Raw genomic sequence first — 56,834 nt, forward strand, 5'->3', positions numbered from 1 at the left:
ATCGAGGAGCTCGTTGTCCGCGTCTGGCAAATTGTCCAGTGTCGTGAGGAACAAGTGTGGCCTCCGGTGGTGGGACTGTATCGCGCGGTGGTGCTGTATTGCTTGTCTCAACGCTGGTATACATAAGAGCCCGGTCCGAGCTTCCGCCTACGAATTCTCCGAACACAACTTCAGCACCCTACCCAGTTTCGGCGGAGGTCGATCAGTTCTTCGTCGAGGTCGATTCGGGAGAATCGGAGTCCGACCAGTTCGCCTCGGCGCATGCCGGTGGTCATGGCGAGCCAAACGAGGGTGCCCCAGTCTTCGTCCATGCGGAACGCTTCTTCGGACAGGCGCGCAGCCTCGGCCGGGGTAGGCGGATCGGGCTCGGGGCGCTTCTGTCTTGGCTTGCGGGCGACTCGGGCCGGATTCGAGCTGATCCAGTCCCAGCGTTCGGCGGTGTCGAACGTGCCGCTGATGATCGCGTGAATTTGGCGGACCGTCGACGCTGCCATCGGCTTGCACTCGTGCGCTCGGCACTTCTCGGCTTTGCAGTCGTGTTCGCCGCTCTTCTTGTGGCGCTCGACGAACGGCTTACCGTCGCAGCGGGCTCGGCAGCGGCGCAGCTCGGTATAGAAGCTCTCCAGCATGCGAGCCGAGATCTTATTGACAGCGGTCTCGCCGAGCGCGGGCACGATGGAGCGGTTGATGTAGCCCTCGTAGGTGTGGCGGGTGCTGTCTTCGATCTCGCTCGTGCGCATCCACTCGGCGAGCGCGTACGACAGGCTCACCGATGACGGGGCGGAGCGCTGGCCGTCGACCTGGGCCAGCAGCTTGTTCAGCGCCTTCTCTGCGAGCTTCTGCGCTGCCTTGTCGATGCCGTTGATGGTCTCGCGGAGATAGGCCCGCTTGCCGGTCACAGGGTCTGTGCCTGCGTAGACGATGACCCGGAGCGTCTTCCCGCGTTCTTCGATTCGGCCGCGTTGACCGCCCCCAGCCCGGGCACTAGGCCTTGAGTGTACTCGCACCCAAGGCCGAACCCAGAGGATCAAATCAAGATCCACATGTTCACCAGTAACGCCTGGTCAAGGCTGGTGCCCCCGGTGCGACTCGAACGCACACTGGACGGATTTTGAGTCCGCTGCCTCTGCCGATTGGGCTACGGGGGCTTGCTCGGTAAGCATACGCGACTCGTGATCAACCGCTTCCGTCAGGGGCGTGCGTCGCGTCGTCGCGTGGTTTGCCCCGGTTCGGGACCTTGGTAGCGGTGATCTTCGCGAGTTAGGTTCACAGTCTCCACTCTGGGTGTTTGATCGAACACGGGGAGTCGTGATGGTCGACGAAACCAAGGTCGAGTCCGCTGACGGCGGTGCCAACGACGTCGGGCTGCGGCGGAGCCTGAAGAACCGCCACCTCCAGATGATCGCGCTCGGCGGCATTATCGGCGCCAGCCTGTTCATCGGTAGCGGGGCGGTTATCTCCACCGTCGGGCCCGCGGCCGTGCTGTCGTACGCCATCGGCGGGTTGATCGTCGTGCTCGTGATGCGGATGCTCGGCGAGATGGCGACCGCGGCACCGACGCTCGGGTCGTTCATGGAGTACGCGCGGACCTCGTTGGGCAACTGGGCGGGGTTCACCATCGGCTGGTTGTACTGGTACTACTGGGTCGGCGTGGTCGCTTTTGAGGCTGTCGTCGGCGCCGAGTTGCTCAACCCGCTGGTGCCCGTCGTGCCGCAGTGGGTCATCTCGCTGGTGCTGATGCTGTTGCTCACCACCACGAACCTCGTTTCGGTGCGGTCGTTCGGCGAGACCGAGTTCTGGCTGGCGTCCATCAAGGTCATCACAATCGTGATCTTCCTGGTGTGCGGGACGGTTTTCGTGCTCGGGCTCTGGCCGGGCGCCGAGTTCTCGGTCGGCAACATCGCGCTCGACGGGTTCGTCGCCAACGGCGGCTTCGCCGTGCTGCACGGCGTGGTCATCGTGGTCTTCTCCTATTTCGGCACAGAGATCGTGACCATCGTGTCCGCGGAGTCGAACGAGCCGGAGCGTGCGGTGGCCAAGGCGACCAAAGCGGTCGTGTGGCGGGTGCTGCTGTTCTACGTCGGTTCGGTGACCCTGCTGGTCATGATCACGCCGTGGCAGGAGATCCCCACCGATGGCAGCCCGTATGCCGCGGCCTTCACCCGGTTCGGGTTGCCCGCCGCGGAGGTCGTGGTGAACGTGGTCGTGTTCTCCGCCGTGATCTCGGTGCTCAACTCCGGGCTCTACACCGCCTCCCGGATGCTCTTCGCCTTGCAGCGGCGTGGTTTCGCGCCGAGCTGGGTGCGCGACATCAACCGCCGCGGCGTCCCGTGGAAGGCGATCCTGCTGTCCACACTGGTCGGTTACGCTGCTGTTGCGGCGAGTTACGTCTCGCCGGACATGATCTTTTACTTCGTCATCAATTCCGCCGGGGCGGTCGCGCTTTTCATCTACGGGATGATCGCGCTCTCGCAGCTCCGGATGCGCCGCCGGCTGGAGCAGGAGGCGCCGCAGCGGCTGAAGTTGAAGATGTGGCTTTTCCCCTACTTGACCTGGGCCACGTTGGTCGTGATCGTCGCGGTGGTGATCACCATGGGCGCCATCGAGGAGGTTCGTTCGCAGCTCACGCTGAGTTTGGTCAGCCTCGCCGGGATTGTGCTGATCTACGTGCTGTTCGTGCGGCGGCGGGTGGCGAAGGCTTGATCGATCCGATGTCGCAATGGTCACGTCTCGTGTTTACCTCGGTGTGAAGTTGTAGCCGGTAAGCTGCGGTTTCCGATGCAAACCGCATCGGCGGACCCGAATTTTGGAGGATCCCGGTGACGACGCCGGCTGCCGAGGACACACGCGAGGCCAAGCCCGTCGAACGTCGCGTACTCGTGGCCGAGGACGAGGCGTTGATCAGGCTTGACCTGGTGGAGATGCTCCGGGAGGAGGGTTATCAGGTCGTCGGTGAGGCCGGGGACGGGCAGGAGGCCGTCCGGCTCGCCGAGGAGCTGCGCCCGGACCTGGTGATCCTGGACGTCAAGATGCCGAAGATGGACGGCATCGAGGCCGCCTCCAACATCGCCGGCGAGCGGATCGCGCCGGTGGTGATCCTGACGGCTTTCAGCCAGCGCGACCTCGTCGAGCGGGCGCGGGACGCGGGCGCGATGGCCTATCTCGTGAAGCCGTTCGCCAAGCGCGACCTGGTGCCGGCCATCGAACTGGCGGTGTCCCGGTTCACCGAGGTGCAGGCGCTGGAGGCGGAGGTCGCCGACCTGACCGAGCGTCTGGAGGCGCGCAAGACCATCGAGCGGGCCAAGGGCCTGCTGATGAGCAAGCACAACCTCTCCGAGCCTGAGTCGTTCCGCTGGCTGCAGCGGACCGCGATGGACCGCCGCACCACGATGAAGGCCGTCGCGCAGGCGGTGCTGGAGAACCTCTCCTAGTTCGGCCGCCCGGCGTCGGTCTTGGGAAGTCGCCGACGCCGGGAAGCTCAATGATGACCGGCGGCGTCGCACACCGGGCTGGTGGTGAATGCTCGTCGTACCGGTCCTGGGTCGCCTGCAGCGCCGACTCCCGACTCCGCTTCCTCCCCGTGAGTGATTCGCTGCAGCAGGCGGAAGAACTCGAACCGCTGGACGCCGGGCGTGATGTGAATGAAGATTTCCGCAGCGGAGTCCTCGGTCGCCGGAATGCTGATCAGGGTGGTGCCGGTGAAGCCTCCGGTCGCGCTGCTGTCGGCCAGCAGCGGAATTGGATGCCGCCCTCGTGCGGGCAACGTCGTTGGCAGCCGGGCTGGACTCTTCCCGTTCTGGACGGATCCGGTTTGCGCGCGCGGCACCCGTTGGCCGACGAGCACGTCCATCGCCCGGAGCAGCTCGCCGAGTTGCCGCTGCGCCTCGCACCCTGCGATGGCAACCCGCCGTTCCACGACCTGATCACCACGGTGGTGCGCGACGCGGGAGTCGAACTGCCGGTCGGGCCGCCGTTCACGCACCTGCAGGGCACGCTCGCCGACATCGCGACCGGCCCGGCCGCCTTGTGGACGGCGTTCTACCGCGCAGGCGACCTGCCGCCGTCCCAGCCCGTCGCGATCAGTCCGCTGGCGGGCGTCGAGATCACCACTTCGCCGGTGCCGGGCCTGGCGGGGCCCGCGTTAAGGCTGTTGCTGGGCAGCTTGCGCGGGTGACGGAGTCACTGCCCCGGGGGCTGGTCGCGCAGGACGCAGGTCAGCCGCGCCGAGCAGGTGCGCCGACCCTTCTCGTCCGTTATAGCGATGTCGAAGGAGGCCGTCGAGCGGCCCCGGTGTACGGGCGTCGCGACGCCGGTGACCACGCCCTCGGTGGCCGCGCGGTGGTGGGTGCAGGTCAGCTCCAGCCCGACCGCGATCCGCTGCGCGCCCGCATGCAGGGAGGCGGCGATGGAGCCGACGGTCTCGGCCAGCACCGCGTTCGCGCCGCCGTGCAGCAGACCGTAGGGCTGGCGGTTGCCCGCGACCGGCATCGTGGCGACCACCCGATCGGGGTCCCATTCGACGATTTCGATGCCCATCCGCTCGGTGAGCTGCTCACCGGCGTCGTTCATCGCCGAGCTCAACCGATCGTTGTCGCTGGTCATCGCCTCACCGCCGTTTAGGGAAGTCACGCTGGCGCCCTCCTGTCGCCTCGGGTACAAGCTGTCGGAGCTCCAGCCTAGACTCGCCGCCGTGATGCATTCCGAGGACCGACGCCTGCTGCTCATCGACGGCCACTCGATGGCCTATCGCGCCTTCTACGCCCTGCCGAAGGAGAACTTCCAGACCGGCACGGGTCAGCACACCAACGCGGTCTACGGCTTCACCTCGATGCTGATCAACTTGCTCCGCGACGAGCAGCCCACGCACCTCGCGGTCGCTTTTGACGTCTCCCGCAAGACCTTCCGCAGCGAGGCCTTCACCGAGTACAAGGCCAACCGCAGCGCCACGCCGGACGAGTTCCGCGGCCAGGTCAGCCTGATCCAGGACGTCCTCGGTGCGCTGAACATCCCGGTGCTGAGCAAGGAGAACTACGAGGCCGACGACGTCATCGCGACGCTGACCACGCAGGCCACGGCGGCGGACTTCAAGGTCTCGATCTGCACCGGTGACCGGGACGCGCTGCAGCTGGTCACCGACGAGGTCACGGTGCTGTACCCGACGAAGGGTGTTTCGGAGCTCACCCGCTTCACGCCGCAGGCCGTCGAGGACAAGTACGGCCTGACACCGCAGCAGTACCCGGACTTCGCCGCGCTGCGCGGCGACCCGTCAGACAACCTGCCGAAGATCCCGGGGGTGGGGGAGAAGACCGTCACCAAGTGGATCCAGCAGTTCGGTTCACTGGCCGATCTGGTGGACCGGGTCGACGAGGTCAAGGGCAAGGCCGGTGAATCCCTGCGCGAGCACCTGTCGTCGGTGCTGCTCAACCGGCAGCTGACCGAGCTGGTTCGCGACATCCCGTTGGATTCGACGCCGGCCGAGCTGGCGGTGCGGGCCTGGGACCGCGACGCGGTGCACCGGCTGTTCGACGACCTGGAGTTCCGGGTGCTGCGCGACCGGCTGTTCGCGACGCTGTCCAGCGCCGAGCCGGAGGTCGAGGAGGGATTCGAGATCTCCGGCGGCGTCGTTCAGCCCGGCCAGCTGGCGGGGTGGCTGGACAAGCACGCCCGCAACGGCAACCGTGTGGGGCTGGCCTTCACCGGGCGGTGGGCCCGGGGGCAGGGCGACCTGACCGGTATCGCGCTGGCCACCGCCGACGGCAACGGGGCGTTCGTCGACGTCACGGCACTGACCCCGGAGGACGAGCAGGCGCTGGCGGCTTGGCTGGCTGACCCTGCGGCGACGAAGGCGGCGCACGACGTCAAGGGGCCGTTGCACGCCATCCGCGACCGAGGCTGGACGGTGGCGGGCCTGACCAGCGACACCGCACTGGCGGCCTACCTGGTGCGGCCCGGGCAGCGGTCCTTCGAGCTGCCAGACCTCGTGGTCCGCTACCTGCAGCGCGAGCTGCGCGCGGAGCAAGGCGACGACGACGGGCAGCTGTCGCTGTTGGAGGACGAGGCGGAAACCGAGGAGAAGGCCGCTTCGACCGAGCTGGTGAAGGCGCGTGCGGTGGCCGAGCTGGCCGACGCGTTGGACTTGGAACTGGACCGCATCGACAGCCGCGGGCTGCTCACCGATCTGGAACTGCCGCTGCTGGTGGTGCTCAGCGAGCTGGAGGGTGCGGGCATCGCTGTCGACTCGGAGCAGCTGGCCGAGCTGGGTGCGCGCTTCGCGGCCCGGGTCAAGCAGGCCGCGCAGGACGCCTACGGCGTGATCGGCAAGGAGATCAACCTCGGCTCGCCGAAGCAGCTGCAGGTGGTGCTGTTCGACGAGCTGGACATGCCGAAGACCAAACGCACCAAGACCGGTTACACCACCGACGCCGAGGCACTGCAGACGCTGTACGAGAAGACCGAGCACCCGTTCCTGCAGCACCTGCTGGAGCACCGCGACGCCACCCGACTTAAGACCACTGTGGACGGTCTGGTTAAGTCCATTTCGGACGACGGGCGGATCCACACCACGCTGAACCAGACCATCGCGGCGACTGGCCGGTTGTCCTCGACGGATCCGAACCTGCAGAACATCCCGATCCGCACCGAGGAGGGCCGCCGGATCCGGGAGGTCTTCGTCGTCGGCGACGGTTTCGCCGAGCTGATGACCGCCGACTACAGCCAGATCGAGATGCGCATCATGGCGCACCTCTCCGGCGACGAGGGGCTCATCGAGGCCTTCCGCACCGGCGAGGACCTGCACAACTACGTCGCCTCCCGGGCCTTCGGGGTGCCGATCGGCGAGGTCGACCAGGAGCTGCGTCGCCGGGTCAAGGCGATGTCCTACGGGCTGGCCTACGGCCTGTCGGCCTACGGGTTGGCGCAGCAGCTGCGGATCTCCGCCGAGGACGCGAAGGCGCAGATGGACGCCTACTTCGCCCGCTTCGGCCGCGTCCGCGACTACCTGCGGGAGGTCGTGGACCAGGCGCGCAAGGACGGCTATACCTCGACGATCCTGGGACGCCGTCGCTACCTGCCGGACCTGACCAGCGACAATCGGCAGCGGCGGGAGATGGCGGAGCGGATGGCGCTCAACGCGCCGATCCAGGGCAGCGCGGCCGACATCATCAAGGTCGCGATGCTGGGCGTGCACCGGGCGTTGCGGGAAAACGACATGCGGTCGCGGATGCTGCTGCAGGTGCACGACGAACTGATCATCGAGGTCGCCGCCGACGAACGGGCCGAGGTGGAGAAGCTGGTGCGCGAGCAGATGGGTTCGGCCTACCAGTTGGACGTCCCGCTGGAGGTCTCCGTTGGCGTCGGCCGCTCCTGGGACACCGCCGCGCACTGAGGTCCGCCGCGATTGCGCGGGAACCGTTGAGATCTCGTTGCGGGGCCGTCACGAAGTGGTCACTCACCGGAGTCGCAACGGTGCCACCCTTTCAATGGTGGGCATCACCGTCGGGTGACCCCGCCCGAAGGCGCGTTGGATCGGTGCCTATAGCCTGCCGTACGCGTCGCCGGGCCCGGATGCGTGCGTCCGGGCGCGACAACGGTAGGGCGCGCGGACACCCCCGAATCCAATTCCGCGCCAACCCCGAGGAGGAGCATGATCAGCATCGACAGAGTAGACCACCTGGTCCTCACCGTCGCCGATGTCGATCGGGCAGTGGAGTTCTACGAGCAGATTCTCGGCATGACGCCGGTGGCGTTCCCCGGCGAGCGTCGGGCGGTGAGCTTCGGTCGTCAGACGATCAAGCTGCACGCGGCCAGCGAACTGGTTGAGCCGACCGCGACGCACCCGGTGCCCGGTTCGGCCAACCTGTGCTTCGTCACGGCCAACGCGCTCTCCGAGGTCCAGGACCACCTGCGCGCCAACGAGGTGCGCATCGAGGAGGGCCCGGTCAGCCGGATCGGCGCGGAGGGCTCGATCACCTCGCTGTACCTGCGCGACCCGGACGGCAACCTGATCGAGATCGCCCGCTACGACGAGCCCGTCGTGGGAGCTCCCGCCGTTTAGCGGATTGGATTCTGCCCCGAACGGGCAAGATCCAGCCTGGACTCGTGCTTGGCATTGGCGATTTCGCGCCGCTGACCGGTCTGATTGCGGCCTGAGCGCGAAGGCGCTGCGGATCTACGATAAGCCACGGACTGCTGAAGCCGGCCGCGGTGGACCCGCGGTCGAACTACCGACGCTATCCGGCGAGCCAGCTGGAGCTGGCGGTCCGGCTGAAGTCGTTGCGAGTGGCCGACATCGGGCTGGCCGAGGGCGAGCGGGCGTTGCTCGGCCGCCGGGAAGCGGCCGCGGTGCTCGAAGAGCACGAGCGCGGCTGGCCGCGGAGCGGCAGCGGCAGGACGCCGCGCAGCACTGGGTGGGTGTGGTGCTTGCCGGTGGCCGACGATGATGACGAGGGCGCGACTGACCACGCGAACGCGGTGTTCGCCCCGTTGTGGCAGGCGTGGGCGGCGGAGGACAACGCGCCGATCGGGCCGTTTTGGTCGTCGATGCGGGCCTGGCCCACTGAGGACGAGGTCGAGGTGCTGTGCTGCTCGCCGGTTTCCTGGGCCGTGCCGGAGGGCTGGGCGATTCCCGGGTGGACTGTCGAGCGCGGGGAAGGCCGGGCAGGGTTGGAGCTCGTGGTGGGCTGGCGGCACGACGAAGGTGTCCCGGTCATCGACTCGGCGGTGCACCCGGCCGTTCTCGTGCTGCTGGCCGAAACGGAGCGGCGTGGGGTTGACCTGAAAATCGTGTCGATGCGCCAGATCGGGCGGCTGGAGGAGACCGGCGATGCGATCGGCATGGAGGTCGCCATCCCGCTGCGGCCGGCCGGGACGTGAGCACGGCCCCGAACGCTGCGTCGGGAATAACGCGAGCGGATGTCAGGTTTTGGTCGCTCTGCGCCACCGGGAGCTTCGCATGCGTATTCGCTCATTCGTGTTTCACGCCTGAGTACTACGGTTCCGCTCATTGGGGACAATTCCGTGCTGCTGGCATGGAGCGGGGGAACTGTGAAGGTGGATTTGGCCGCCTCGGAGTTCACGAAGGACACGGTTGAGCTCCTCCAGGGGCAGATAGTCGATGCGCTCAGGTGCCCGGTGGACCTGGGCGATGAGCGGCAGTGGTTGGCGTGGCTGACCGACGAGACGGGCCAGGCGGGGCTGGGCCGGGACAAGTTGGCCACCGCGCTGATCGCGCATTGCCGCGCGAAGGAGGTCGAGCCGCCGGGGCCGGACCTGGCCCGGCGGGTGGCGAGTCGTGCGCTGCAAGACTTCGAAATGCTGCTCTGCCACAGCATCGCGGAGCGAATGGGCGATTCGGCGGACCAGCTGGAAACCCTGCTCGCGGGTTCGCAAGAGCGCCCGGAATGGTCGCTCGCCGAACTGCGATCCGAGGTGGGTTCGATGAACCTGAAGAAATTGCTCCTGGAGATCGACAGTCTCATGTCGCTGCAGGCGTTGGGGTTGCCGACTGACCTGCTGGTCAAGTTGGAGGAGAGCAACGCAGACCACGTCTGGCTGGGCGCGCTCCTCAAGGAGATCGGCAAGCAGACCGCGGTGCAAGCCTTGCGCCTGCCGTCCGATCTCTTCGACGACGTTCCGGCGGAACTCGTGGAGGCGTGGTGCGCGCGGGTGGCCAGCGCGGGTTCCGAGGAGCTCAGGGCGCATCCACGAGCGGTCCGCGTAACCCTGTTGGGCGCGCTGTGCTCGGTGCGGCGCAAGGAGATCACCGATCTGCTCGGCCGGGTGCTGGTCGGCCTGCTACACCAGATCCGGGTGCGGGCGGAGCACCGGCTCGGCGAGGAGGCCGCCGACGCCGCGTGGCCGAGGCAGGCGCGGGACGTGCTCCTGCTCGAACTGGTCCGGGCCGCCCTGGATCGTCCCGACGACACTGTGCGGACAGTGCTCTACCCGATCGCCGGCGAGCAGGAGCTCAGGAAGCTGACGCGCGACAGCGAAGCCCGCGACGCCGTGCGAGCCCGGCGCAAGCGAACGGTGCTCCGCGGCACCTACTCCGCTCACTACCAGCAGATCATCAAGCTCCTGCTGGCGGGCCTGGAGTTCCGCTGCCGGGACCTGGGCTGCTGGCCGGTAATGGCAGCGCTCGGCGAGCTGGTCAGCGACTACACCACGTGCTGGGGGCGTGGCCGGTTCTACGACTTCGACCAGAACATCCCGCTGGACGACGTGGTGCCGCCGGAGTGGCAGGACGCAGTCGTGGACTCAGAGGGGCGCATCGAACGCGTCGTCTACGAGCTGTGCGCGCTGCTGTCGCTGCGGGATCTGCTCTGCTCCCGGCGGATCTTCCTCGCCGGTGCCGACCAGTGGGGAAAGCCCGGAGTGGACCGCCCGACCGGCGGTGCGACCGCGCGAGTCCAGTCCGGGGGACCCCACGCGCTGTCGCACCGCCGCACCGGCGAAATCCTCACCTGGCCCAGCTAGATGAGGACCCGGGCAGTCGGCAGTACTCGGTTCTGACCTTCGTCCTCGCGGCAGCGCTACCCGCACCGCCACGCGGAGTCTGGGGACAAGCGCTCAGCGGGACAGTTCGGGCTTCAAGCGCGCGGGGGTCCAGACCCGCTGCCGCCAGGCCGCGATCGTGCTCAGCAGCGGCGACGCGACCAGGTAGCAGAGCAGGACCGCGGCCGCGTTCGACGCCGTCTCCAGGCCCAATCCACCGTAGAGCAGGTTGCGCAGGCCGCTGACGACGTAGCCCAGCGGCAGCACCTGGTGCAGCGGGTGCAGCGGCTCCGGGATCGTCTGCCACGGGAACGTGCCGCCCGCGGTGACCAGCTGCAACACCAGGATGACCAGCGCGATGAACTTGCCCTTCGGCCCGAAGGCGGCGTTGAGAGCGTGCACCACGGCGGTGAAGGCGAACGACGTCAGGATCAGGAACGCGAGAGTCCACCAGGCGTGCGCCGGGTGAACGCCCACCCCGAAGACCACGACCAGGTCCAGCAGCATGGCCTGCGCGAAGCCGACGATCGCCGCGGGCAACCAACCGCCGAGCGCGACGCGCCACGGCGCGACCCCGGCCGCGAGCGCGGCTGGATAGCGGGCGCATCAGCAGGAAAAGCACGAACCCGCCGATCCACAGCGCCATCGACCAGCCGACGGGCGCCGGTGGCCAACTGGTCGGTGCCCTGCTCGGCCTGGCCGAGCCCGTCGCGCAGCCGTCCCGCCCCTTCGGCGAGCTGCTCCGCGCCGTCGGCTGCTTCGAGGGTCTTGTTGTGGACGGTGCTGAACCCGAGCAGCAACTGGTTGGCAGCCTCGGTTCCAGCGCTGGAGGCCACCTCCTTGCGCACCTCGGAAGCCACCTTGTCGGCGATGGTGCCGACCAGGTAGTTGTTGGCGTCGTTGGTGATCAGCCGCAGCTTCGCCTGCCGCGGCTCGAAGTCGGCGGGGGAGAGCAGCGCCGCGGAGAAGTCCTTCGGCACCACCAGCGCGAAAGTGTAGCGGTCGCTGGCCACGCCATCCTGGGCCTGCTGCTCGTCGGTGCGGGTCCAGCCGAAGGTGTCGGAATCCAGCAGCTCCTGGTAGACGTCCTCTCCGGCGTCCAGCCGGGTGCCGTCCTCGCGCTGGCCCCCCTCGTCGGCGATGACCACGGCGGCGGGCACCGAGTAGAGCTTCCCGTAGGGGTCCCAGTTCGCGTAGATGTACATCGCGCCGTACAGCAGTGGAACCAGGGTGACCGCGAGCAGCGCGAGCTTGGGCAGTTTGCCCGAAGTCAGGCGGCGCAGCTGGCGTGGCGGCGAGCCGGAAACTAGTCATCACAGACCTTCAGTAAAGTCCGAAGTGGACGGTTCGGGGTTGTTCGCGCCGACCTTCGCGGGCGAAACACCCAGCTTGTCGGCGGAGTGCGGGGCGCAGAGCGCGACCACGGCCAGGCCGCGCTCGGCGTGGCGGAGGGCGATGGAGTACCAGCCGGTGGAATCGCCGCCGTGGCGGTCGGGGCAGTCCAGCACCAGGGCCTTGACGGCGCGCGCCTCGCAGGCGAGTTCGCTCAGCAGCCGGGTGCGCTCGAACCCGGCGAGATTCTCGAAGCGCTCTTCGCTGGCCCCCTCGGGCAGCCAGTTCCGGGCCGACAGCCAGTCGCGGACGTGGCGGCGGCCGCATCGACGACCCGCCAGGGTCAGGCCTTCGGCGACGACGCCGCGCAACACCAGCGCGCCGTCGGGTCCGGTTATGTCCGGCGCGTCGACGACCGCGACGCTGCGCCGCAGCGCGGTGGCGTCGATCGCGCCGTCCAGGCGCACGCTGCCGCGAGTGGGTCGTAGCCGGCCGGAAAGCGCCAGCGCCAGCGCCAGCGCGGTGCGGCCGGAGTTCGGGTCGCCCCGTGAGCAGGACCTGACCGGTGCGCACCCGAAGCGAAGTGGGCGCCAGCAGCGGCCTGTGCGTTCCGATCACCTCGACGCCGGTGGCGACGATTTCCACGCCGAACTCCTCGACTCTCGCGGCCGTGCGCCGCCCGCGGCGAGCGTCAGCGCAGCGCGGTGGCCGGGCGCACCTCCCACATTGTCCACAGTGGCCGGTAGCCCTGGCGGGGCCAGAACACCGAGGACAACGGGTTGGGCGGGTTGTAGTACAGGAAGCTGCCGACGGCTCCGGCGCGAGCGAACTCGTTGTGCGCCGTTGCCATCAGCTGTTGGCCGACGCCGGTTCCGCGGAGCTTCTCCTGCACTGACACGCAGTTGACGTACGCCCACATGCCGGACCGGAGCCGGTAGCTGCCGGGGGACTTAGCGGTGTCCACCCAGCCGCACTCCGCTACCGCGACCGGCGTTGCGTCCTGCTCTGCCAGCCACACTGGATCGCTGGAGTGCAGGTGCACGTGCGCAGCGGTCCGCTTCAGCTGCGGAGCATCGGGTCGGTACGCGGATGTGCCGACCAGGGCGGCGTATTCGAGCTCGGAAAGCGTGAGTTCGACGACGGCGTCCAGATCGGCCGGTCCGGCGCGCCGTATTTTTACGGTACCAGATAGTTCCGTATGTGCGGCCGGTGTGGTCGGGCGCACGGCCAAGCAGGACAGCGGGACGAAGCCGTGATCCAGCAATGCCCTGGTAGCGGCGACGTCCCGGCTCGGCCAAACGACCATGCACGACGAGTTCGGGCCAGGTGAGGCGTGCGCCGCCAGCCACTCGCGCCAGGTCCCCAGCAGCGCGTCCATGCCCGCTTGTGGCTGCTCGCCGACGATCGGGAAGAGCTCGAACACCTCACCGGCCTGCCAGAGGCTCTTCGCGGACCCCGGCGGACTGGTGTTGCGCGCGACGAGCCCGGCCGCCGTGCCGCCGCCGGCGATCGGGGCCACGATCGCCTCGCCGTCGGACGGAAGGTGGTGGGCGTCCGGCAGCTGCGGGTCCAGCGCGGCGAACCGCGCGAACTGCACCCGCATCAACTCCTGTGCACTCGCCACGACTTCTCCTCGGAAGCTGCCTTGACCATAGGTCGGTTTTGTCCTGAAGTGCGCTTGGCCCACCCTCGCGGCTCGCGCCGCCATAGGTTCTCGGACGTCGTCTGACGAGGACGGCCCCGGCGTGGTGAATCGGCGTCTATCAGTTATGGCAGATGAAGATCGCGGTACCGGGGAAGAGGCGTCCGCGCAGCGGGCTCCACTGCCCCCACGTCTGAGTGTGCCCCTCCGGCCACTCCGGTTCGATGAGATCGACCAGGTGCAACCCGGCGGCGGCCAACTGGCGGACGTAGTCGCCGAGCGTGCGGTGGTGCTCCACGTAGGTGGCCCGGCCGTCGGCGTCGATCTCCACGTACGGGGTGTGGTCGAAGTAGGAGTGGGTCGCGGTCAGCCCGGTCGGCTCCGGATCGTCTGGGAAAACCCACCGCATCGGGTGCGTCACCGCGAAAACCCACCGGCCGCCCGGCCGCAGCACCCGCGCGACCTCCCGGAACACCGCTCCGGCATCGGCCACGAACGGCACGCCGCCAAATGCAGAGCAGGCCAGGTCGAAGGAATCGTCGGCGAACGGCAGGCAGTCCGCGCTGGCCTGCACCAGCGGCACCCCGGTCCCGCTGCGCTCACCGCCCGCGATGGCGTGGCGCAACATCCCGGCCGAGATGTCCAGTCCGACCGGATGCGCGCCCTGGTCGGCCAGCCATCGCGAGCACGAGGCCGCGCCGCAGCCGACCTCAAGCACCCGCTTGCCCCGGACGTCGCCGAGCAGCCCTACGTCCTGCTCGCGCAGCCGCTCCGGGCACCACATGAAATCGCTGTCGCCGAGGAACGCGCCGTGTTCAGCTTGGTAGTCGTCGGCGTCGGCGTCCCACCACAACCGGCTCGCGCCCCGTGATTCCGCCGCGTCGACAGTGCGTTTGCTCACACCGACCGTGCCCAACAAGTACTCCGCGGAGATAGGCTGGAGCCTGTCGTTCTCCGGCTCGTCGGCTCGTGTCAAGGATTCCCCCCGCCGATAGTGGGTATTGCTCGGACGTGACGCATTGTCGTCGCCCGGAGTCGACCGGTCGTCCAGGCGTACCGCAGTTTGCCCGGCGATCGAGAAAGCGCGTACGATACCGCCCGCGCCGTGGGTCTTCTGTCGGCGGCTCTTCCCTGCCGGGTCGCACCGGCCGCGGGGGGGTCTGCCGGAGAAGCGGAACTTCCTGGTCCAGCAAATCAGCTGGCCCTGGGACACCTGGGGCGCGGCAACAAAGTAGATCCAGCGACCAAACTATCCGCACCGGAGCAACCCACCTGATGTCCACCGACACCACCACCGTCCCGACTGCAGCCGCCACCAAGCCGCAGGTCGCAGTGAACGACGTCGGGACGGAGGAGGACTTCCTCGCCGCCGTCGACCAGACCATCAAGTACTTCAACGATGGGGACATTGTTGAGGGCACCATCGTCAAGGTCGATCGCGACGAGGTGCTGCTTGACATCGGCTACAAGACCGAGGGCGTCATCCCCTCCCGCGAACTGTCGATCAAGCACGACGTCGACCCCGCCGAGGTCGTCACCGTCGGCGACTTCGTCGAGGCCCTTGTTCTCCAGAAGGAGGACAAGGAAGGCCGGCTGATCCTCTCCAAGAAGCGCGCCCAGTACGAGCGCGCCTGGGGCACCATCGAGGAGCTCAAGGAGAAGGACGAGCCCGTGCGCGGCACCGTCATCGAGGTCGTCAAGGGCGGCCTCATCCTCGACATCGGGCTGCGCGGCTTCCTGCCGGCCTCCCTGGTCGAGATGCGCCGCGTCCGCGACCTGCAGCCCTACGTAGGCCGCGAACTCGAGGCCAAGATCATCGAGCTGGACAAGAACCGCAACAACGTGGTCCTGTCCCGCCGCGCTTGGCTGGAGCAGACCCAGTCCGAGGTCCGCAGCGAGTTCCTCAACCAGCTGCAGAAGGGGCAGGTCCGCAAGGGCGTCGTCTCCTCCATCGTCAACTTCGGTGCGTTCGTCGACCTCGGTGGCGTTGACGGTCTGGTGCACGTCTCGGAGCTGTCCTGGAAGCACATCGACCACCCGAGCGAGGTCGTCGAGGTCGGCCAGGAAGTCACCGTCGAGGTCCTCGACGTGGACATGGACCGCGAGCGCGTGTCGCTGTCGCTGAAGGCCACCCAGGAAGACCCGTGGCGCCAGTTCGCCCGCACCCACGCGATCGGCCAGATCGTGCCGGGCAAGGTCACGAAGCTGGTTCCGTTCGGTGCGTTCGTCCGCGTCGACGAGGGCATCGAGGGCCTGGTGCACATCTCCGAGCTGGCCGAGCGCCACGTGGAGATCCCGGAGCAGGTCGTCCAGGTCGGCGACGAGGTGATGATCAAGGTCATCGACATCGACCTGGAGCGTCGCCGGATCTCGCTGTCGCTGAAGCAGGCCAACGAGGGCTTCAGTCCCGACTCGGAGTTCGACCCCACCCAGTACGGGATGGCCGCCGAGTACGACAACGAGGGCAACTACATCTACCCCGAGGGCTTCGACGTGGAGACCCAGGAGTGGACCGAGGGCTACGAGAAGCAGCGTGAGGAATGGGAGCGGCAGTACGCCGAGGCCCACACGCGCTTCGAGAAGCACATCGCCCAGATCACCAAGGCTCGCCAGGCCGACGCGGAGGCCGCTGCGGCCGCCGCGGCCGGTGGCGGCGAGGAGCCGACCAGCGGCGGCAACTACTCGTCGGGTTCGAGCGACGAGCAGGACAGCGGCTCGCTGGCCAGCGACGCACAGCTGGCGGCGCTGCGGGAGAAGCTCTCCGGCGGTGCGTGAGTCTGACGCCTAACGGCTGAGGTATCACAGCCCCGCACCTTCCCGGGCGGGTTCTAGCGATCCCCGCAACTCCCTGAATTCACCGGAGTTGCGGGGATCGTGGTTTCTGAGGAGTTGAGGGCGAGCTTCTTCGAGGCCCTGGAAGCGGGCAACGGCGGCAGCATCGCGGGTGCCGCTCGGGCAGTGGGGGTTAAACCGCCATTGGCGTGGAGGTCCGTTCGCTTCGCGCCAGCGACGCCAGGTGCACCGCCGTCGCACAGCGAGTGCCCGAGCAGCCTCTATCGTCCCGAAAAGTGCACGCGGGGATTTTGTTCCCCAGGGGTGCACCGGGTTGGTCGGTCGCGCTGGCAGGATGGGTTCTGTGTTGTTGATGGGACTCAGCGGTGGGATCGGTTCGGGGAAGTCGACGGTCGCTCGGCGGTTGGTTGAGCGAGGCGCGGTGCTCGTCGATTCCGACGTGCTGGCCAGGGAGGTCGTGAAGCAGAGCACTCCGGGGCTGGCCGAGCTCGTCGAGCGGTTTGGGGACGACATCCTGGACTCCGGCGGCGCGCTGAACCGGTCGGCGTTGGCGGCGAAGGTCTTCGGCGACAGCGACGCCCGCGCGGACCTCAACGCGATCACGCACCCCAAGATCCGCGAACTGACCGCCGAGCGGATCGCGCAGGCACCTGCGGACGCGGTCGTCGTGCACGATGTTCCGCTGCTGGTCGAGGCTGGCTACGCGGCGAACTACCACCTGGTGGCCATTGTTGGTGCGCCGGAACCGGTCCGGGTGCGGCGGCTGATCGACCGCGGTCTGGCGGAGGACGACGTGCGCGCCCGCATCGCCGCGCAGGCCACCGATGAGCAGCGGCGCGAAGTCGCGGACGTCTGGCTGGACAACAGCGGTTCGGTCGAGGAGATCAACGCCCAGGTCGATGCGCTGTGGCAGGACCGGCTGGTGCCGTTCGAGGAGAACGTTCGGCTGCGGCGGCCTGCGCCGGAGCGGGCCCCGAAGCTGGTCGATGCGGATCCGGACTGGCCGCGGCAGGCGCGGCGGCTGATCGCCCGGATCGAGCGGGCGGCGGGCGACAAGGCGGTGCGGGTAGACCACATCGGCTCCACCTCGGTGCCGGGCCTGCCCGCGAAGGACGTCATCGACCTGCAGATGACGGTGCGATCGCTGGACGATGCTGACGCGCTAGCCGAACCGCTGGCTGAGGCCGGTTTCCTGGTGCATCCGGACGTCCGCAGGGACAACCCGCACACCTTCGCGCCGGACCCGGCGCTCTGGCAGAAGCGAATCCACAGGTCGGCCGATCCGGGCCGCTACGTGAACTTGCACCTGCGCGTCGACGGTTCTCCTGGGCAGCGCACCGCGCTGATCTTCCCGGCCTGGCTGCGCGCCGATCGGGCGGCCCGCGACGAGTACCTCGAACTCAAGCGGAAAGTCGCCGTGGAACACGCCAACGACGCGGACCTCAGAGCATACGCCGACGCCAAGGAGCGCTGGCTCGTCGAAGCCGTCCCCAAGGCCTGGCAGTGGGCCGAAAGCACCGGCTGGACCCCTTGATCGGCAAAAGGCGGCGGGTTCAGCCGATGAGTGGTAGTCGGAGTGCTCGCCGCGATCGCACTCGCCGCCTGCGCAGCTGCGGCTGACGCCCAGCTTCGAGGTCATCGACGTGCTGGTGCCGCTGGCCGTGGCGAGGATGGCCACCGCGGTTTTCCTGGAGCTGCGTAGTGAGAGCGAACGCCGAGCGGAGCTGATCGGCCAGTTCGTGGGGCGCGGGGCGAGTTGGCCGAGGCCAAGCGAGAGGCGGGCATCAGCTGGGAGCGCGAGCGGCTGGCCCGCGAGATCCACGACACCATCGTCCAAGGCTTGTCCAGCATCCGGATGCTGCTGCAAGCGGCCGAGCGCGGTGGTGACCTGAACGAACACATGCGGCGGGTGGAGGAGGTCGCCGAGGACAACTTGGCGGAGGCCCGCCTGTTCGTGCGCGAGCTCGCGCCGACGGCGCTGGAGCTGCAGCCGAAGCCCTGCGCGAGCTGGCCGACCTGACTGCGGTGGAGTCCGGCGTCGAGGTCCGCTTCGAGGTGGTGGGCGATCCGTTGCCGACCAGCGCGGACGCCGGCGCCGTGCTGCTGCGGGTGGCTCAGGGTGCGCTGGCCAACGGTCTTCAGTCTCAGCTGATGTGACACGGATTGTGTCTCGCAGCAAGTGACACCCGGGTCTGGTGGTGGTGTGCGATCTGCCGCCTGATTGGCGTTGTGGTGTTCTGCCATGACGCCTAAACGAGCGATCATGCAGCTGATGGAGGCGATGCGCTGGCCAACGTCCGGGGGCACAGCGCGGCCCGCATCGCCACCGTGACGTTGTCCTATTTGGACGATGAAGTGACCCTCGACGTGCGCGATGATGGCACCGGTTCGACCCGGCGGGCCCGCGCTCTGGGGCGGTCGCGGCTACGGGTTGCCCGGGATGCGGGCGAGGGTGGCGGAGTCGGGCACGCTGGCGGTGGAGAGCCAGCCGGGAGAGGGCACGGCCGTGGCGGCGACACTGCCGGTGAGAGGGATCTCGTGACGGACGTGTTCCGGGTGCCAAGGAACTGGCCCGGAAGCTGTTCAGCAGTGGGGCGATGGTGAAGACGCACCCGGTGCACGTCTACCCGAAGCTCGGCGTGGACAGCCGGACGGCGGCGGTGAGCGCGGCAGTGGAACGCCGCCCCATCCGCCTCGACGGCCGCCCGCCCCGCTGACCGGTCGCCGCGGTTGAAGGCCTGCGGGTGGTCCGGGTGCCAAAGCGCATCCGAACGCGCTCACGGGTGCTGACCGGCGCCGATTCTGGTCACCAGATCTGGAAGATGCCCCGGTGGGCGAGCCATTGGTTGATGTCCCGGTGGCGGGTGACCTCGTCCAGCGTGCGGTGCACCGTCCGCAGCGCGTAGTCCGCCTCACTGAGCCGGATCAGGCCGCTGCCCACCGCTGCGGCGAACTCGGTGGCGTGGGTGATCCGCGCCCGGCCGTGGTCCCCGACCTCCAGGCCGAGCAGCAGATCGGTCGTCGTCCACGATCTGGTCTTGCGCTCGATGTGGACCGCGGTGAGCATGCTCGGTCCCGGGCGGGAGTGCCTGCGGCGCGGGCGGTAGCGGGTCAGCCGCAGCCCGAGGTCGGGCAGCAGCCAGGTGATCTCGGTGTCGTGGTCCGGGGCCTCCGGCGTCGGGCACTCCACTGCGAGTCCCCAGCGCTCGACGTGGCAGACCTCCAACTGCGCGACGCTGCCGGAAGGTTGCCTGCGCTGCGAGCTGAAGATGTCGATAACTTCAACCAATTGGGGAGAAAACGCAGCGGTCACGACTTCAGACAGTAATGGTAAAACCGGCTTCGAAGATCGGCAGGACCGGTTTTTAACGTAACTTTTCGGGGCTCGTCGAGTATCGATTCGGTACGTGGGTGGACTGTCACCGGGATGGCGGTAGCGACTGCTGGCCGGGTACGGGATCTTCGACGGGTTGCCCGCGCCATGACAGCTCGATCCCGTTGTCGCGCAACCACTTCGGCAGGTCGTACCGGTGCCGGGCGAGCCCGTCGACGGCGTTGCACGCGCGCCTCATCGCGCGCTCCGCGGTTTCCGCGTCCAGCAGGTCCGCCCGCACGGCGACCACGAATTCGTCGATGTCCAACAGCTCCACCGCGCGCCGGTCCCGCACCGCGATGTCGAGGTAGTGGTCGACCGTCCGCCATTGCTTTTCGCCCGGCTCGATGTCCGCCACATCGAGGTAGAAGTCCGTGTCGCCCTTATGCCCGGGGTGCCCGTACCAGCGGGTCACGCGCAACCCGAGATCGGGCAGCAGCCAGGATTCGAGGGCGGCTATGCGGGGATGCCCCGGGGTCGGGCGGGCCAGGTACAGCCCGAAGGGCGCACGCTCGTAATGCGTCACGGCACGCACGTGGCCCTTGGGGTCAGTGTTGGTGTTGGCGACCAGGTCGAAGACCTCGACCTTGGGCGGGTGGACGGGCAGGCCGAGCTGTTCGGCGATCTCGCGCTGCGTGGTCACCCTGCCACTGTATGCGGGCGGGCGCGACGTCCGAAGGTCGTCGCGCCCGCTATTTCTTCACCACTTGTGATCCTTCACCTCCGATCGGCCGGGGTCAGGTCATTGCGCGGGTGGCGTAGGCCGGAGCCATGGTGCCAAGCCCCGCGAGGACCAGGATCGCTCCACCGATCACGTTGCACAGGACGCTGCTGGTCATGATGGCTGTCCCGTTTATCACGAACACGGCCACGATTGTCCACACACCCAGCACCGGAACGGTCCAGGCGATGCCGTGCGTGCGGTGGTAGGCGGCCGCGAACGAAAGCCCGAGAACGGTCGCGGTCAGCCCGGTGACCAGGTTGTTCACCATCAACGACAGCGTCATTGTGTGAAAGCCGGTGATCCACGGCGACAATGCGACGAACAGGCCACCGAGCACGGTGAAGCCGTCCGCCACCTGAGCGGTGGGAGTTTCCGCGGCCCGCTCGTAGCGCAGGCGCATCTCGGTGAGATCCGGATGCCCAGCGATAGGTGCGTTGCTCGACATCACACCACCTCCTGCACTGGGGTGACGTATCTCATTATCGGCCCTGGTGGCCGTTTGGGCACCCCGTGACGCAGCATGATGTCGGGGCGGGCTCGTACATTGGTTGTCGTGGCATTCGCGACTGAGCACCCCGTCCTGGCCCAATCCGAGTTCCGGCCGGTCAGCGACATTCCGCGGATCGACGGCCGGTTCCGCATGGTCAGCGACTACGAGCCGGCTGGCGACCAGCCGCAGGCGATCGAGGACCTGGAGCGGCGAATCAACTCCGGCGAGAAGGACGTCGTGCTGCTGGGCGCCACCGGCACCGGCAAATCGGCTACCACCGCCTGGCTGATCGAGCGCATCCAGCGGCCCACCCTGGTGCTGGAGCCGAACAAGACGCTGGCCGCCCAGATGGCCAACGAGCTGCGCGGTTTCTTCCCGGACAACGCCGTCGAGTACTTCGTCAGCTACTACGACTACTACCAACCCGAGGCGTACGTCCCCCAGACCGACACCTACATCGAGAAGGACTCGTCGATCAACGAGGACGTCGAGCGGCTGCGCCACTCCGCCACGTCGAACCTGCTCAGCCGCCGCGACTGCGTGGTCGTCTCGTCGGTGTCCTGCATCTACGGCCTGGGCACCCCGCAGTCGTACCTGGACCGGTCCATCCCGCTGGAGATTGGCGGCGAGATCGACCGGGACGTGTTCCTGCGCGCGTTGGTGGACGTGCAGTACACCCGCAACGACATCGCCTTCGCCCGCGGCACCTTCCGGGTGCGCGGCGACACCGTGGAGATCATCCCGGCCTATGAGGAGCTCGCGGTGCGGGTGGAGTTCTTCGGCGACGAGATCGACCGGCTTCACTACCTGCACCCGCTGACCGGCGAGACCGTGCGCGAGGTGCGCGAACTGCGGATCTTCCCGGCGACGCACTACGTGGCCGGCCCGGACCGGATGGAGAAGGCCATCCGCGGCATCGAGGCCGAGCTGGAGGAGCAGCTGGGCAAGCTGGAGAAGCAGAACAAGCTGCTGGAGGCGCAGCGGCTGCGGATGCGCACCCAATACGACATCGAGATGATGCGCCAGGTCGGGTTCTGCTCCGGCATCGAGAACTACTCCCGGCACATCGACGACCGCCCGGCCGGTTCGGCGCCCGCGACGCTGATCGACTACTTCCCGGACGACTTTCTGCTGGTCATCGACGAGTCGCACTACACGGTGCCGCAGATCGGCGGCATGTACGAGGGCGACGCGTCCCGCAAGCGGACCCTGGTCGAGCACGGCTTCCGGTTGCCCAGCGCGCTGGACAACCGGCCGCTGACCTTCGAGGAGTTCAGCGACCGGATCGGCCAGACGGTGTACCTGTCGGCGACGCCTGGACCGTACGAGATGGCGCAGGCCGGCGGCGAGTTCGTTGAGCAGGTGATCCGCCCGACCGGGCTGATCGACCCCGAGGTGATCGTCAAGCCCACGGAAGGCCAGATCGACGACCTGGTGCACGAGATCCGGGAGCGCGCCGACCGCGACGAGCGGGTGCTGGTCACCACGTTGACCAAGAAGATGGCCGAGGACCTCACCGACTACCTGCTCGAACTGGGCATCCGGGTGCGCTACCTGCACTCCGAGGTCGACACCTTGCGGCGGGTCGAGCTGCTGCGGCAGCTGCGACTGGGTGAGTACGACGTGCTGATCGGCATCAACCTTCTGCGCGAGGGCCTGGATCTGCCGGAGGTCTCCCTGGTGTCGATCCTGGACGCCGACAAGGAGGGCTTCCTGCGTTCCGGCACCAGCCTGGTGCAGACGATCGGCCGCGCGGCCCGGAACGTGTCTGGCCAGGTGCACATGTACGCCGACCGGATCACCGACTCGATGCAGCACGCCATCGACGAGACCAATCGGCGCCGCGCCAAGCAGATGGCCTACAACGAAGAGCACGGCATCGATCCGCAGCCGTTGCGCAAGAAGATCGCCGACATCCTGGACCGGGTGTACTCGGAGTCCGAGGACACCGAGGAGTCGGTGGCCGTCGGCGGTTCCGGCCGCAACGTCTCGCGTGGCAAGAAGCCGACCGGGGAGGCCGTGGCCAGCGCCGGGTTGCTGGCGGACCGCGACATCAAGTCGATGCCGCGCGCCGAGCTTGCGGACCTGGTCCAGCAGCTCAACGACCAGATGATGAACGCGGCCCGGGAGCTGCAGTTCGAGCTGGCCGCGCGGCTGCGCGACGAGATCCACGACCTCAAGAAGGAAATCCGGGGCATGGACGCCGCAGGCATCAAGTGACGGTCATGCCTGCGTGAACGCCGCGAGCTCGCGTCACTCCGGCAGCGGAGTCCACCGGGGGCAGCGGTTAGCACCTGCAGGCAGACGCGGACGGCACCGGCCCGGAGGTGCTCCTGCACCTGCTCGGCGATGGATTGGATGTCGCGGCCGGCGACGATCGCGTCGACCAGCCGGTCGCTGCCGTCGTCGGATGCCTCGGCTTGGCGAAGCCGAGGCCCGGCAGGTTGCTGCGCTGGTGCGGGCTGACCAGGTAGCCGCCGGCGTGTTCGCGCTGCGTCCGGCGGCGCGCTCCGGGTCTGGGTCGAGGGCCACGGCCTGCTCGACGGCGAGTACGCGTCCGGCCCCACGCGCTCGCGGACCGTCGCGGTGTTCGACGCGTGCAAGAGGTATGCCCCAGGTCCGTTCGGCGGCTAGATCGAGCATCGTCGGCTCCAGCGCCGCGCGGACCCGCCGGGGCGGCACCCCTGCGGCGGCGTTGAGCGGGACTCAGTCCAGGTTGTCTAGGTCGTCGCGCATGTCCGACACACCGCTTTGCCGCTGTGTGGAATCCGGTAGCCGCTGGTCTCGGTCGGCGAGCCCGCCGCCTGATCAGAACTCGATTTGCGTCGGCGATCTCGACTACGGTGATCGCAGTCGTGTATTCGTCAGGTCGACAACTGGGGAGTCGTCGTGCGAGTCGTCATCATCGGTAGCGGGATCGCGGGCATGGCTGCCGCATTAGCGCTGGACAAAGCTGGGATCGACGTGAGCGTGCACGAGGCGCACCCGTGCAGCGGGGCGGACATCGGGGCGTTCCTGACGGTGGCGGCCAACGGCATGCGGTCGCTGCGCCAGCTCGATGTCGTCCCGGAAGTGGGCTTCCCATTAACGTCGCTGCGCCTCACCGGCAGCGACGGAGCGGAGTTGGGTTCGTCTGCTCTTGACGACGGCTATCGCTGCGTTCGCCGCGCCGAGTTGTGCGATCTGCTGCGCTTGGAGGTCCACCGCCGAGGTCTCCCCGTCGAGTACGGCGCGCGCTTCGTCGACGCGGAGCACCACGGCGACCAGCTGACGGCGCGGTTCACCGATGGGCGGGCGATCGTCGGCGATCTGCTCATCGGCGCCGACGGGCTGAACTCCGCGGTGCGCGCGTTGATCGACCCCGTGCCGAAGCGCTATGTGGGCCAGCAGGTCTTCTACGGCTACTCCGACAGCGCCGAGCCGCCGCACGAGCCGGGGCGCATCGACATGGTCCGGGGTAGCGGCAGCGCATTCGGCTACGCGGTCTCGCCGCAGGGCCGGACTTTCTGGTTCAGCAGGGTCCCGGCGCGGCCGCTGGACGGCACGGAGGGCCCGGACGCCATGCGCGACCGACTGCTTGCGGTACTGCGGCGGGACGCGACCCCGACTGCGGACATCGTCGCGGCCACCGATGACGTGCTCGCCACCAATGCCCACGACCTGGTGCCGACCCCGCGCTGGCGCAAGGGCCGCATGCTGCTCATCGGCGACGCGGTCGGCACACGCAGCGTCGCCGGCGACGGGCCAGGGTGCTTCTATGGCGTTCGAGGATGCGGTGATCCTGGCCAAGGCATTGCGCGACCATGGCAGGATTGATGCCTACGAGTGTCTGCGTAGACCAAGGGTCGAGCGAAACATCGTCCGCAGTGCGCAGCAGAGCACCACACTGATGCCCGACCACGCGGAACGCCCTGAAGAGGTCGAGCGACTGCGGCAGCGCCACGCCGAAGCGCCGCCCGACGGCGACCCGGCCCGATGGCTGGACTGGAACACCGAACTGCCCGTGTGAAGGCGCTGCCGGCAGTCGCCGCTGCGTCGGGCGATCCGCTGCTCTCGCGATGACTTGCCGGAGACTGACGTCGCTCTGGGTGGAGGGTGGCCGTCGGATACCAGTTTCGTTGGCACCAGGGTTCGGCGAGTACCGCCGTCCGCCTGATCGGCGCTTGATGAAGCACACCCGCTCGCCACGCAGTCATGCGTCAGGGCGTACTCGCGCACAGCCCGCACCGAGTCGTGTTGACCGTGCCGGGTTGATGTTCGTGTGCTGTGCCCGCGTGATCAGTCCACGTTGCACACACCCCCATTCCAGCCCTGGAATCAGAGCTGAAAGGGGCGGTGTTCAATTGATCAGTGGCGTCGATGCGCGAACAATGGCGTGACTGCGACGGTCACGCCATTTTCGGCGTGCACCGGCAGGTGCACCAGCGCCATCGTGAGTTCGCCGCGCTGCACGCCAGCGAGCAGGTCGTTGTTGCCGCTCGGCCAGCGCTTGAGCCGCACTCGGTGGCGCATTCGTCGTCGCGAACGCCTTGAGCCGCAGCCGCACCGATGAGTCCAGGCCGGGCGCGATGCCGATGCAGACGACGGCGGGATGCGGGCCGACCGCCTCGCGCAGCCGACGCGGGATGTTGAAGAAGCGGCAGAGCACGTACTTGACGATCGGCTGCGGGGTCGCACCGGCGCCGGTCAGCTGCACGGGGTGCGAGTCCCGCTCGAAGGGCACCGCGCCGAGGTCGCGTCCCAGGTCCCGAAGTCGCTGGCTCAGCGGCGAGGTCGCCATGTGCAGCCTTCGGGCGGCCTTGGAGAAAGGCAGATTCTACGCAACCGACCCGAAATACCGCAGGCGAAAATTTCCATCGACCTGCAGGTCTCCGCCGATCGTGTGGTCGAACGCGGCCGGGTGGGTGACGGATCTTGGAGGTGATAATCACCTAGGCTTGCTTGCTTGCTTGCCTGCGCGGCAGAATGTTGCGCTATGTAACGGAATTCGACGAAAACGCCTGTTCTGTCACCTCAAAGGAGGTACCCATAAGAAGTAAGGAGGACTAGCTTTTCCTTACTTTTCGTAGTCGAACGTAAGCAATGGGCCACCGCGGATCGGAGATGCGCATGAACGCCGCCCTGCCGCTTCGGGTCCCCGTCCTCGAACGTCGTCGACCTGATCGCGTCAAGGGCGACGAATCTCCGGTGTCCGATGCGGCGCCGTCGGCGCTTCCGCTCGCCGGCTGGGCATCGTCGCCCCCGTCGTGCCGGTTCGGCCGGCGGCAGGCATTCGCGGGCCGAGTGGCCTTCGGCCGTGGAGCCGCCTTTACGCCGTAGGACGCTCCGTAACTCACCTGCGTGGAACCCCGTCCTGCAGGGATTTTTCGCACCCGACTTCCGGAATCCGGCGAGAACCAAGCCCCAGCCTGGCCGGCTTCCCTCGTCGTGGTGCCTTGAAGATCGTGTGCTGAGCGGTCCTCATAGGAGGGATGTATGGACTCGACCGATAATGGCGCGCCGCACCTTGGTGCCGTGTCGGACATGCTGGAGTTCTTACGGAGGTACAGCAGGGAAAGACTCGACTCACGGAGGATGGACGAGCGCCGGTCGTTCTCGACATCGTTGGTGCCGGACTTCGCTGCTGCCGGACTGTTCGGCCTGCAGATCCCCAAGGCGTTCCAGGGGCAGGAACTCTCGCATTCCGACGCTCTCCGGGTGATGACGCAACTCGGTGCGATCGACGCGAACCTGATGGTCCTGATGGCTGTGCACAACACCCTCGGCGTCCCGCCGGTTCAGCACTTCGCCCGCGAGCACGTGAAAGCGGCGGTCCTGCCCGAGCTGGCTCAGGGGAAGCGGTTGATCACGAGCGCCATCAGCGAACCTGGCATGGGGTCGCACGTGCGCGCCATCACGTCGCGCGCGGCCAAGGAGCCGGATGGGTCCTACGTGATCAACGGCAACAAGCAGTGGATCAGTTTGGGCGCCGATGCCTCCTACGTCAACGTGTTCGCCCGGCTGACCAATGAACTCGGCCAGGACGTGGGTATCACCGGCTTCGTGGTCGATACCGCAACCCCGGGATTCGTGGGTGGGCCGGAGGTGATCACCCTCGGGCTGAAGGCGGTGCCGCAGAACAGCCTGGACTTCCGGAACCTGAGGGTGCCCGCCCAGGCCCTGCTGGGCGTCGAGGGCGAGGGGCTGCTCGCCGCGAAGACCGCGTTCACGCAGGGCCGGGTCACCCTCGCGGCGGGTGCTCTGGGGGCGATGATGCGGTCGCTGGAGCTCGCGCATCGCTTCGCCCGGCGACGCGAGGTCGCCACGGGGAATCTGGCGGAGAACGGCCGGATCCAGCAAATCCTCGCCGAATGCGCGGCCGCCACGCAGGCCGTCGAAGCGCTCGTCCAGCACATCGCCGGCCGGATGGACGCAGCGGAACGCGTTCCGGAGGAACTGTACTTCGTCGCGAAGATCCTCGGGTGCGAGCTCATGTTCCAGGTGGTGGACCAGTGCCTGCAGCTGCTCGGCGCGCGCGGCTTCGTCGACACCAACGTCGTCGGCCAGTTCTTCCGCGACTACCGGCTGTTCCGGATCTTCGAGGGCTCGACCGAGGCAGTTACCGTCTACTTGGGAACCAAGTTCCTCGTCGCACCCGAGAAGCTCGGCGCGCTGCTCGACGAGGTCGACGCGGCGCCGCATTTGCACGAATACGCATCCGGGATTGCCAAGCTGGCCGCCGCGCCAATCATGGACGCGAAGCATCGACACGTGGTCGCCAATGCCGTGGGCGAAATGGCATGTTGGACGCTTCTCGCCGGCCTGACCAGCGAGACCAGGTACCGGTCCGACATGAACGCCCGCACCGCGGCGTGGTGCGAGCAGCGTCTGCGCGAGCGCCTGCGCACTGCGGAGCTTGACCTGCCCTTCGCGGACCTGCCCACTGCCGACGAGATCGCTGGGCACATCGCCGGTTATGAAGACGTCATTGGCAATGTCGAACAGCGCCGCCCAGGCGATCAGCACGATCTCGATGTGCTGCTGCGGCGCGGCTGACAGCCGACGTGAACGGGGGAGGCCGCACGCAACCGCGTGCGGCCTCCCCCGTTCATGGACTCAGATCCCCTGAATCTCCTGCTCGCGCTGGTGGATCAACTGCACGCCTTCGCTGGCGAGCGTTTTGATGGCGTGCAGGCCGTCGCGGCCCCAAGGGCGCGGCTCGGTGTCGATGACACAGAGCGTGCCGAGAGGAACGCCGGTGCGGTCGATCAGCGGCGCCCCCAGGTACGAGCGCACGTTCATCCGGTCCACGACGTCGTTGCCCGCGAAACGCGGGTAGTCGCAGACGTCCTCCAGGACCAGCGCCATACCCCGGGCGATGACGTGCGGGCAGTACCCGGTCTCCAACGGAGCGGATCGAGGATCGGGGTCGGCCGCTTCGGGCGCTGCGTTCACCGACCAGAGCCCGCCCAGGTACTGGTGCCTGTCGGTGATGAAGTTGACCATCGCGTTGGGGACGCCGAGGGTCTTCGCGACGTGCTTGGCGAATGCATCGAATTCCGGTTCGGCCTGCTCGCCAAGCCCGAGTTGACGCAAGCGCGCCGCTCGCTGCGGCCCGTTGTTGTCTACAGGGCTGAAGTGGCGGTGGCCGGCCGCGTCGAAAGTGGTCACGAGGGCTCCGTTTCCGCTGTGCGTATTTCGTCTACAAAGGACGGTTTATGAGAACGTGCTTGGTCAGGCGGGCCAGCACCGACGCCGCCGAGCGCCGGTCGCGGGCGTCGCACGTGACGATCGGCACGTGCGGTTTGATATCCAGCGCCTCCCGAACCTCTTCCGGTTCGTAGTGGAAGCCGCCGGAGAAATGGTTGACCGCGACGAGGAAGTCGATGCCGCGCCGTTCGAAGAACTCGACTGCGGCGAAGCAATCCTCCAGCCTGCGGGTGTCGGCGAGCACGACCGCGCCGAGCGCGCCGTTGACCAAGTCATCCCACATGAACCAGAACCGCTCCTGCCCGGGGGTGCCGAACAGGAAAAGCACGATGTTCTGCGGGTCGAAGGTGATGCGCCCGAAGTCCATCGCGACGGTGGTGGTGGTCTTGTCGCCAACCCCGGCCAGGTCATCGGTGCCGATGCTGGCGATGGTCAGCGTTTCCTCCGTCGTCAGCGGTTCGATCTCGCTGACCGACCGGACGAAGGTGGTCTTCCCGACGCCGAACCCGCCCGCGACGAGGAACTTGAAGGCGGTCGGGAACAGCTCAGAGTTGTTGGAGACCACGGAGCAACGCCTCCAGCTGTGCTCGGTCGGGCATGTCATCGGGCAGTCGGGTGGTGATGGCTCCCCAGTCGATGAGGTCGGAGAGCAGGACCTTGGTGACCACGGCGGGCTGGTGCAGGTGCGCCGAAACCTCGGCGACCGATGTGGCGAACCGGCAGAGCTCGAGCATCTTGGCGTGCATCGGCTCAATTCGCTCGGGCGTCATCCGGCCGGTGGACCGGACCATCGACTGCAGCGTCAGCGTGGCGCTCGGCTTGGTCCGGCCGTTGGTGAGCGAGTACGGGCGCAGCAGCGGCCCGGCCTCATTGTCGACCCAGGGTTTGTCTGGCGGAATCGACATCATCATCCACCCATCTCGCCCGCGCGTGATGCGGCGGTGGGCTGCCGCATGGGCGTGGTGAGGTGGGACGGGACCTTCTTGACCAGCTGCGCGATCTCGTAACCAAGCACGCTGGCGTCGGCTTCCTGGTAGGCGAGGACGACGAGGACCGCACCGGGACCGGCTGCCGAGACGAAGAACACGAGGTCGTCGAACTCCACCACGACCTGGCGCATCCCGTCACCCGCGCCGAAGCGCAACCCGCCGTTACGGGCGAGGGAGGACTGCGCGGCGGCCCACGCGGCGAGCGCGTCCGCCTCGTCGGCATCCAGGCCGTGGTAGTACCGCTTGAGCCCGTCCGTGGACGCCAGCAGGGCACAACGGGTGTGCGGAACCCGCCGGAGCAGGTTGGCGAGCAACCAACCGAGGTCCGATGTCTGGCCAGCGGGCAGGTCATTGGCCATGGGTAAACGTCTCCTTGAGATCAATGCGATGCGAAGAGGTGGCATTGCACCCATGCGGGTCAAGCGCTGTGGTCGCCCGGATCATCGCCGTCGCTGGTGCCGCCCTGGACGCCTTTCCGGTAAGCCGCCCACAACCCGGGATTCGGTCCGCTACGCGGTCCGTCGGAGTTCTTGGGCCCGTTGGCGAGCTCGGGCACCACGTACGTCTTGGAGCGATCGCGCTTGGGCAGCGGGGGACGCTCGCTGTTGGCTGGGTTCTGGGCGGGCGCCTCCCCGGCCGCAGCGGTCTCGGGCACGACTCCTTTTTGCCGTCCGTACCGCGCACCGTTGGAAGCACCGTTCGACGCGGTGGGCGGTTCCACATCGAGGTGGCCGAGCAGGCTGTGCTGCTCCGGGCGAGGAGCCCGGTGCGCCCCGCGCCGCCCGCTGGAGCGATCCCGGTCGGGCGTCTCGAACGAGTTGAGCGCCGCGAAGGTCTGCGTGTCCGCCACGGACAGCGCTGGAACGGCGGCACGGCTCGACGCTGGCTCCAGCTCCGTCTCCAGCTCCAGCTTCGGCCTCGGCTGCCGCTTCGGGGTGGCGACGGGGGTCGGTGCGGCGACCGGATTCGGTGCGGCGACCGGCCTCGAAGCGGACTCGGCCGCCGCGGGAGGCTGCTCCGGCTCCTCTTCCTCATCGCCAAGCAGGCTGTTGGGGATCACGACGTGGGCGTCGGTGCCGCCATACATGTTGTTCTCGAGCTCGACGGCGACGTGGTGCCGCTCGGAGAGCTGGGCGACCACGTACAGGCCGATTCGCCCGTCCTTGAGCCGCTCGTCGCGGTCGACCGCGCCGGGATCGCCGAGCAGCGTGTTCAGCGTCGCCCGCTCGCCCTGCTCGATGCCCAGCCCGCGGTCCCGGATGTCGATGGCCAGCCCGGCGGTGACCCGCTGGGTGCTGACCGTGACCTGCGTGTCGGGCTCCGAGAAGGCGGTGGCGTTCTCGACGAGCTCGGCGATCAGGTGGATCACGTCGGCGACGGCGTGGCCGTGGAGGGTGCCGTCGACCGGCGGCAGCACCTTGACCCGGGCGTAGTGCTCGACCTCGGCGACGGAGGACCGCAGAACGGTGTACATCGGCACCGGTCGGCTCCACTGCCGCCGCGGCATCGAACCGCCCAGCACGGCGAGGCTTTCCGCCTGCCGGCGCATGCCGGTCACGAGGTGGTCGACCGCGAACAGGCCCTTGAGCAGGTCCGGGTCCTCCACCTGCTGCTCGAGCTCGTCGAGCCGCTGGATCGCCCGGTGTGCGAGGGACTGGACGCGCCGCGCGATGTTCGCGAACACCGCGACGCCGGGATCAGTACCTATGGCGGCATCAAAACCTGCACCGGAAGCCTGCTGCATGCGGGCCACGGCGAACTCCGCTGCGGCCTGCGCCTGCCGGATCTCGTAGGAGAGCAGCTCGAAGGGATGGCTGCCCGCGGCGGGTTCGTCGGCTGGCCAGCGCGGCGCGGGGTGCTCGCCCGCGCGGACCTGCTCGACCAACTTGGGGAACTCGGTCTTGCCCTGCTCGACGGTGGAGCGCAGGGCGGTGATCCACTTCTGCGCGTGCTTCGTGGATTCGTCGAGCCGCCGTTGGGCGAGTGCGACGGAATCGTCGGCGTGATCTTCGATCGCGTTCGCCGTGGCGCGGGCGCGGAAGACGGCCGTGACCAGAATGATCACGCAACCTGCGAGACCGCCGCCGAGCACCGAGTACAGGAGCACGGGCTCGGGGTTCGTGGTCAGTACGGCTGCGGCGGCGATCCCCAACGCGGCCATGGCGCCCAAGTGGACCATGACCAGCCGCAACAACCGACTCCGCAGGTCGTCGTCCGTGCTGCGCCCCGAAGCCGGCGACTGCTCGGGATCCGTGGCGGGTAAAGGGAACTCAGACATCAGCGTCCTTGGTACGGGGGAATGATCGGCGACGGGCACGGGTGCCTGTGGTTGGGGCGTCACCGCTGGGACTACTGGAGCTCACTCATTGATCAACTAATCACCGATGGTGATCCTAGCGACATCAATGGCGGCTGAATAGGTAGGGGGTTTGACCCATTGGGACTCCGCGTATTACTGGCCGTGACATGGTGAAACTCTTCGTCGAACTGGCGGATTGTCCCGCCTCGAGAGGTTCGGTCGCGGCTTCCGCCGAAGGCCCGCGCGGTCACCGCGCGGCCCGGTCGGGCGAGTCTCGTCGATGTCTCGGGTTCTCCGCCGAGATGTGTCCTGACCGGCGGAGACGAGCGTTCGAGAGATCGTCCCGGCGAGCTTCGGCGGAGCGACCGACTGGCGATTGTGATCTTACATTACTCCATTCGGGTGTATCTTGATCCTGTGGTCGGATCCACCGGCGCGCGGCCGGCCCAATCGGAATGATCTTTTTCCGAATCGCAATTGACCCGAGCCTTTTGGCGTCCTGGCAGCATCCGAGTCGATTCCGCTGGTCGGCGATGGTCTGCGCCAATTGAAGTCAATCCAGGCCGGATTCTTCCCGGACCGGTTCGGCAACGAGTGCGATGCACCCCGCCAACAAGCGGAACCCCACGCCTGCGCATCGCCCAACGCACGGTCCGCAGGCGCACGCACGGGACGAGGCGGATGCAACGATCCACCGATCGGAAGCCGGGCCCAGTGCGGCTCGCCGGCGGGGTCCTCCGGGCGGCTGCAGCAACCCGGAGGACTCCCGGCCGACGGTCAGCTGGTGATGTCCTTCTTGTGGAAGCGCCAGATCGCGAGGGTGGTGAAAACCGCCGCGTACGCCAGGGCGGAGAAGGCCCCGTGCACCATCGCGGTCCAGTCGACGTCCTCGCTCAGCAAGTCCGAGTAGGCCGTCGAGTAGTGCGTCGGCAGGTAGTCTCGCAGGTCCCCGAGCGCCGTGATCTGGTCCAGGATCTCCGAGAGGATCGAGGCCACCACCGCGCCGCCGACCGCACCCAGCGGTGCGTCCGTGCTGACGCTCAGCAACAGCGCGAGCCCGGCGATCCAGGACAGGTGCACTGCCAGGTACGCGGTGCCCACCGCCAGGTTCACCACCCCGCCCGGGAACGGCACCGCCTCGCCGGTGGTGCTGATCAGGTCACCGCTGCCGAACCACACCAGCCCCACGCCCAGGGCGACCGCGGACAGCAGGATCAGCCCGAAACCCGACAGCAGCGCGGAAACCACGGCCTTCTGCCGCAGCAGCCGGGTGCGCGGGACCGGCGCGGCCAGCAAGTACTTCAGGCTCGACCAGGACGCTTCGCTGGCCACCGTGTCGCCGAAGAACAGCGCCACCACGACGACCAGCAGGAAGCCGGTCGACACGAACAGCGTGAACACCGCGAAGTTCAGGCCGCTGGCGGTGGCCATGTCCGCCAGGGTCCGGCCGCCGCGCCGACCGTCGTCACCGATCTCGAAGGCCAGCAACAGCAAGAAGGGCAGCACCACCAGGAAACCCAGCGCCAGCCGGGTGCGGCGGCGCCGCAGCTGGCGGGCCAGCTCCACCCGGACCGGCAGCGTCCGCTTCGCGCGGTAGCCCTCTACGCTGCCGTCGGGTTGGGACGAGTGGCGGCGGCCGGAGCGGACCATCGCCGTCTCGGCCGTGTCCAACTGCCCGACCTTGGGTGCTTCGGCGTCGTCGGTCACCGGTGATCCTCCCCGACCAGCTGCAAGAAAGCGTCCTCCAAACGCCGTCGCGGCCCCACCTGGTGCACCGCGATCCCGGAGGCGACCAGCACGTTCACCGCCACCGCAGCCGAGTGCCCGGCGAGGTCGGCGTGCACCAGGTCGCCGTCGGTCTCCACCGGGCCGAGCCCCTCGATGGTGCGCAGCGCCTCGGCTGCCTGCTCGGGCTCATCGACCCGGAAGGTCGCCTCGCCGTCGACCGACACGATGTCGGCGACGCTGCCCGCCGTCACCAGCTGGCCGTTGCGCATGACCACCACGTGCGTGCAGGTCTGCTCGACCTCGGCGAGCAGGTGGCTGCACACCAGCACGGTGCGGCCGGTGGACGCGTAGCGGCGCAGGATCTCGCGCATCTGGTGAATCTGCGGCGGGTCCAGACCGTTGGTCGGCTCGTCGAGGACCAGCAGCTCCGGCAGCCCGAGCATCGCCTGCGCGATCGCCAGCCGCTGCTTCATGCCCTGGCTGTAGGTGCGCGTCGGGCGACGGGCGGCCGTGCCGAGCCCGGCGATCTGCAGCACCTCGTCGAAGCGGGCCTGCAGCATTGGCCGCCCGGTCGCCGCCCAGTAGTACCGCAGGTTGTCCAAACCGGACAGATGCGGTAGGAAACCGGGCGTCTCCACCAGCGAACCCACCCGGGACAGCACCGGAGCCCCGGGAACCAGCCGGTGGCCGAACATCCGGATCTGCCCGGAAGTCGGGGTGAGCAGCCCCAGCAACATCCGCAGCGTGGTCGTCTTGCCCGCCCCGTTGGGGCCGAGAAGCCCGACGATCTGGCCGCGCTCGACGCGGATCGACAGGTCCTGCACCGCCGCGGGCTTGTCGGGGTACGACTTGGTCAGCCCGTCGATCAGCAGCGGCGTGTCGGACAGCAGCCGGTCGACGTCATCGGTGCTCTTGCGCCGGATCAACGAAAGCACCCACGCCACCAGGGCCGCCGCGATGATGACAACGATGCCGACCAGCGGCGCCACGGGCACCGTGTTGGCGGTCGTCGTCGCGCCGCGCACCGACGGGATCGACACCGAGCTGTCGCCGGCCAGGCCGATGCGGTGCACCGCCGGTTCCCTCGGCACCGCGTACGCCTGGTCGGTGGTGGCCACCGCCAGCTCCAACCGGTGACCGGTATCCAGCGGGTGCACCACGCCCGGCAGGGCCACGTCCACCTCGACCGGTGTGCCGTCCGCGGGCAGGTCACCGACGTGTAGCGGGGACACGGCGTTGCCGATCAGGCTGCGCTGCTGGTCCGGGCCTACGTCGTAGAGCTTGGCGAACAGCACCGCGTCGCCGGTCGCGGGTTGGCCGGGCACCGACGCCACCGAAAGGCGGGTCCGCGCCGTGCCGGAGATCAGCAGCTGGCTCTCCAGCGGATCGGTGCGGAAGACCGCGACCTGTCCGGGCAGGTCGCGGGCCAGCGACCGGCCGAAGCTGCCTGCGGCGTCCAGCACCTCGCTGACGCCGGGCAGCGAGCTGGTGGCGGCCGGGCTGCCGCCCGGCGGGTTGACCACCTGCGTGACTGGGCCGCGCAACTGCAGCGCGAAACGCGGCGTGCGGTCGGCCCGCACACCGGGGTAGGCGGGCGCCGACACGGTGCGCACCGGGATCTCGCCGTTGCGCTGCGGCCGCCCGGCGATGTCGTACTCGAAGCCGGTGCCGGGGTCGGGCACCGGCGGAACCCCGCCGAGGTGGAAGGCGAACCAGTCCGCGATGCGTTCTCGTAGCGCCAGGTCGGGCGAGGCGCCGTCGTGGCCGCCGGCGAACCAGATCGTCTTGACCTTGCCGCCGGCAGCGGAGATCTGCCGGGCGTTGGCATCCGACTGATCCAGGCCGAACAGGGTGTCGCGTTCGCCCTGCACCAACAGCGTCGGCACCTTGATGTTGGCGGTGACGGACTTGGGGGAGACCCGGTCGAGCAGGTCCAGGGTCGCCTGCCCGGCCTGCCCGGTCCGCGCCACCTCGGTGTAGGCCGCGCACACCTGCGGTGTGAAGTTTCCACAGGTCAAGGGCTGGTTGATGGCCTCGCTGTGGAAGCCCGCGCTGCCGTCGGACGGCGGTGGGGCCTGCGGTCGCGAGGCGGAGCGCTGTCGCGGCGAGCTTCCCGCCGAGAACAGCATGCCCGCCCAGGCCTGCTTGAACACGCCGTGATCAGCGGTGGCGCCTTCGGCCGGGGTGCTGCCGCCGATCCGGTCCCGAGAGGCGGCGTTGGGCAGCAGCGCTTGGCCGAGGTCGTTGTAGGTCATCAGCGGTGCGATCGCGTCAACCCGGGGGTCGGTCCCGGCCAACAGCAGGCTCAGCGCTCCGCCGTAGGAGCCGCCCGTCACACCGACCCGAGGATCGCCTTCGCGATCGCGCAGCACCTCTGGCTGGCGCGCGAGCCAGTCCAGCAGCTGGCGCGCGTCGGTCACCTCGTAGGAGGGGTCGTTCAACGCGATCTCGCCGGTGCTGCGGCCGAAGCCGCGGGAGGAGAAGGTCAGCACCGTGAACCCGCGGCGGACCAGTTCCTGCGCCTGGGCCGCGGTGTCGTCCTTGCTGCCGCCGAACCCGTGCGCGAGCAAGATCGCAGGCGCCGGGGTGTCCGCCGGGGCGAAGAGCGTGACGTCGATCTGCGCCCGCTCGTTGCCGCCGGGGCCGTCCAGCACGTCCACCAGCGCTTCCCGGGGAGCTTCGGGGGCGGCTGCTGGTTTTTGGTCACCGGACCAGAGGAAAGCTCCGAGCACCACTAGGACTATGCAAGACAGGGCGATCGGGACGAGGCCCTTGCGGCGACGGGGGGATGCGGACACGCATTCGACAGTAGGGGAAGACGAAGGCACCAGTTTCGATCCAGACGCGGGCGAAGGCAAGACGCTATGAAGCAGAGACCAAACAGCAACCGGACACGTCGTTGTGCCCGGAGCCGAGGCCTGCCGCATCCCCGCGTGCGGTCCCGGGATAGCCGGGTGGTGGTGATCATAACGATGATCGGGTGAGGCGCAATGATCTCGGTCCCGCCGTCGGTGTGACCGCTGGTCGTACCCGTTGCCGCCCAGAAAGGCTCACCGTACGGTTCGCCACGTGATGTTCGTTGCTTGTGCGACCCCGGGGTGGTGCGCGGGACCGTGCATAAGTGACAATCTTGGCAGCGGGAGGGGAGTATTCCTTCGCGGCGGCGTCGTCATCACGGAACTTGCTCGGACAAGCCCGGTGCCGTCGACCGGTCTAAGGCCGGTGGAAGAGACCTCCGGTCCCTGGCATATGCCCTGAACCGGAGGTGACGAATTGGGTGCCGACCTGATGCTGTTCGCTCAGCAGACCCAACCCGCGACTGACCGACTGGACGTCCCGTGGTGGATCTGGGCGGCTACGCTCGGCGGCCTCGCCCTCCTGTTGCTGCTCGACCTCGTGATCGTGGACCGCAAGCCGCACGAGGTGACCACCGCGGAGGCCGCCAAGTGGGTCACCTTCTACGTGGCCTGTGCGATCGTGTTCGGGCTCGGGGTCTGGTTCTTCGGCGACCCCCACTTCGCGATCGAATATTTCACGGGTTACATCACCGAGTACTCGCTGAGCGTGGACAACCTGTTCATCTTCATGGTGATCATGTCCAGCTTCGCGGTCCCGTCGATCCACCAGCACCGAGTGCTGCTGATCGGCATCCTGTTGGCGCTGGTGATGCGCGGCATCTTCATCGCGGTCGGCGCCGCGCTGATCGCCCAGTTCGTCTGGATCTTCTTCATCTTCGGTGCGTTCCTTATCTGGACCGCGGTCAGCATGGTCCGCAAGAAGGACGGGGACGAGGAGTATCACGAGAACGCCGTGGTCCGCTGGGTCCGCAAGGTGTTCCCGGTGACCGACGCCTACCACGGTGCCAAGTCGAGCGTGAAGATCAACGGCAAGCGCTACCTGACCCCGATGTTCGTCGTGATCGTCGCGATCGGCAGTGCCGACCTGCTGTTCGCGGTCGACTCGATCCCGGCGATCTTCGGCATCACCCAGGACCCGTTCCTGGTCTTCGCGGCCAACGCGTTCGCCCTGATGGGGCTGCGGCAGCTGTACTTCCTGCTCGGCGGCCTGGTGGACAAGCTGGTCTACCTGTCGGTGGGCCTGGCGGTGATCCTCGGGTTCATCGGCATCAAGCTGATCTTGCACGCGTTCCACGAGTACCACCTGGTGCCGGAGTGGCTGGAGATCACCAACTGGATGTCCCTGTCGGTGATCGTCGTGGTGCTGGCCATCACGACCTGGGCCAGCCTGGCGAAGTCGAAGAAGGATGCCGAATCCCAGGACGAGGAAGCGGCCGAGAACGCCTGATCGGCGACGGGAGTGCCCGGAGTTCCCAACGGGATTGGGGGCACTCCCGTTGCATCTGGTGTGGATACCAAAAAGATCCGGGCCGAGCTGCGAACCCGGCTTCCCCCCCTCGGTTTCCGCAGCCGATGCCGTGATGCTCGACACCGGATGCTCAATAGCTATCGCAGGCCACGGCAGCCGCTTGGCGCACTCTCGCAACTCCGGTGCCCCGGTGGTGTCTGACGTTCCGCCACCTGTACCGCTACGCACGATTAGCTTGGAATCAATCCAGCAGCGTGTAGCTGAGTTCTTTGCACACCCGTCCCAAGGGCACGTCCAGGCCCGGGTGGCTCAGCGGGAGCAGGACGTCGGGGGAGTCCGGGAGGGCCGTTGCCGCCGGTGGATCCCAGAGGCACAGCGACGGGTTGCCCGCGTCCATCGAAGAGCGGTACCAGAGGCCGTCGAGCTCCGGGTAGGCCGCGCGGATCCCGCGCGCCCACGCTTGGGTGCGCAGCTTGGGGCCGCTGCTGATCGCTTGCGAGGCACCGGCGCGGGTGGGCCACAGGCCCGTCAGGTCCAGCAGCCGGAGCGTCCGACGTGGCCGGAACAGGACCAGGTGCGGGCTGCGCGTCCGGCGGTCCACTGTGGAGGTCGCCTGGTAGACCTCGGCGATGCAGGTCTGCACCGACACCGAGAAGTACAGCACGCCGTGTTCCCGGGTGACCGTCGGGCCGCCCTGGGTGTTGGGCAGGTGCGGGTCGAACCTGGCGTGCGGCAACGGGCCGGCGTAGCGGAAGCTGTTCCACTGCTGGGGGTGGTTGCCCCCGGAGGTGAAGACGCGCACGAGGCGAGTGCCGGCGGGCACCGCGATCACGTCTTCGGTGCGCCGGAGCATCGCCTGCAGAGCAGCGGGCGCAGGCGGCTGTGGTAGCCGTGCCATGGAGGTCCTGGGTTGGGGTCTCGAAGGTTGGGAACGGGGCTTATGCCGGGGTGCCGATCGTGGCGGCGAGCTCGGCCACCCGCTGCGGGTCGCCACCGGCCAGCAGCCAATCGCGCGGGCTCGCCGGCCGGTCCCCGATTTCGAGGTCCTCCTGCGGCGTGGTCATGAAGTTGGCCAGCACGAGCGCCGGTTGGTCGACGGGCATCAGCGCGAGCACGACGTCCAGTCCGGGCAGCACGTCGGTGTCGCTGAACTGCCACGCGGGCAGCCGCCATCCGCCGCGGTCCTTCCAGCCGATCAACCGTCGTTCGCTGATGCGGTGCCGGATCCGGCTGCTGTCCACTCCCACCCGGTCCGCGGCCTGGGTGACCGACAGCGCGGTGTCGCGGAGCACGGCCTGTTCGGCGACGGTCCGCGCGCGGGCGTCGGCTTCGGAGTCGCTCAACGGCGTCAGGTCTAGTCCTGCTTCGGTGAGCGCGAGTCGTTCCACTTCGGTGAAGTGCGCGCCTGGGTCCACCTGCGGCGAGGTGAGCTTCTTAGCGGCGTCCTCGACCAGGGTCAGGAATTCGTTGGCGGTGACCTTTAAACCGGCCCGTGCCAACACGGTTTCCAGCGCGGCTGACATGACTCCAGGGTAGCGCGGTATAGCGGAAATGTGTGCGCGAACGTGCGCGTAGTGCGAAGTATCACTTTTCGTAGCATGTGGATTGCGTACCGTGACGAACTCGCGGCTCCGGTTGGGGTGTTCTTTGGCGTGATCGTGGATCTGAAGACCCCGACCGGAGGCGGAGTCGGCTACGGCAGGCTGTCCAAATGGGTCCGAACCGGATCGATCCGATCCGATCCGATCTGAGAAAGCATTGTCACTGCTGGCGTCCCAGTTGATGGACCAGGTCATTACGCCGCTGATCTCGGGATGCGGCTTTTCCGGGGTGTACTGGCTGCAGTCGGTGGCCACCGCCAGGCAGCTCAGCGCGTTGTTGGCGATCAACGGATCGACGTATCCGCTGCCGCTGCCGAGGCCGCCGTCGGCAGGCCCAGTGAAACCTGGTCCGGGTGCAGCACCTTCAGCGGGCTGCACGCCTGTGCGGTGATGAAGTCGACGGAGTCCTGGCCGTTGCAGCCGTTGATCGGACCCGAGTTGTAATACTGGGTGTGCACGACCTTGAGGCTGTCCTTGACGTTGTCGAACAGCTGCATGTAGGAGTCGTCGGGCTGCACGTCGAGGGTCTGCGGTGCCATGGTCGGCACGAAGTTATCGCCCACGCGTTCGTGCAGCTGGCGGATCGCGCTGGTCGTGTTGGGGGTGTTGAGTTCCGTGCTGTCAATATCTAACGTATTGATCCCATAATTAGTTAAGATTTTTCCAACTGAGTCGACAATATTTGCGACGTTCGCCTCGCTGCCGAGGTCGACAATTCCTTTTCCGCCGCCGATTGAGAGCACGAATGTCTTGCCCTCGCCCGTTTTGCGGCGATGATTTGAGCTGCTCGTCGGTGTAGCCGCCGAGTGCGGTGAACGGCTCCGGGTCGACGTTGAAGGTGACCGCGCCGGGTCGGACTGAGTCGGCATTGCGCTTGACGAGACCGGGCGTGGGCAGTTGACTGGACGTACCGACTGGTCGGTCTCGACGTGGAGGTGGCGGGTTGGGCAGCGCGTACGACGAACGACCTTGGCTGGCGCTCTACGATGGCGAGGTCCCCGCCAGGATCGAGCCGCGGTTCGACAACATGCTCGAACTGTTTGCCGCTGCCCGCGGGGAAAACCCGGACCACGTGGCCATCACCTACTTCGACGGCCGGATCAGCTACCGGGAGCTCGACGAGCTCAGCGACGGGCTGGCCGTTCACCTGGCCGAACAGGGGGTCGGCCGGGGCGACCGGCTGGCCCTGTACCTGCACAACGTGCCGCAGTTCGCGATCGCGCTGCTGGCCGGGTGGAAGGCCGGCGCGATCGTCGTTGCGCTCAACCCGATGTACCGGACCCGCGAGCTGATCAGGGTCCTCGCCGATGCGCAGCCGACCGCGGTCGTTGCCTCTGAGTACGGCTGGCACGACGTGCTCGGCGATGTCGCCGGGGTGCGGCTCGCGGTCACCACCAGCGAGCTCGAACTGCAGACGCGCCACGACTCGCGGCTGTTCGCCAAGCTCGAACGCCGGCCGGCCGCCGGGTGCGCGGACCTGCTGGCGGTCGCGCGGGCGAACGCCGGGCGGCGGCCCCCGGAGATCGAACTGGCCAGTTCGGACATCGCGCTGCTCGTCTGCACCTCGGGGACCGGCGGCGCGCCCAAGGGCGCCACCAACACGCACGGCAACGTTGTGTTCAACGCCGAAGGCATGCGGACCCGGGTCAAGGAACTTGGCGGCAACGCGATCTTCGGGCTCGCACCCCTGTTCCACATCACCGGCCTGGTCTGCCAGCTCAGCGCCGCGCTTGCGCTGGGACGGCAACTCGACCTGGTGTACCGCTTCGAGCCCGGCGTGGTGCCCGACGCGCTGGCCGAACACCGGCCCTGCTACATAGTCGGTCCGTCCACTGCGTACATGGCACTGATGAACCAACGGGTAGCTCGCCGCGTACAAGACCCGCGCAGCATCGAGATCCTGGACGAGCTGCCGAAGACCACGACCGGCAAGATTCTGCGCCGCCAACTGCGGGACACCGCCCGCGAGGCGGCCGAGGTCGCGCGTTGACGGCGGCTGCCGCCGCGTGAAAACCCCGTGAGAGAAGGGAAACCGATGAGCAAGCGTTTCGACGGGCGGGTCGCGATCGTGACCGGGGCGAGCCGGGGCATCGGCCTGTCCATCGCCGAACGTCTGGTGGCAGAGGGCGCGAGGGTCACCCTGACGGCGCGCAAGCCCGAGCCGCTGGCCGAGGCGGTGCAGGGACTCGGCGGCGCCGAGTACGCGCTCGGCATCTCCGGCAAGGCCGACGACGAGGAGCACCAAGCCGACGCGGTCGCCAAGACCATGGAGACCTTCGGCCGGGTGGACATGCTGGTCAACAACACCGGCATCAACCCCGCCTATGGCCCGCTGATCGACCTGGAGCACGGGATCGCGCGCAAGACATTCGAGGTCAACGTGCTGGCCGCGCTCGCATGGACACAGCAGGTTTACCGCGCGTGGATGAAGGAGCACGGCGGCTCGGTGCTCAACGTGTCCTCCGTGGCCGGTCTGCGGCCCGCGCCGGGGATCGGCTTCTACGGCGCGACGAAGGCGACGCTGGCGTACATCACCATGCAGCTCGCGGTGGAGCTCGGCCCGGACATCCGGGTCAACGGCATCGCCCCGGCCGTGGTCAAGACGAAGTTCGCCACCGCGCTGTACGAGGACAAGGAGGACGAGGTCGCCGCAGGCTACCCGTTGAAGCGCCTGGGAGTTCCCTCCGACATCAGCGGCGCGGCGGCGTTCCTGCTCTCCGAAGAGGCGTCGTGGGTCACCGGCCAGGTCCTGGCCCTGGACGGCGGCGTGACCCTGAAGGGCGGTGTGTGAGCTCGTGGTGGCTTCGCGCGAAATCGCCGCTGTCGAAGGCGGAACCAGACTCGGGGAAGGGCGGTGTGCGAGTTGCAGCTCGCCGATTCGGTCGTGGTGATCACCGGTGCCGGCAACGGCATCGGTGCGGCGATGAGCCGGAAGTTCGCGGCATCCGGGGCGAAGGTCGTGCTGGGCGACGTGGATGCCGAAGGGGTCCGGCGAGTGGCCGGCGAAGTGGACGGGATCGCGGTGCCCGGTGACGCGGCGAGCGAGGACGGCGTGCGCACGCTGGTCGACGCCGCCCTCGGCGAGCACGGGCGGATCGACCTGTTCTGCGCCAACGCCGGGATTTCCCGCGGCGGCGGACCGGAGGCCGACGAGGACGCCTGGACCCAGTCCTGGGAGGTCAACGTGATGGCGCACGTCCGCGCCGCCCGAGCGGTGCTGCCGCACTGGCTGGAGCGGGAGAAGGGGCACTTCCTGGCGACCGTTTCGGCCGCCGGCCTGCTGACGATGCTGCAGGCGGCACCGTACTCGGTGACCAAGCATGCCGCGCTCGGTTTCGCCGAATGGCTGGCGATCACCTACGCCGATCGCGGCATCACGGTGCAGGCCCTCTGCCCGCAGGGGGTGCGCACGAACATGCTCGGCAGCACCAGCAACGCCGGCGAGGTGATCCTGTCGAAGGGCGCGCTTGAACCCGAGCAGGTCGCCGACGTGGTCGCTGACTCGCTGGATGGCGAGGAGTTCCTGATCTTGCCGCACCCGGAGGTCGCCGACTACTACGCGCTGCGGGCCGCCGAACCGCTGCGCTGGCACGCTGGCATGCGGAAACTCCAGCGCAAACTGAGGTAGGGGCCCGTGTCGCCGCCGGTCCGCGCGAAGCCGGACCGGCAGGTCGATACGCTGAGTGGGCATCGACAGGGGAGGTTGACATGGCGCGGTCGGCGAACGGTCGCACTACTGCCGGACCGGCGGTGGGCGCCGAACCGGTTCCGCAGCGGTTGCTGGCCGTGGCCACGCGGTTGTTCGCCGAGCAGGGCTTCGAGATGACCTCGGTGCAGCAGATCGTGGACGCCGCAGGGGTCACTAAGGGTGCGATGTACCACTACTTCGGCTCCAAAGACGACCTGCTCTACGAGATCTACGCGCGGGTGTTGCGCGACCAGCACGCGCGGATGGAGAGCGCGGCGGCCAGCGACGCGCCGGTGCAGGAGAGACTGCACGCGGTGGCCGCGGACGTAGTCGCCACGACGGCCGCCAACCTCGACGACACGGTGATCTTCTTCCGCTCCATGCACCTGCTGCACGCGGACAAGCAGGCGGAGGTACGGGCGGAGCGGCGGCGCTACCACGAGCGGGTGCGGGCGTTGGTCGAGGAGGGCCAGCTCTCCGGGGTGTTCCGGTCGGACAAGTCGGCGGACCTGGTGGTCGACTTCTTCTTCGGCGCGGTGCACCACCTCGGCACCTGGTTCCGCAAGGACGGCAAGCTCACGGGTGAGGAGGTCGGCGAGCAGTTCGCCGACCTCCTCCTGGCCTCCCTGCGCCCCTGAGCACGCCGGGCCGCGACCGGCGCTATCGTGTCTTGTTTGGACAGCGGATTCGCGGGTTGGCACGCCGTCGAATCGTCGGGTCTGCTCTGCGGGCACCGGTGGAGGAGGATGCGGCGGAGTTGCTACCGCTATAGAGACTGTTTGAGAACTTGTTCCGGTGCCAGTAAAACGGCGGTCCTACGGCAGCGGTGACGATTTCCCGTAAAATCGCCCCAACCACACGACTGTCACGCCGTTTCGCCGCCTCGTACCGGCTCGCCCCGAACACATCACGGCGCCACCACATCCAAAACGGCCCTTGTCAGCTCGCGCGGGAAGATGCGTCAGAAGACCACTCGGGTGAGGCCTTCTGCCACGCAGGCCGGCTTGGCGCCGCCCTCGATCTCGATGGTCGACTTCACCGTCAGCTGGAGCCCACCGTCCACTTCGGTCACCTCCGCCAGCTTCGTGGTGGAGCGGACTCGGGAACCGACCAGGACAGGGCTGGGGAAGCGGACCTTGTTCAGGCCGTAGTTGATCCCCATCTTGGCGCCCTCGAACTTGTAGGTCTGGGAGTTCAGCTTCGACAGCAGGCTAAGGGTGAGGAACCCGTGCGCGATCGGCCCGCCGAACGGTCCCTTCTCGGCACGTTCCACGTCGGTGTGAATCCACTGGTGGTCCAGGGTGGCGTCGGCGAACTGGTTCACCTGCTCCTGGGTGATGGTCAGCCAGTCGCTGGTGCCGAGCTTCTCACCCTTCGCCGCGATGATCTCTTCCTTGCTGCTGAATACCCGCAACGCAAAATCTCCTTGAGGTGCAACGAAAACCGGTCTTCTTGTAATTCGTCTTGGCAGTGCCGGAGGGGCTTGGCCCACCTTCGCAACTGGCACCGCAGCGGGTTCCGCTGCCCGTACCGCTGAGCCTGGGAGCTCTTGCTCATCAGGAACGAGCCCCGCAGGTGCACGTTCATCACGGTGTCACAGTCATCCTCGGACATCTTGAACAGCTTGTTGTCCCGGATGACGCCGGCATTGTTGACCAGCACCGTGGGCCCGCCGATTTCCGCGGCGATGCGGTCCACCGCGGCCTGCACTTGCCCGGCGTCGCTGACGTCGCAGCCGACGGCCAGCGCCGTGCCGCCGCCGGACTCGATGGCCGAGACCGTGTCGGCGCACTGCTTCTCGTCGAGGTCGATGACCGCCACGGCGAAGCCGTCCTCGGCCAGGCGCTTGGCAGTGGCGGCCCCGATACCGCGAGCGGCACCGGTGACGATCGCAACACGACTGTCTGCCATTTGACTCCTTGCGAGTTTTGGTTCTTCGCCACCCCCGCAACTCGCGCCGCTGCCGGGTTCTCAGACGTCTTCTCGGGAGGACAGCCCCAGCGTGGTGGACAGCCGGGGATTCCGGAGCCGAGAAGGCGTCCGAGGTTCCGCTACCCGCCCTGCTGCGCGAAGCCCGCGACCATTATTTGTACTTCTTCAGTTCGCGGCGGGCCAGGGAGCGGCGGTGCACCTCGTCCGGTCCGTCGACGATGTGCAGGGTGCGGGCGTGCGCGTACAGGTTGGCCAGCGGGAACTCCTGGCTGACGCCACCGCCGCCGTGCGCTTGGATAGCCCGGTCGATGACCCAGGTGGCCATCTGCGGCACGCCGACTTTGATCGCCTGGATCTCGGTGTGCGCGCCCTGGTTTCCGACGGTGTCCATCAGCCACGCGGTTTTGAGCACCAGCAGCCTGGCCTGCTCGATCTTTACCCGGGACTCGGCGATCCAGTGCTGGACCACGCCCTGGTCGGCCAACGGCTTGCCGAAGGCGATCCGCTCGTTGGCGCGGCGGCACATCAGCTCAAGCGCGCGCTCGGCCATGCCGATGGCCCGCATGCAGTGGTGGATGCGGCCGGGGCCGAGCCGGGCCTGGGCGATCGCGAAGCCCTCGCCCTCGCCGGCGATGATGTTCTCCACCGGAACCCGGACGTTTTCGAATACGATCTCGGCGTGCCCGCCGTGGTCGGCGTCGGTGTAGCCGAAGACGTGCATGCTGCGCTTGATCTGCACGCCCGGCGCGTCCTTGGGCACCAGGATATGGCTCTGCTGGCGGTGCCGCTCGGCGTTCGGGTCGGTCTTGCCCATAACGATCAGGATCTTGCAGCGCGGGCTCATCGCGCCGGATGAGAACCACTTGCGCCCGTTGATCACGTAGTGGTCGCCGTCGCGTTCGATGCGGGTGGCGATGTTGGTGGCGTCGGAGGAGGCGACGTCGGGCTCGGTCATGCAGAACGCGGAGCGTATCTCACCGTCGAGCAGCGGCTGCAGCCACTGCTTCTTCTGCTGCCCGGTGCCGAACCGAGCCAGCACCTCCATGTTGCCGGTGTCCGGCGCGGCGCAGTTGGTGGCCTCCGGGGCCAGCTGGCCGACCCGGCCCATGATCTCGGCCAGCGGCGCGTACTGCAGGTTGGTCAGCCTGGCGCCGTGCTCGCCCGGCAGGAACAGGTTCCACAGGCCGCGTTTGCGGGCCTCGGCCTTGAGCTCCTCGATGACCGGCGGGTGCGCCGACCACGGGTCGTCGGCCTCGGCCAGCTGCTCCAGGAACACCGGTTCGGCGGGGTAGACGTGCGAGTCCATGAAGTCCAGCAGGTGCTTGCGTAGTTCCTCGGTGCGTTCGTCGTAGCCGAAATCCATCTGTCTTCTCGCGAGGGGGCACGCTGCATTGACTGCAGTGGGCGAATCGCCACTGCGGAACAGCAATTGCTCGTGCGCAGCGAGCTTGTCCCTCGCTACCTCCCTTCTGCTGCTAGATCTAACGTCTTCAACGATTACGTGCTTGCGGCCGTAGAGTTCGCCAGTTTTCGGCGACACCTACGATCTCGAGCTGCAAGTGGCGCAGTGCGCGACGGTCCGCGTCCCGCCCCTTTGCGGACGGACCGGAGCACGCTTGAACGAGCTGATCCGGTAGAAAACTGACGAACGAGGGCCGACCCCGTCAGCGCGACGGGGAGGACTTCGAGTGCGCACGCTGCGGACTGCGTGAACACGCCGACCGAGTGGGCGCTCTCAACACAGCAGCGAGGGCCGGGCTGGTCCTCTGCAATGCTGCCTAGCCGGCAATGCAAGAAACCCGCCATTTGAGAGGTGGGTGGAGTCACCTCATACCTCCTTGAGAGTGGCGAGACCCTGCTCGACCAATGGTTCCACCAATGCGCCGACGTGTTCGAAGCCTTCACCGACCGTCTGGTTGTGGATGAAGCGGTAGTGGATCCCTTCGACGATCACGGAGATCTTGAAGAACCCGAACGCCACGTACCAGTCCATGTCGGACAGATCGGTGCCGCTGCGATCGGCGTAGCGGTCCAGCAGTTGTCGTGCGGTCGGGAAGCCGTAGTCGGGGCCCACGCCCTTGGCGATGGGGTTGCGCTCTACGCCGTTGAAGCCTTCCCAGTACACGGCGAGCAGCCCGAGGTCGGTGAGCGGATCGCCGATGGTGGCCATCTCCCAGTCCAGGACGGCCCGGATGCGCTGGTCGTCGCCGACGATCACGTTGTCCAGCCGGTAGTCGCCGTGCACGATCCCGGTGCGCGGCGTGCTGGGGATGGTCTTCGCCAGCCGGGCGGCGAGCTCTTCGATGCCGTCGATGTCGCGACTGTGCGAGGCGGCCAGCTGCTTGCTCCAGCGGCGGACCTGCCGTTGCACGAAGCCTTCCGGGCGGCCGAATTCGCCCAGCCCGACGGCGTCCGGAGCGATCGAGTGCAGGTCGGCGAGCACGTCCATCAGCTGCCAGGCCAGGTCGAAGCGTTGGTGCTGGGCGAGCCGTTCGGTCAGCTGCGGCGTGCGGTAGACGGTGCCCGGCACGTACTCCATGACGTAGAAAGCGGCTCCGAGCACGCTTTCGTCCCGGCACAGCAGGTGGGTGTCCGGCACCGGTACCGGCGTTCCGGCCAGCGCGGACATCACCCGGAACTCGCGGCTCATGTCGTGCGCGGTGGCCAGCACATGACCCAGCGGCGGGCGGCGCACCACCCACTGGTGCGCGCCGTCCCCGACGACATAAGTCAGATTCGACCGTCCACCTTGGACGAGTTCGCCCGTGAGCGGTCCGCCGACCAGGCCGGGCCGCTCGGCGTCGAGGTGCGCCCGCAGCCGGTCGAGGTCGAGGCCGGGTAGCTCGCCGGGCGGCGGTTGGGCGTTCATTTGCGCTCCTTGTCTCGTGGGAGGTCCTGGCGCAGGGCAGGGACGAGTTCGGCGAGCCGGACGCGGGTGGCGGCGACGTCGGTGTGCAGCACCGCGTGCAACCCGAGCCGCTGCGCGGCTTCGATGTTCGGGGCGCCGTCGTCGACGAACGCCGCTTCGTGCGGCGGAAGCCCGAGGTGGTCCAGGGCCAGCCGGTAGATCTGCGGGTCGGGCTTGCGGAGCCCGACCTCGCCGGAGATCACCGTGCACTCGAAGAGCCCGTCGAGCAATTCCCAGGGGTAGTTGTTGCCCCAGCTGTTGGACAGCAGCGCGGTCCGCACGCCGCAGGCCCGCAGCCGGCGCACCAGGTCGAGCATCGCCGGTTCGCTGCGCATCTGCGCGAACATCCGCTGCAACAGCCCGTCCGGCGCGACCGGGCCGCCGTCGACGGTGCGCAGCCGCGCCGCGAGGGTGCGGCCGAACTCGGCGGCGGTGATCTCGCCGGTCTCCAGCCGGTGGATCGGGGTGCCCGCAAGGGCGCTGCGCGACAGCCAGTCCTTGAGCGCGGCGGAGAACGTCTCCGGGCGGATCCGCTCCTGCTCGTTCCACGCGCGGATCGCGGCGCGGCCGGGGGTGGTCAACACCCCTCCGTAGTCGAAGATCACCGCCCGGATCGCATGGATCGCGGTGGCTGCGTCGCTTGAACCCATGCCCAGGACCGTACCGACTAGACGGTATGTGCGCTAGATCCAGCTGCTCACCTCGGGTGGGTCCGGCGAAGCCCGACCACTTCGGCGACGCATCGTACCGGAGGACGCCCACGACTACCGGGCTTGGCAACGGCTGCGCTGGCCTACCTCGGTGAACAGAAGGCACGCGTTCGCCCGCCCAGAGGCTTTCGAAGCCGAGCGCTCCGGCTTCGGCGGCCATCGTCGGCACCAAGGGCAGATCGGAGAAAGGGCCGAACTACGGAAGGGTCAGTCCTAGGCGCACGGGAAATCATCGTGTCGATCCGGGGCCCCGCTGAAAACTCTTGCCGAAACGGGTGCACTGGGTCGGTGTTCGGACGAGCGTGCACAGTAGACTCCGGCCCTTGCTCCGGGTGAGTGTGCAACTACCACCAACGGCAGGCCGACGATCACACCGGGTCGCGATCCTGGGCGTCCCGGACTTGCCGAAACTCTTCTGCCGCAACGTTGTCCATCTGATCGGCGGTTTTGCGCGACATGCCGGTCAACTGGACGTGGCGGTCGGTGTCCAGTGTGAATTATGGGAAACGTGTCGCGTTGACGCCGAGTTACTCGTCAGTAAGTATTCGGGTCGCCGCGCGGCGCGCACCTTTTCGTTCACCGATTTTGCGAGGTGAGGCCAATGAAGTCCCGTCTTCGTGGCAGCCGCGCCGCATCCGCTGCGGTCATCGCCGCGGCCACGGCGCTAGCTCTGACATCGCAAGCCCTGGCGGCCGCGTTCGACGTCAACTTCGACTGCTCCGGCTCTTCCCCGGTGGGGGAGCAGCAGTTCAGCCTGCAGCAGCCGGCTGACGTCACGGCCCCGGCCAGCGTCGCGCCCGGCGGCGCGCTCGACATCGTGATCGACCCGGGCCCGAACAGCGTTCCGGCGAAGGTCAACGGGTACACCGTAAAGCGGATCGAGCGCGTGGATCTGAAGATCCCGATCCCGGCGAACTCCAGCTTCGTCTCCGCGGGCCTCGCGGGTGGTTCCGGCCTCGGGCTGAACCCGCCGACGATCACGGTGGAGGGCAACATCGCCACGCTGCACCTAGACGGTCCGATCGCGGGCGGTTCGCAGTTCGAACTGCCCACCGTCACACTGCACCTGACGGCAGGGCAGTCCGGCGCGATCGAGACGAAGCTGCACGGCGGCAGCTACGACGACCCCGGCCTCGCCTTCACCGCGGTCGTGTCGTCGATCATCGGTGATACGAACGTGCCGTCGCGCTGCTTCTCGAACCCCAACCCCGTCCTGACCACCACGACGATCGGCTGAGCCGACGCGGATCGCGCGTGCTGGATGGCGATCGGCGTGAAATCGCCACCCGGCAAGCGTGGCGAGCGGGCAGCGGCCAGGTGAGCGGTTTCCGCTCCTCGCCTGGTCCCCCGAGCGGTGGGCGCCGGTGTTGGAGCGAACGGCCTGTTCGCCTCGATGGAAAAGGTGAACAGGCCGTTCGCTCCGCTTTCAGACGTGGGCTGCGGGTTTCCTGGTGATCAGGTGGGCGGCGACCCCGGCCAGTAGGCCCCAGAAGACCGACGCGATGTTGAAGATCGCCAGGTCCGAGGCCGTGACCAGGAACGCGATCAGGGCGGCGGTGCGGCTGCCCGGGGCTTCGGTGGCCTTGGCCAGCGAGCCGCCGATGGTGTCCAGCAGGCCGATCCCGGCGAGCGCGGTGATCAGCGCGAGCGGGAACGCGGCGATGAGGCTGCCGAGCATCGCCGGCGAAAACCCCCAGTAGCAGGTAGCAGGCGCCGGAGGCGATGCTGGCCTTGTAGCGCTGCCCCGGGTCCTCGTGCGCGTCGCGGCCCACGCACAGCGCCGCGGTGATCAGGTGACGTGGCGGTGCCAGCCGGTGAAGGAGCGGCCTTCGAAGTGGGTGAGGCCGAGGCCGGTTTTAAGTTCGCGGTAGACCTCTTCGATGCGCCAGCGGAGTCGGACACCGACTCGCGATCGGGGACGACGCGAGGCCCGATTCACGGGGTGAGCGGCACGGATGTCCCTCACCCCGTGAATCGGATCAGCGGTTGTCCTCCTTGAGCATGTCGGAGCACTTCTCGCCGATGGCCATCGTGGTGATGTTGGGGTTGACCGCGACCAGGAACGGCATCGCCGAGGCGTCCGCCACCCGCAGGCCATGCACGCCCTTGACCCGCAGGCGCGCGTCCAGCGGCTTCGTCGGGTCGTCGTCCGTGCCCATCGGCACCGAGGCCGCCGGGTGATAGACGGTGTTGTGGGTGCGCTTGATGTAGTCCGCGATCTCGTCGTCGGTGCGCACGTCCGGGCCCGGGAACAGCTCGGCACCGGCCCAGCCCCGCATCGCCGGCTGCGCCACGATCTTGCGGGCCACCTTGATGCCCTCGGTCATCACCGGCATGTCGTGCGGGTCGGTGAAGTACCGCGGGTCGACCTTCGGCTTGTCCCGGAAGTCCCGGCTGCGCAGCCGGACGGTGCCGGTGGAGCGGGCACGGGTGACGTTCGGGGTCAGGCAGAAGCTGTTCTCCGAGGTCGGGTAGCCCTGCCGCACGGTGTGCATGTCGAAGGGCACCGAACCGTAGTGGAACATCAGGTCCGGCCGGTCCAGGCCCGGCTCGGTGGTGGTGAAGATGCCGATCTCCCACCACTGCGTGGAGTCGGTGACCATCGGCTGCTTGGCGTCCCAGCTGATCACGCCCTCCGGGTGGTCCTGCAGGTAGGAGCCGACGCCGGGGGAGTCGACCAGCACGTCGATACCGAACTCGCGCAGGTGCTCGGCCGGCCCGATGCCGGAGAGCATCAGCAGCTTCGGGGTGTCGATGGCGCCGGTGGACAGCACCACCTCGCGGCGCGCGGTCACCGTGCGGGTGTGGATCAGGTCCGCGTCCAGGTACTGCACGCCGGTGGCCCGAGTGCCGTCGAAGGTGACCTTCTTGGCCCAGGAGTGGGTGCGGATCTCCAGGTTCGGCCGGTCCAGGTTCGGGTGCAGGTAGGACACCGACGACGAGGACCGGATGCCGTCCTCTCGAGCGTTGATCTGGAACCAGTTCGCGCCGTGCACCACGGTCTTGCCGGAGTTGAACTCGGTGGCCGGGAGGCCTTCCTGGGCGCAGGCCCGCAGCAGCGCGACGCCGCACGGGTCCTCCGGCGGGACGCTGCGGATGGTCACCGGGCCGCTGCGGCCGTGGTGCTCGCCCGGCCCATCGTTGCTCTCCAACCGCTTGTACAGCGGGAAGATGTCCTTGGCGCCCCAACCGGTGGCGCCCATCGACTCCCACTCGTCGAGATCCTCGGCCGGGGCCCAGAACGCGATGCAGGAGTTGTGCGAGGAGCAGCCGCCGAGCACGCGGGCCCGCGCGTGCCGCATGAACGAGTTGCCGTTGTCCTGCGGCTCGATCAGGTAGTCCCAGTCGTAGCCGGACTCCAGCAGCGCCATCCAGCGCTTGAGCTCCAGGATTGCCTTGTCGTCGACGTCGGACGGGCCAGCCTCCAGCAGGCACACGGTGACGTCCGGATCCTCCGACAGCCGCGCCGCGACGGCCGCGCCGGCGCTGCCGCCACCCACCACGACGTAGTCGAACTGATCTGCCATTGGGAATCTCCGTTTCTGGAGTGAACGTTGTGGTCACCTTGCTCCGCGGTGCGGGTGCGGACCTCAGAAGCCGTCTCGTCTGCACGATCCCCGATTCGCGTATGCCCAACACGCCACATCGGGGCCGTCCTCGCGAGCAGCCCGGGGTGCGGGTGTCTGCGCAGGGCACCGTTGAAAACCCGCGGCGGTGCCGGTCGCGTGCGTGGCGGCAAGCGGCTCCGCCGCTTGCCTGATGCCGGGTGCGGTCGAGTCCGCTGGGCACGGGTCATCAGCGCGGGCGCTCAGGCGACCGGGCTCGTGGCACTGGTGTCCGAAATGGACTCCGCAGCGTGGTCGGTGAGCACGCCGACCTTGTGGCGCTGAACGAGCCAGTAGTACGCGAACCCGCCGACTGCCGCGACTCCGACGAACAGCACCGAGCTGTACTGCAGGTACCAGTGGTACGGCGGCTCCGCGTTGTAGACCTCGCGGCGCGGCCACGCCAGGTTGATCGTCATGCCCGATCCCCAGAACACGGCCAGGACGTTGATTGGCAACCCGAACTTACCCAGGCCGAACCGGCCATGCCGCTTGGCCTCGTTTTTTGGCACAGACCACTTGCCGCGCAGTCGTGCGACCAGCATCGGCACGGTGACCAGCAGGTAGGAGATGTAGATCAGGATGATCGCCAGGCTGGTGACCGCGGTGAAGATCTGCGGCTGCCCGATGTTGACCACCAGCAGGGCCACCGCGAGCACGCCGATGACCACGGCCGGCACGATCGGCGTCTGGAAGCGAGGGCTGACCCGCGCCAGCAGCGAACCGGCGGGCAGCGCGTTGTCCCGGGCCATCGCGAAGGCGATCCGGATCGCCGCGGTGTGCACCGCCAGCACGCAGACCGTGATCGCCACGAAGATCGACAGCAGGAACAGCCGACCCACGAGCGGGCCCAGCGCGTCGTTGAGCACGAACTGCAGGCCACTCTCGGCCAGTTGCGGCGCGGAGAAGTCGCGGGTCGCCATCAGGCCGAGCAGGATGATCAGGCCGCCGAGGATGAACGAGGCGATCAGCGCTCGCAGGATCGCCTTGGGGGCGTTGCGCTGCGGGTCGATGGATTCCTCGCCGAGTGAGGCCGCCGTGTCGAAGCCGTACATCACGTACGACGAGGCGATCCCGGCGACCAGGAATGCTCCCAGGTAGTTGCCGCCGAAGGCGGACTCGGTGCCGTTGGTGTCGAACACGACCGTCGGCGGGTTCACCACGACCAGCGCCAGCGCGATGATCAGCAGCACTGCGGCGGCCAGCTCGATCAACACGCCGGCGCTGTTGATCCGGGACATCAGCTTCACGCCGAAGGCGTTGACCAGCGTGGTGAAGACAATCAGCACCAGGGCTAGCAGGATGCCGTTGACGGCCTGCTGGGTGCTGGTGCTGCCGTCGCCGATGAGCTGGAAGCCGGACCAGATCTGCGGCAGAGTGTTCTGGTAGGCCAGCGCGGTGGCCGAGATCGACACGATCGAAGCCAGCAGCATCATCCAGCCCGCGAGCCAGCCGATGTGCTGACCGCCCAGCTTCTTGGCCCAGTTGTAGATGGAGCCGGCGATGGGGTATCGGGACGCCAGCTCGGCGAAACTCAACGCCACGAGCAACTGCCCGGCGAACACGATCGGCCAGGACCACCAGTAGGCGGGGCCCCCGAAGGACAGGCCGAAGTAGGACAGTTGAAAGGTGCCGGTGAGCACCGAGATGTAGCTGATCCCGGCGGCGAAGGTCGCGAATCCGCCGAGGCTTCTCTTCAGTTTGTTGGTGTAGCCGAACTCGTTGAGCTCGGCGTCGTAATTGGGCGCGCTCATGCCCCGAACTCCTTTCCCGGCCATCCCCCGCCCGCCGGATGCGGGGAGGGGAACGAATCGGGTGGTCGCTTTGCGTCGCGCGAAGATCACCGCTTAGATCGGCGGTTTCGAGCAAAGCACGGCCCGGGCGGGCCGCGCAGTTCCCGCGTCGGTGGTTCGGTCACCGCCGTGGGGTGAAGCGAATTCGTCCCTATTTTCCGGAGAACCAGTTCTGCGGTGCGGGCCGCAGATTCTGGTAGACGTGCTTTGCCTCCTGGTACTCGCCGAGTCCGGCCCGGCCCAGTTCGCGTCCGATGCCGGACTGCTTGAAGCCGCCCCATTCCGCCTGCGGCAGGTAGGGGTGGAAGTCGTTGATCCAGATGGTGCCGTGCCGCAGCCGGTTAGCCACCCGCTGCGCCTTGCCCGGGTCTCCGGTGAACACCGCGCCCGCCAGGCCGTAGTGGGTGTCGTTGGCGATGCGCACCGCCTCGTCCTCGTCGGTGAAGCGCTCGACGGTCAGCACCGGGCCGAAGGACTCCTCGGTGACCGCGTAGCTGCCCGGTTTGACGTCGGCGAGGACGGTGGGCAAGTAGTAGTGGCCGTTGGCGTAGCGCTCGCCCTCGGGGCGGCGTCCGCCGGTGCGCAGCACGGCGCCGTCGGCGACGGCCTTGGCGACGTAGTCGTCCACCTTCTTCAGGTGCGCGGCGGAGATCAGCGGACCCGTCTCGGCGTCCTCGTCGAACGGGCCGCCGATGCGGATCCGCTCGGCGCGGCGGACGATCTCGTCCACCAACGCGTCGTGCAGCTCGTCCTGCACGATCAGCCGCGCCCCGGCTGAGCAGACCTGCCCGGAGTGCAGGAACACGGCGGTCAGCGCGTAGTCCACCGCGGTCTCGAAGCCGGCGTCGGCGAACACGACGTTCGGGTTCTTGCCGCCGAGCTCCAGGGCCACCTTCTTCACCGTCGGCGCCGCGGCGGCCGAGATCTTGCGTCCGGTGTGCAGTCCTCCGGTGAATGAGACCAGGTCAACGTCCGGATGCTCGGCCAGCACCGAGCCGACCTCGGCGCCGGTACCCAGCACCAGGTTGCCGACCCCGGCGGGTAGTCCGGCCTCGGCCAGCGCGCGCATCAGCAGGATCGCGGTGCTGGGGGTGAGCTCGCTGGGCTTGAGCACGAAGGTATTGCCCGCCGCGATCGCCGGGGCGACCTTCCAGGCCACCTGCAGCAGCGGGTAATTCCAGGGCGTGATCATGGCGCACACGCCGACCGGCTCGTACTGCACGCGGCTGATCGCGTCCGGTGAGCCGGTGTCGACGATGCGGCCCGCGTCGGTGCCGGCGATCTTGCCGAAGTAGCGGAAGCATGCGGCGATGTCGTCCATGTCGTACTCGCTCTCGGCCAGCCGCTTGCCGGTGTCCAGCGATTCGGCGCGGGCGAACTCCGCCTTGTCGCGCACCAGAATGTCGCTCACTTGCAGCAGCAGGTCGCCGCGTTCCCAGGCCGAGGTGGCGATCCAGGCACCGTCGTCGAAGGCGCGGCGCGCGGCGGCGATGGCCCGTTCGGCATCGGCAGTTCCGGCTTCGTCGATCGTGGCCACCAGCGTGTCATCGGCTGGGCAGTGGATCTCGCGGGTGCGACCGTCAGCGGCCGAGGCCCACTCGCCGTCGATGAACAGCGAGGGCGTCGAATTCTCAGCTTGCGGCATGGTTCGTTTCCCCGTGATGTCGATTGTGCTTTTGCACCGGAACCGCGCCAATGCGCGCTTCTGGTGCAGGTGTGCGCATTGCCACGATCCGATTCGCTCCGCCACACTAAGGCGCGCCCGCCCATTGCGCCGCCGGTGACCGCGGGCGGCGCGCGATTCTCCGAATGGGGACCGGCGAGCCGCGATTTGCGGACTTCACCTCCTGGCGGTCCATTCGGTGGCGGGTTAGCGCTTGTGTCCCGGCGTGCCGCGGAAGACCCTAACACCGGTCCTGTACATCTGTACATCATCGGATGCTGAGCTTCCGGATGAATCATCGAAAAAGCGTGATGAAACAGGACGAACGCCCAACCGGTGACCTGGACCGCACGCTCTCGCTGGTCAACATGGCAGGCTAGGTGTCATTGTGGAACCAACGGGAGGAACGCCGAAGCGAATGTCGACCATCCCGCCCGCGCCCGCCGCGCGCCGCAAGGACCCGGCCCGCCGCGAGCGGATCGCCCGCGCCGCGATCACGGTCGTCGCCGAGCGCGGGGTGGAGAAGCTCACGCACCGTGCCGTGGCGGCTGCGGCGGGTGTTCCACTGGGGTCGACCACCTACTACTTCGCCACCCTCGACGACCTGCTCGCCAGCGCGCTGCGGCAGGCCGCCGAGGACGACGTCGAGCACCTCAAGGAGTGGGCCGGTCGGCTTCAACGCGATTGCGATCTGGCCGTCGCGCTGACCGACCTGGTGCTGCACTACCTCGGTCCGGCGCTGCCGCAGACCGTCGTCGAGCACCAGCTCTACATCGCCTCGCTGCACAAGCCCGCGCTGCGCCACGTCAGCCAGGAATGGGACACCGCGCTGGCCGAGCTGTTCGCCTCCTACACCGATCCGTCCACCGGGCGCGCGTTGTCCGTTCTGTTCTGCGGTTTGCTGCTGCAAGGCGTCGTCCGGGAATCGGTGCCGAGCCGAGATGAAATCGAGACGATTTTCCGGCGAGTCCTCGGGACGGGCGCGAAAACTTGATTCCAGCAGGCAAAGCGCGCGGGTGTATGGATGGTCAACATCGGATGACCGCTGCATTGCGCCG

52 protein-coding genes, 1 tRNA gene and 1 pseudogene are annotated in these 56,834 nt (G+C 67.9%); 22 read left to right on the forward strand and 32 right to left on the reverse strand.

The genetic code is table 11. The features are described from left to right. Positions 1-170: 170 nt before the first annotated feature. Both ACWDKQ_RS09385 and ACWDKQ_RS09390 read right to left on the reverse strand, forming a co-directional pair. Positions 171-899, reverse strand: coding sequence for a site-specific integrase (locus tag ACWDKQ_RS09385; RefSeq protein WP_450138278.1), 729 nt, complete (start codon positions 897-899; stop codon positions 171-173). 172 nt (positions 900-1,071) lie between these two features. Next, positions 1,072-1,148 (reverse strand) — tRNA-Leu (locus ACWDKQ_RS09390). A 163-nt stretch (positions 1,149-1,311) separates the two neighbouring features. Between ACWDKQ_RS09390 and ACWDKQ_RS09395 the strand changes: the two genes are divergently transcribed. Together ACWDKQ_RS09395 and ACWDKQ_RS09400 are read left to right on the forward strand one after the other, a co-directional pair. Continuing rightward, positions 1,312-2,703 (forward strand): amino acid permease, encoded by a 1,392-nt coding sequence (locus tag ACWDKQ_RS09395; RefSeq protein WP_450138279.1) that lies wholly within the window; start codon positions 1,312-1,314, stop codon positions 2,701-2,703. A gap of 116 nt (positions 2,704-2,819) precedes the next feature. Next, positions 2,820-3,431 (forward strand): ANTAR domain-containing response regulator, encoded by a 612-nt coding sequence (locus tag ACWDKQ_RS09400; RefSeq protein ID WP_450138280.1) that lies wholly within the window; start codon positions 2,820-2,822, stop codon positions 3,429-3,431. Positions 3,432-3,478: 47 nt separating this feature from the next. On the opposite strand, the gene ACWDKQ_RS09405 is transcribed toward ACWDKQ_RS09400, so the two are convergent. Then, the gene (locus ACWDKQ_RS09405) at positions 3,479-3,763 is read right to left on the reverse strand and encodes a hypothetical protein (RefSeq protein ID WP_450138281.1); all 285 of its coding nucleotides are present in this window, start codon (positions 3,761-3,763) and stop codon (positions 3,479-3,481) included. 48 nt (positions 3,764-3,811) lie between these two features. Between ACWDKQ_RS09405 and ACWDKQ_RS09410 the strand changes: the two genes are divergently transcribed. Further along, positions 3,812-4,174: a hypothetical protein gene (locus ACWDKQ_RS09410; RefSeq protein WP_450138282.1), complete on the forward strand. Its 363-nt coding sequence runs from the start codon at positions 3,812-3,814 to the stop codon at positions 4,172-4,174. Between the two features lie 5 nt (positions 4,175-4,179). On the opposite strand, the gene ACWDKQ_RS09415 is transcribed toward ACWDKQ_RS09410, so the two are convergent. After that, positions 4,180-4,602 (reverse strand): PaaI family thioesterase, encoded by a 423-nt coding sequence (locus ACWDKQ_RS09415; RefSeq protein ID WP_450138336.1) that lies wholly within the window; start codon positions 4,600-4,602, stop codon positions 4,180-4,182. Positions 4,603-4,693: 91 nt separating this feature from the next. Here ACWDKQ_RS09415 and polA point away from each other — a divergent pair, with 91 nt between their 5' ends. From polA to ACWDKQ_RS09435, 4 genes are all read left to right on the forward strand, one after another. Beyond that, positions 4,694-7,384, forward strand: a complete 2,691-nt coding sequence (gene polA / locus ACWDKQ_RS09420; RefSeq protein ID WP_450138283.1) for a DNA polymerase I — start codon at positions 4,694-4,696, stop codon at positions 7,382-7,384. 258 nt (positions 7,385-7,642) lie between these two features. Next, entirely contained in the window at positions 7,643-8,053 is a 411-nt protein-coding gene (locus tag ACWDKQ_RS09425; RefSeq protein ID WP_450138284.1) for a VOC family protein, read from the forward strand. A gap of 149 nt (positions 8,054-8,202) precedes the next feature. Further along, entirely contained in the window at positions 8,203-8,871 is a 669-nt protein-coding gene (locus tag ACWDKQ_RS09430; RefSeq protein ID WP_450138285.1) for a MerR family DNA-binding transcriptional regulator, read from the forward strand. Between the two features lie 171 nt (positions 8,872-9,042). Beyond that, positions 9,043-10,473, forward strand: a complete 1,431-nt coding sequence (locus ACWDKQ_RS09435; RefSeq protein WP_450138286.1) for a hypothetical protein — start codon at positions 9,043-9,045, stop codon at positions 10,471-10,473. 93 nt (positions 10,474-10,566) lie between these two features. On the opposite strand, the gene ACWDKQ_RS09440 is transcribed toward ACWDKQ_RS09435, so the two are convergent. The 5 genes from ACWDKQ_RS09440 to ACWDKQ_RS09460 form a co-directional block, all read right to left on the reverse strand. Beyond that, a complete protein-coding gene (locus ACWDKQ_RS09440) occupies positions 10,567-11,031 on the reverse strand; it encodes a YhgE/Pip family protein (RefSeq protein ID WP_450138287.1) in 465 nt (154 codons plus the stop codon). Next, on the reverse strand, positions 10,923-11,774 hold the full coding sequence (locus ACWDKQ_RS09445) for a YhgE/Pip domain-containing protein (protein WP_450138337.1): 852 nt from the start codon (positions 11,772-11,774) through the stop codon (positions 10,923-10,925). The genes ACWDKQ_RS09440 and ACWDKQ_RS09445 overlap by 109 nt, the downstream gene beginning before the upstream one ends. Before the next feature lie 30 nt (positions 11,775-11,804). Further along, a complete protein-coding gene (locus ACWDKQ_RS09450) occupies positions 11,805-12,290 on the reverse strand; it encodes a hypothetical protein (protein ID WP_450138288.1) in 486 nt (161 codons plus the stop codon). A 224-nt stretch (positions 12,291-12,514) separates the two neighbouring features. Then, positions 12,515-13,447: a GNAT family N-acetyltransferase gene (locus ACWDKQ_RS09455; RefSeq protein WP_450138289.1), complete on the reverse strand. Its 933-nt coding sequence runs from the start codon at positions 13,445-13,447 to the stop codon at positions 12,515-12,517. A gap of 139 nt (positions 13,448-13,586) precedes the next feature. Continuing rightward, complete coding sequence (locus ACWDKQ_RS09460; RefSeq protein WP_450138290.1) at positions 13,587-14,441, reverse strand: class I SAM-dependent methyltransferase; 855 nt, start codon at positions 14,439-14,441, stop codon at positions 13,587-13,589. 299 nt (positions 14,442-14,740) lie between these two features. Between ACWDKQ_RS09460 and rpsA the strand changes: the two genes are divergently transcribed. The 5 genes from rpsA (at position 14,741) to ACWDKQ_RS09485 (ending at position 18,800) form a co-directional block, all read left to right on the forward strand. Continuing rightward, positions 14,741-16,240, forward strand: a complete 1,500-nt coding sequence (gene rpsA, locus ACWDKQ_RS09465; protein ID WP_450138291.1) for a 30S ribosomal protein S1 — start codon at positions 14,741-14,743, stop codon at positions 16,238-16,240. A gap of 361 nt (positions 16,241-16,601) precedes the next feature. Continuing rightward, positions 16,602-17,792, forward strand: a complete 1,191-nt coding sequence (gene coaE, locus ACWDKQ_RS09470; RefSeq protein ID WP_450138292.1) for a dephospho-CoA kinase — start codon at positions 16,602-16,604, stop codon at positions 17,790-17,792. Between the two features lie 222 nt (positions 17,793-18,014). Then, positions 18,015-18,278, forward strand: a complete 264-nt coding sequence (locus tag ACWDKQ_RS09475; protein ID WP_450138293.1) for a histidine kinase dimerization/phosphoacceptor domain-containing protein — start codon at positions 18,015-18,017, stop codon at positions 18,276-18,278. Between the two features lie 5 nt (positions 18,279-18,283). Further along, complete coding sequence (locus ACWDKQ_RS09480; protein WP_450138294.1) at positions 18,284-18,415, forward strand: hypothetical protein; 132 nt, start codon at positions 18,284-18,286, stop codon at positions 18,413-18,415. 220 nt (positions 18,416-18,635) lie between these two features. Further along, positions 18,636-18,800 carry a hypothetical protein gene (locus ACWDKQ_RS09485; protein WP_450138295.1) on the forward strand — a complete coding sequence of 55 codons (165 nt, stop codon included), beginning with the start codon at positions 18,636-18,638 and terminating at the stop codon, positions 18,798-18,800. A gap of 264 nt (positions 18,801-19,064) precedes the next feature. Here the strand turns inward: ACWDKQ_RS09485 and ACWDKQ_RS09490 are convergent, their stop codons facing one another. The 3 genes from ACWDKQ_RS09490 to ACWDKQ_RS09500 form a co-directional block, all read right to left on the reverse strand. Further along, positions 19,065-19,571 carry a hypothetical protein gene (locus ACWDKQ_RS09490; protein ID WP_450138296.1) on the reverse strand — a complete coding sequence of 169 codons (507 nt, stop codon included), beginning with the start codon at positions 19,569-19,571 and terminating at the stop codon, positions 19,065-19,067. A 106-nt stretch (positions 19,572-19,677) separates the two neighbouring features. Next, a complete protein-coding gene (locus tag ACWDKQ_RS09495; RefSeq protein WP_450138297.1) occupies positions 19,678-20,274 on the reverse strand; it encodes a DUF402 domain-containing protein in 597 nt (198 codons plus the stop codon). Between the two features lie 94 nt (positions 20,275-20,368). After that, positions 20,369-20,800: an SPW repeat protein gene (locus ACWDKQ_RS09500; RefSeq protein WP_450138298.1), complete on the reverse strand. Its 432-nt coding sequence runs from the start codon at positions 20,798-20,800 to the stop codon at positions 20,369-20,371. A 108-nt stretch (positions 20,801-20,908) separates the two neighbouring features. Between ACWDKQ_RS09500 and uvrB the strand changes: the two genes are divergently transcribed. Together uvrB and ACWDKQ_RS09510 are read left to right on the forward strand one after the other, a co-directional pair. Continuing rightward, positions 20,909-23,065 carry an excinuclease ABC subunit UvrB gene (uvrB, locus tag ACWDKQ_RS09505; RefSeq protein ID WP_450138299.1) on the forward strand — a complete coding sequence of 719 codons (2,157 nt, stop codon included), beginning with the start codon at positions 20,909-20,911 and terminating at the stop codon, positions 23,063-23,065. A 669-nt stretch (positions 23,066-23,734) separates the two neighbouring features. Further along, complete coding sequence (locus tag ACWDKQ_RS09510) at positions 23,735-24,661, forward strand: FAD-dependent monooxygenase (RefSeq protein WP_450138300.1); 927 nt, start codon at positions 23,735-23,737, stop codon at positions 24,659-24,661. A 523-nt stretch (positions 24,662-25,184) separates the two neighbouring features. Here ACWDKQ_RS09510 and ACWDKQ_RS09515 read toward each other — a convergent pair. Continuing rightward, entirely contained in the window at positions 25,185-25,625 is a 441-nt protein-coding gene (locus ACWDKQ_RS09515; protein WP_450138301.1) for a hypothetical protein, read from the reverse strand. Positions 25,626-26,320: 695 nt separating this feature from the next. Here ACWDKQ_RS09515 and ACWDKQ_RS09520 point away from each other — a divergent pair. Beyond that, positions 26,321-27,880, forward strand: a complete 1,560-nt coding sequence (locus ACWDKQ_RS09520; protein WP_450138302.1) for an acyl-CoA dehydrogenase family protein — start codon at positions 26,321-26,323, stop codon at positions 27,878-27,880. A 60-nt stretch (positions 27,881-27,940) separates the two neighbouring features. Here the strand turns inward: ACWDKQ_RS09520 and ACWDKQ_RS09525 are convergent, their stop codons facing one another. From ACWDKQ_RS09525 to ACWDKQ_RS09555, 7 genes are all read right to left on the reverse strand, one after another. Further along, entirely contained in the window at positions 27,941-28,495 is a 555-nt protein-coding gene (locus tag ACWDKQ_RS09525) for a GAF domain-containing protein (protein ID WP_450138303.1), read from the reverse strand. A 31-nt stretch (positions 28,496-28,526) separates the two neighbouring features. After that, a complete protein-coding gene (locus ACWDKQ_RS09530; RefSeq protein ID WP_450138304.1) occupies positions 28,527-29,099 on the reverse strand; it encodes a GTP-binding protein in 573 nt (190 codons plus the stop codon). Then, positions 29,080-29,439 (reverse strand): DUF742 domain-containing protein, encoded by a 360-nt coding sequence (locus ACWDKQ_RS09535; RefSeq protein WP_450138305.1) that lies wholly within the window; start codon positions 29,437-29,439, stop codon positions 29,080-29,082. The genes ACWDKQ_RS09530 and ACWDKQ_RS09535 overlap by 20 nt, the downstream gene beginning before the upstream one ends. Positions 29,440-29,441: 2 nt before the next feature. Next, positions 29,442-29,882: a roadblock/LC7 domain-containing protein gene (locus ACWDKQ_RS09540; RefSeq protein WP_450138306.1), complete on the reverse strand. Its 441-nt coding sequence runs from the start codon at positions 29,880-29,882 to the stop codon at positions 29,442-29,444. A gap of 59 nt (positions 29,883-29,941) precedes the next feature. Then, positions 29,942-31,801, reverse strand: a complete 1,860-nt coding sequence (locus tag ACWDKQ_RS09545; protein ID WP_450138307.1) for a sensor histidine kinase — start codon at positions 31,799-31,801, stop codon at positions 29,942-29,944. A gap of 798 nt (positions 31,802-32,599) precedes the next feature. Beyond that, positions 32,600-33,472 (reverse strand): ABC transporter permease, encoded by an 873-nt coding sequence (locus ACWDKQ_RS09550; RefSeq protein ID WP_450138338.1) that lies wholly within the window; start codon positions 33,470-33,472, stop codon positions 32,600-32,602. A 53-nt stretch (positions 33,473-33,525) separates the two neighbouring features. Continuing rightward, positions 33,526-36,348, reverse strand: coding sequence for an alpha/beta fold hydrolase (locus ACWDKQ_RS09555; RefSeq protein WP_450138308.1), 2,823 nt, complete (start codon positions 36,346-36,348; stop codon positions 33,526-33,528). A 529-nt stretch (positions 36,349-36,877) separates the two neighbouring features. Between ACWDKQ_RS09555 and ACWDKQ_RS09560 the strand changes: the two genes are divergently transcribed. Further along, positions 36,878-37,855 carry a TerC family protein gene (locus tag ACWDKQ_RS09560; RefSeq protein WP_450138339.1) on the forward strand — a complete coding sequence of 326 codons (978 nt, stop codon included), beginning with the start codon at positions 36,878-36,880 and terminating at the stop codon, positions 37,853-37,855. A gap of 262 nt (positions 37,856-38,117) precedes the next feature. Here the strand turns inward: ACWDKQ_RS09560 and ACWDKQ_RS09565 are convergent, their stop codons facing one another. The 3 genes from ACWDKQ_RS09565 to ACWDKQ_RS09575 all read right to left on the reverse strand — a co-directional run bounded on the left by ACWDKQ_RS09565 (position 38,118) and on the right by ACWDKQ_RS09575 (position 40,220). Further along, the gene (locus ACWDKQ_RS09565) at positions 38,118-38,774 is read right to left on the reverse strand and encodes an RES family NAD+ phosphorylase (RefSeq protein ID WP_433882187.1); all 657 of its coding nucleotides are present in this window, start codon (positions 38,772-38,774) and stop codon (positions 38,118-38,120) included. Positions 38,775-38,814: 40 nt separating this feature from the next. Next, a complete protein-coding gene (locus tag ACWDKQ_RS09570) occupies positions 38,815-39,399 on the reverse strand; it encodes a DNA-binding protein (protein WP_450138309.1) in 585 nt (194 codons plus the stop codon). A gap of 362 nt (positions 39,400-39,761) precedes the next feature. Then, positions 39,762-40,220, reverse strand: coding sequence for a hypothetical protein (locus tag ACWDKQ_RS09575; protein ID WP_450138310.1), 459 nt, complete (start codon positions 40,218-40,220; stop codon positions 39,762-39,764). A 200-nt stretch (positions 40,221-40,420) separates the two neighbouring features. Here ACWDKQ_RS09575 and ACWDKQ_RS09580 point away from each other — a divergent pair, with 200 nt between their 5' ends. From ACWDKQ_RS09580 to ACWDKQ_RS09595, 4 genes are all read left to right on the forward strand, one after another. After that, positions 40,421-41,467, forward strand: a complete 1,047-nt coding sequence (locus tag ACWDKQ_RS09580; protein WP_450138311.1) for an AMP-binding protein — start codon at positions 40,421-40,423, stop codon at positions 41,465-41,467. A 45-nt stretch (positions 41,468-41,512) separates the two neighbouring features. Next, entirely contained in the window at positions 41,513-42,268 is a 756-nt protein-coding gene (locus ACWDKQ_RS09585) for an SDR family oxidoreductase (RefSeq protein WP_450138312.1), read from the forward strand. A gap of 63 nt (positions 42,269-42,331) precedes the next feature. Further along, positions 42,332-43,105: an SDR family oxidoreductase gene (locus ACWDKQ_RS09590; RefSeq protein WP_450138313.1), complete on the forward strand. Its 774-nt coding sequence runs from the start codon at positions 42,332-42,334 to the stop codon at positions 43,103-43,105. A gap of 80 nt (positions 43,106-43,185) precedes the next feature. Beyond that, on the forward strand, positions 43,186-43,803 hold the full coding sequence (locus ACWDKQ_RS09595; protein WP_450138314.1) for a TetR/AcrR family transcriptional regulator: 618 nt from the start codon (positions 43,186-43,188) through the stop codon (positions 43,801-43,803). 323 nt (positions 43,804-44,126) lie between these two features. Here ACWDKQ_RS09595 and ACWDKQ_RS09600 read toward each other — a convergent pair whose 3' ends face one another. The 5 genes and pseudogenes from ACWDKQ_RS09600 to ACWDKQ_RS09620 form a co-directional block, all read right to left on the reverse strand. After that, a complete protein-coding gene (locus ACWDKQ_RS09600) occupies positions 44,127-44,579 on the reverse strand; it encodes a MaoC family dehydratase (RefSeq protein WP_450138315.1) in 453 nt (150 codons plus the stop codon). Positions 44,580-44,704: 125 nt separating this feature from the next. Continuing rightward, positions 44,705-45,076: pseudogene (locus tag ACWDKQ_RS09605) on the reverse strand (SDR family NAD(P)-dependent oxidoreductase); the annotation flags it as partial. A 172-nt stretch (positions 45,077-45,248) separates the two neighbouring features. Then, a complete protein-coding gene (locus ACWDKQ_RS09610; RefSeq protein WP_450138316.1) occupies positions 45,249-46,460 on the reverse strand; it encodes an acyl-CoA dehydrogenase family protein in 1,212 nt (403 codons plus the stop codon). A gap of 465 nt (positions 46,461-46,925) precedes the next feature. Next, on the reverse strand, positions 46,926-47,966 hold the full coding sequence (locus tag ACWDKQ_RS09615) for a phosphotransferase family protein (RefSeq protein ID WP_450138317.1): 1,041 nt from the start codon (positions 47,964-47,966) through the stop codon (positions 46,926-46,928). Next, a complete protein-coding gene (locus ACWDKQ_RS09620) occupies positions 47,963-48,655 on the reverse strand; it encodes an HAD family hydrolase (RefSeq protein WP_450138318.1) in 693 nt (230 codons plus the stop codon). Before ACWDKQ_RS09620 ends, ACWDKQ_RS09615 begins: the two co-directional genes overlap by 4 nt. 661 nt (positions 48,656-49,316) lie before the next feature. Between ACWDKQ_RS09620 and ACWDKQ_RS09625 the strand changes: the two genes are divergently transcribed. After that, a complete protein-coding gene (locus ACWDKQ_RS09625; RefSeq protein ID WP_450138319.1) occupies positions 49,317-49,952 on the forward strand; it encodes a cyclase in 636 nt (211 codons plus the stop codon). A gap of 189 nt (positions 49,953-50,141) precedes the next feature. Here the strand turns inward: ACWDKQ_RS09625 and ACWDKQ_RS09630 are convergent, their stop codons facing one another. From ACWDKQ_RS09630 to ACWDKQ_RS09645, 4 genes are all read right to left on the reverse strand, one after another. Further along, entirely contained in the window at positions 50,142-50,393 is a 252-nt protein-coding gene (locus ACWDKQ_RS09630) for a benzoate/H(+) symporter BenE family transporter (RefSeq protein ID WP_450138320.1), read from the reverse strand. 301 nt (positions 50,394-50,694) lie between these two features. Beyond that, the gene (locus ACWDKQ_RS09635) at positions 50,695-52,242 is read right to left on the reverse strand and encodes a GMC family oxidoreductase (protein WP_450138321.1); all 1,548 of its coding nucleotides are present in this window, start codon (positions 52,240-52,242) and stop codon (positions 50,695-50,697) included. Between the two features lie 281 nt (positions 52,243-52,523). Next, positions 52,524-54,074 (reverse strand): APC family permease, encoded by a 1,551-nt coding sequence (locus tag ACWDKQ_RS09640; RefSeq protein ID WP_450138322.1) that lies wholly within the window; start codon positions 54,072-54,074, stop codon positions 52,524-52,526. A 190-nt stretch (positions 54,075-54,264) separates the two neighbouring features. Further along, on the reverse strand, positions 54,265-55,758 hold the full coding sequence (locus tag ACWDKQ_RS09645) for an aldehyde dehydrogenase family protein (protein ID WP_450138323.1): 1,494 nt from the start codon (positions 55,756-55,758) through the stop codon (positions 54,265-54,267). A gap of 436 nt (positions 55,759-56,194) precedes the next feature. Here ACWDKQ_RS09645 and ACWDKQ_RS09650 point away from each other — a divergent pair, with 436 nt between their 5' ends. Further along, positions 56,195-56,770 carry a TetR/AcrR family transcriptional regulator gene (locus tag ACWDKQ_RS09650; RefSeq protein WP_450138324.1) on the forward strand — a complete coding sequence of 192 codons (576 nt, stop codon included), beginning with the start codon at positions 56,195-56,197 and terminating at the stop codon, positions 56,768-56,770. Positions 56,771-56,834: the final 64 nt, after the last annotated feature.

It is taken from the genome of Saccharopolyspora sp. NPDC000995 (assembly GCF_053599315.1).

Coding starts and splice junctions, on each gene's coding strand:
- ACWDKQ_RS09395 (WP_450138279.1), top strand. CDS start 1,312: ATGGTCGACGAAACCAAGGTCGAGTCCGCTGACGGCGGTGCCAACGAC.
- ACWDKQ_RS09415 (WP_450138336.1), bottom strand. CDS start 4,602: ATGACCAGCGACAACGATCGGTTGAGCTCGGCGATGAACGACGCCGGT.
- polA (WP_450138283.1), top strand. CDS start 4,694: ATGCATTCCGAGGACCGACGCCTGCTGCTCATCGACGGCCACTCGATG.
- ACWDKQ_RS09425 (WP_450138284.1), top strand. CDS start 7,643: ATGATCAGCATCGACAGAGTAGACCACCTGGTCCTCACCGTCGCCGAT.
- rpsA (WP_450138291.1), top strand. CDS start 14,741: ATGTCCACCGACACCACCACCGTCCCGACTGCAGCCGCCACCAAGCCG.
- ACWDKQ_RS09485 (WP_450138295.1), top strand. CDS start 18,636: ATGGCACCGGTTCGACCCGGCGGGCCCGCGCTCTGGGGCGGTCGCGGC.
- ACWDKQ_RS09500 (WP_450138298.1), bottom strand. CDS start 20,800: ATGTCGAGCAACGCACCTATCGCTGGGCATCCGGATCTCACCGAGATG.
- ACWDKQ_RS09515 (WP_450138301.1), bottom strand. CDS start 25,625: ATGGCGACCTCGCCGCTGAGCCAGCGACTTCGGGACCTGGGACGCGAC.
- ACWDKQ_RS09520 (WP_450138302.1), top strand. CDS start 26,321: ATGGACTCGACCGATAATGGCGCGCCGCACCTTGGTGCCGTGTCGGAC.
- ACWDKQ_RS09535 (WP_450138305.1), bottom strand. CDS start 29,439: ATGTCGATTCCGCCAGACAAACCCTGGGTCGACAATGAGGCCGGGCCG.
- ACWDKQ_RS09540 (WP_450138306.1), bottom strand. CDS start 29,882: ATGGCCAATGACCTGCCCGCTGGCCAGACATCGGACCTCGGTTGGTTG.
- ACWDKQ_RS09545 (WP_450138307.1), bottom strand. CDS start 31,801: ATGTCTGAGTTCCCTTTACCCGCCACGGATCCCGAGCAGTCGCCGGCT.
- ACWDKQ_RS09550 (WP_450138338.1), bottom strand. CDS start 33,472: ATGGTCCGCTCCGGCCGCCGCCACTCGTCCCAACCCGACGGCAGCGTA.
- ACWDKQ_RS09565 (WP_433882187.1), bottom strand. CDS start 38,774: ATGGCACGGCTACCACAGCCGCCTGCGCCCGCTGCTCTGCAGGCGATG.
- ACWDKQ_RS09570 (WP_450138309.1), bottom strand. CDS start 39,399: ATGTCAGCCGCGCTGGAAACCGTGTTGGCACGGGCCGGTTTAAAGGTC.
- ACWDKQ_RS09585 (WP_450138312.1), top strand. CDS start 41,513: ATGAGCAAGCGTTTCGACGGGCGGGTCGCGATCGTGACCGGGGCGAGC.
- ACWDKQ_RS09595 (WP_450138314.1), top strand. CDS start 43,186: ATGGCGCGGTCGGCGAACGGTCGCACTACTGCCGGACCGGCGGTGGGC.
- ACWDKQ_RS09610 (WP_450138316.1), bottom strand. CDS start 46,460: ATGGATTTCGGCTACGACGAACGCACCGAGGAACTACGCAAGCACCTG.
- ACWDKQ_RS09615 (WP_450138317.1), bottom strand. CDS start 47,966: ATGAACGCCCAACCGCCGCCCGGCGAGCTACCCGGCCTCGACCTCGAC.
- ACWDKQ_RS09620 (WP_450138318.1), bottom strand. CDS start 48,655: ATGGGTTCAAGCGACGCAGCCACCGCGATCCATGCGATCCGGGCGGTG.
- ACWDKQ_RS09625 (WP_450138319.1), top strand. CDS start 49,317: ATGAAGTCCCGTCTTCGTGGCAGCCGCGCCGCATCCGCTGCGGTCATC.
- ACWDKQ_RS09630 (WP_450138320.1), bottom strand. CDS start 50,393: ATGCTCGGCAGCCTCATCGCCGCGTTCCCGCTCGCGCTGATCACCGCG.
- ACWDKQ_RS09635 (WP_450138321.1), bottom strand. CDS start 52,242: ATGGCAGATCAGTTCGACTACGTCGTGGTGGGTGGCGGCAGCGCCGGC.
- ACWDKQ_RS09640 (WP_450138322.1), bottom strand. CDS start 54,074: ATGAGCGCGCCCAATTACGACGCCGAGCTCAACGAGTTCGGCTACACC.
- ACWDKQ_RS09645 (WP_450138323.1), bottom strand. CDS start 55,758: ATGCCGCAAGCTGAGAATTCGACGCCCTCGCTGTTCATCGACGGCGAG.
- ACWDKQ_RS09650 (WP_450138324.1), top strand. CDS start 56,195: ATGTCGACCATCCCGCCCGCGCCCGCCGCGCGCCGCAAGGACCCGGCC.